The sequence below is a fragment of the Streptomyces rubellus genome, assembly GCF_036323805.1.
Classification (GTDB): domain Bacteria; phylum Actinomycetota; class Actinomycetes; order Streptomycetales; family Streptomycetaceae; genus Streptomyces.
Genome location: NZ_JAZDCX010000001.1, coordinates 1 through 57,671, shown reverse-complemented (window position 1 = coordinate 57,671; position 57,671 = coordinate 1). Strand labels below are relative to the sequence as shown.

Sequence of the window (57,671 nt, the reverse complement as noted above, 5' to 3'; positions counted from 1 at the left end):
GGAACCCGCGCGGGTCAGCGGGCCGGGAGCGTCACCAGATGGTCCCCGTCGAGGGTCCGGATCTCGAAGCGGTCGATCTCGGAGTGGTCGAGCCCGGTGCCGCCGACCGTGTAGAGCGGGTTGTCCCCGTAGCCCTCCTCCGGTACGGACCAGGTGGTGACCGTCTGCTTCCGGCCGTCGCTGGAGACCGCCACCAGATCGCAGCTCTCCGGCCCGGAGACGCCCTTCAGCCGCAGGGCCACCTCGGTGCCCCAGGCCCGGTCCCACATGGCGACCTCGGCGTCGGCCCCGGTCCGCGGGTCCTTGGCGACCACCCGCTCGGCCTCCCGCTCGAACAGCGCCTTGGCGGAGCCGTACGAGGGATCGTCGGGCAGCTGCCCCTGTCCCGGCCCCTGCGACTGCTCCTGCCGCTGGTCCTGCTGCCCGGTGACCGCCATCGTCACCGCCGGCCCGCCGGCGAGCATCACGGCCACCGAGGCGGCCAGCGCCCAGCGGATCCGGCGCTGCCGGCGGCGGACGGCCGCGGTCTGGGACAGCAGCCGGTTCAGCAGTCCGGGCGGCGCCGCCACCTCGGGCTCGGCCACTCCGCCGGGCGGCCCGATGGGAGCCCGCGGGCCCGCCGGGCCCGGTGCGATCTCGGACAGCAGGTCGGGCAGGGGGGACAGTTCGGAGAGCTGGTAGGAGCACCGGGCACAGGTCGCCAGATGGGCCTCGAAGCGCGCGGCGTCCTGTGGGTCCAGCACCCCCAGGGCGTACGCGCCGACATCCAGGTGTTCGTTCGCGGCGCCGTTGTTCATGGCGTTCACAGCATGGTCACCCCCCGCTCCTCCAACGCGAGCCGCAGCTGCCGCAGCCCGTAGAAGACCCGGGAACGGACGGTACCGCTCGGCACGCCCAGCACCTCGGCGGCCTCGCTGACGGTGCGGCCCTTGAAGTATGTCTCGACTATGACGCTACGGTGCGCCTCGGACAACTCGCCGAGCGCGTCGGAGATCGTCATCAGCCGCAGGGCGCGGTCGATCTCGTCGGCGGCCGCCACCGTCTCCAGCGGTCCGTCGTCGATCTCCTGCGGGCGGGCCTGCCGCCCGCGGTGGCCGTCGATGACGATGCGCCGCGCGACGGTGACCAGCCACGGCCGCACCGAACCGCCGGTGCCGCCCAGCCGGTCGGCGTTGCGCCAGGCGCGCAGCAGCGTCTCCTGTACGACGTCCTCGGCGCGGTGCCGGTCCCCGGCGACGAGCCGGAGGACGTACGCGAGCAGCGGGCCGGCGTGCTCGCGGTACAGGACCCGCATCAGTTCCTCGTCCGGCCCCTCCTGCACATGCGGTCGCGGTCGGTCAATCACGGCGGCATCCTGGCGCACACCGTCCTCCCCGTCGACGTATATCCCAGGTCTTCTATGGGATTGGCGAAAGATCTGTCGGCCGGGGATACGGATGGTGTAAGCCGGGTGTTCAGCCTTCGGCGAGGTGTTGTCCGATGGTGCGCACCGGGTTGCCGTCGGTACCGGCGGTGTCAGTGGTGTCGGCGGTGTCGGCGGTGGGGCCCGCCGGGTCGAAGGCGAGCCGGTAGCCGCGCTTGACGACCGTCTGGATCAGCCGGGGCCGGCCCAGCGCCGAGCGCAGCCGGGCCATCGCCGTCTCCACGGCGTGCTCGTCGCGTCCCGCGCCGGGCAGCACCCGCAGCAGATCGGCGCGGGAGACCACCCAGCCGGGCCGCCGGGCCAGGGTCCGCAGCAGCGCCATCCCGGCCGGCGGCACGGGGCGCAGCTCACCGTCCACGACGACCGCCTGGCCGCGGATCTCCAGCCGGTGCCCGGCGACGGGCAGGACGGTCGCCCGGCCGGGCAGCTCCCGGCACAGCAACTGGACCAGCGGCCCCAGCCGGAACCGCTCGGGCCGCACCAGGGGCACGTCGTGGGCGGTCAGCGGCAGGGCGGTGACCGGGCCCACACAGGCGACCAGCACGTCGTGCCGCAGTGCCGCCAGCAGTTCGTCCCGCAGGCCGCGCCGCCCGGCGCGGTCCAGCAGCGAGGCCGCGGCGGGGGCGCTGGTGAAGGTGACCGCGTCCACCGCGCGGGCCAGGACGGCGTCGACGAGCCGGTCCACCGGGGCGATGTCCTCCGGCGGCAGCCAGCGGTAGACCGGCACCCCGACGACCTCCGCGCCCGAGGCGCGCAGGGACTCCACGAAGCCTGGCAGCGGCTCCCCGTGGAGCTGGACGGCGATGCGGCGCCCGTCGACTCCCTCCGCCAGCAGGTGCTCCAGGACCTCCGCCATGGACTCCGAGGGGGGCGACCACCGCTCGGTGAGCCCGGCGGCCCGGACCGCGCCGCGCACCTTGGGGCCGCGGGCGAGCAGTTCCGCCCCGCCCAGCACGCCGCGCAGCGCGTCGCCCAGGCCCCAGCCGTCGGCGGCCTCCACCCAGCCGCGGAAGCCGATGGCGGTGGTGGCCACCACCACGTCGGGCGCGTGGTCCACGAGGGCTCTGGTGGCGCCGAGGAGCTCGCCGTCGTCGGCCAGCGGCACGATCCGCAGGGCCGGGGCGTGCAGTACCGTCGCGCCGCGCCGCTCCAGCAGCGCGCCGAGTTCGTCGGCGCGGCGGGCGGCGGTGACGCCGACGGTGAAGCCTTCCAGTGGTCCGACCTGGTGCATGGGGTCCTCGTCCGCAGTCGTTCGTACGGGCCGCACCGTACGGCCTGTGGGCGTTCCGAGCCTGTCAAGCGTCCGTGACGGGCTCGGATCACCACGATTTCCCCGGTGTTACGCGTGTTACGTGCGCCCTTTCCCGATCGGGTGCTCACACCTCCGCGTAGGCGGGGCGGGCCTCCGGCTCGGCCGGTACCGCACGGCCGCCGCCCGGGGCGGGCCCGGCGGCCGGGGCGGGAGCGGTGCGCCGCAGGTATACGAACCAGGTGACCGCCGCGCAGACCACGTAGTACCCGAGGAAGACCGCGAAGGCGCCGGTGCCGGAGCCGGAGGAGAGGAAGGACTGGCGCAGCGCCATGTTGATGCCCACGCCGCCGAAGCCGCCGACCGCCCCGATCAGGGCCATGGAGGCGCCCGACAGCCGCCGCGCGTGGACGGCCGCCGCCTCGCCCCGCAGGCCCCGGGCGTGGGCCTTGGCCTGGAAGATGCCCGGGATCATCTTGAAGGTGGATCCGTTGCCCAGACCGGTGAGCACGAACAGGACGATGAAGCCGGCGATGAACAGCGGCAGCGACTCCCGCACCGAGGCGGCCACGACGATGCCGACCGCGCCCGTCATGGCCGCGAAGTTCCACAGGGTGACCTTCGCGCCGCCGAGCCGGTCGGCCAGCCGGCCGCCGACCGGGCGGATCAGCGAGCCGAGCAGCGGGCCGATGAACGTCAGGGACGCCGCCTGGAGAGGGGTGCGGTCGAACTGGTTCTGCAGCACCAGGCCGAAGGCGAAGCTGTAGCCGATGAAGGAGCCGAAGGTGCCGATGTAGAGGAACGACATGATCCAGGTGTGGCCGTCCCGCACGGACTCCCGGAAGGCCCCGGTGTCGTTGCGGACCGGGCCGAGGTTGTCCATGTGGCGCGCGCTGAGCACGGTGGCCACCAGGATCAGCGGCACGTAGGCGGCGAGCAGCAGCCTGGGCTGCGCGGCCCCGGCGACGGCGATGATCAGCAGGCCGACGAGCTGGACGACCGCGACGCCGATGTTGCCGCCGCCCGCGTTCATGCCCAGCGCCCAGCCCTTCAGGCGCAGCGGGTAGAAGCTGTTGATGTTCGTCATGGAGGAGGCGAAGTTGGCGCCGCCGACGCCGGTCAGGATCGCCACCAGCATGAAGGTGGTGTACGAGGTGCCCGGCTCCATCACGAACAGCAGGGCCAGGGTGGGCAGCAGCAGCATCGCCGCGCTGATCACCGTCCAGTTGCGGCCGCCGAACCGGGCGACCGCGAAGCCGTAGGGGACGCGCAGGGTGGCGCCGACCAGCGAGGCGACGGCCACCAGGAAGAACTTGCCGGCCGGGTCGATGCCGTACTCGGGGCCCATGAACAGCGCCAGCACCGAGAACATGCTCCACACGGAGAAGCCGATGTGCTCGGAGATCACCGACAGGGCCAGGTTGCGCCGGGCGACGCGCCGCCCCGTGCTCTCCCAGAATCCCTCGTCCTCCGGATCCCAGTGCTCGATCCAGCGGCCCGTTTCTCGGGTGCTGCCGCGTGCGGTGCTCGGGGCGGTCATGGTGCCTCCACGGTGTCGGGTGCCGGTCTCCGACGCTAGGGGACGGAGCGTTTCACCCCGGTGCCGTCAGATGACCTCCGCGCAACCTTGCTCTCACCCGGCTCCCAGCCGGTGTGTGAGCCACCGCCCGGCCCGGTGACCGCTCCGGTGTCCGGCCCGGGACCCGTGCGGCGGGCCCCCTCACCCGCCGCGCCGGTCCGGGCCGGTGGGCCACAGCCGGGGACGGCGGCGGGCGGCGAGGTCCTCGGCCCAGCCGAAGACGGCCACCAGCAGTCCCAGCAGCGGCCAGACCAGCAGGAACATCAGCGGCGGGTAGGAGTCCGACAGCAGTCCGGAGATCATCCGCGACTGCCAGACGGCCGGGATCTTCCACAGCAGGTCGATCAGCGGCACGGTGGCGATCAGGGCGATCTCGTGCCACAGGTAGACCGACACCGCCCGGTTGTTGGCCAGCGTGATCAGCCTGTCGAAGCGTCGGAGCCGGTCGGGCAGCCGCCGCCAGGCGGGACTGACCTGGAACAGCAGCACGCAGAAGCCGAAGGACCACAGGGCCTGGCCCAGCGGTACGCCGCCCAGGTCCCAACCCGCCGGGCCGAGGTGGTCGGAGGTCCACCACAGGCCGGCGCCCATGAAGACCGGACCGAGGGAGGGCGCGAAGTACTTCGGGATCCGGTAGAGCAGCCCGTCGTGGTGGGCGAAGCCGAGGATCCAGCAGGATCCGTAGACCGCGAGGTCCCGCACCGCGTCACCGGTGGCGCCGGGGATCTCCACCAGGCCCGTGCCGACGACGGCGGTCAGCGCCAGCGGGGCCAGCAGGGTCGGCCAGGGCGCCTTCCGGAACGCCTTCAGCAGCAGCGGGGAGAGCAGCACGAACCAGAGGTAGGCCCGCAGGTACCACAGGGGTCCGGCGGCCTGCTCGGCCCAGCCGGCGTCCAGCAGCCCGCCGTCCTCGCCGATGCGCGCCGGGAAGGGCGGGGTGCCCACCGGCACCACCCAGAAGGCGATCTTCAGCCACCACAGGACGGCCTCCTCCCCCCGGGCCGGCCGCCAGTCCTGGGCGAACAGCACGCCCAGCACCACCACGCCGTACAGCCACAGCGGCAGCAGCAGCCGCCGGATCCGGCCGCGCAGCACCTTCCCGGCGGGGCGGGCCAGGGAGCGCGCCATCAGGGCGCCGGCCAGCGCGAACATCACGCCCATCGAGGGGAAGAGCAGCGTCAGCCAACCCCAGGCGAAGGTGTGGTAGAGCACCACGCGGAACAGCGCGAGGGCGCGCAACAGGTCGAGGTAGCGGTCCCGGCCGGTGAACTCCGCCTGGACGGCCACGTCCGCCAGATGGCCGGGCCGGCTCGCGTGCCGCCGCGGGGCGGGCACCCCGGGGGCTCCGGGGCCGCCGTGGCCGTCAGAGCTGCCGGGGATCACCGGGGCGGCGGGCACCGCCGGGGTGTCGGCCGGGTCGGTGGCGCTGGTCATACGAGGGTGCTCTTCTCGGTGTCGTGCCCGGTGCCCCCGGCGCTCCCGGGGGCCGGTTCCCCGCGCCGCCGGCGGGGCGGGACGGCGGCGGGCGCGGTCTCCACCGCGCCGGTGCGGCGCAGTTTCTGCCAGCGCAGCCGGCCGCCGGTGAGCGCGGTGATCCAGGACTGGAGCAGCACCACGTACATCAGCTGCCGGTAGAGGACCTGCTGCAGGGGCAGCGAGATCAGATGGGTCATGGGCTCGCGGTCCAGCCGGAAGGCGTACGCGGCGCACACCGCCTGGATCGCCAGGACGCCCAGCCAGGCCGCCACGGTCTCCTTGGTGGGACCGAAGACCAGGCCGTACAGCAGGAACACGTCGATCAGCGGCGCCAGCAGCGGGGCCAGCACCATGAACAGCGAGACCAGCGGCAGCCCGACCCGGCCGAAGCGGCCCGACGGGCCCCGCTCGACCAGGGCCCGGCGGTGCTTCCAGATGGCCTGCATGGTGCCGTAGCTCCAGCGGTAGCGCTGGGACCACAGCTGCCGGACGGACTCGGGCGCCTCGGTCCAGGCGCGCGCCCGCTCGGCGTAGACCACCCGCCAGCCGTCGCGGTGCACGGCCATGGTGATGTCGGTGTCCTCGGCGAGGGTGTCCTCGCTCATGCCGCCGACGCGCTCCAGCGCCTCGCTGCGGAAGGCGCCCACCGCGCCGGGGATGGTGGGCATGCAGCGGAGCATGTCGTACATCCGCCGGTCGAGGTTGAAACCCATCACGTACTCGATGTGCTGCCAGGCCCCGATGAGGGTGTCGCGGTTGCCGACCTTGGCGTTCCCGGCGACCGCGCCGACGGACGGGTCGGCGAAGGGCTGGACCAGCTCGCGGACGGTGGACGGCTCGAAGACGGTGTCGCCGTCCATCATCACGACGATGTCGTGGGAGGCGTGCGCGATGCCGTTGTTCAGGGCGGCGGGCTTGCCGGAGTTGGGCTGCCGCACCACCCGTACACCCGGCAGCCGCAGGGACTCCACGATGCCGGCCGTGCCGTCGGCCGACCCGTCGTCGACGACGATCACCTCGACCGGGTGGTCGCTCGCGGCCAGCGAGCGCACGGTGTTGGCGATGCACTTGGCCTCGTTGTACGCCGGGACCAGCACGGTGACGGGCCGGGTGACCGGGTCGCGTCCCCAGGCGAAGCCGCGCCGCCGCACCCGGCGGGCGTGGGTGGCCGACAGCAGCAGCATCAGACCGAAGCGGGCGATGACCAGGACGCCGATCACGGCCACCGCCGCCACCAGGACGGCGGTCACCTTCTCCGCGACGGTGACCGCGGCGACGAACACACGGCCCTGCCAGAGCCGGAACCCGGTGACCGGGGTGTGGGCACTGGGCGCCTTCAGCGCCTCGGTGAGACTGGTGAACGCGTAGCCCCGCTCCGTCAGCTCGGGCAGCAGCCGGTCCAGGGCGGCCACGGTCTGCGAGCGGTCGCCGCCGGAGTCGTGCAGCAGCACGATCGCGCCCGCGCCCGGCTCGGCGGGGGTGGCGCGGCGGACGATCTCGGCCACACCGGGGCGCTCCCAGTCCTTGGTGTCCAGATCGTTGAAGACGGTGAGGTAGCCGCGCTCGCCGACGTACCGGGTGACCGGCCAGGTGGCGTCGTCCAGGGCGTGCGCGTGCGAGGAGTACGGCGGCCGGAACAGCGAGGTGCGCACCCCGGCCGCGCCGACGAGGGCGAGCTGGTTCTGGGAGAGCTGCCAGTCGGTGCCGGAGGTGTCCTGGTAGGACAGGTCGGGGTGGTTGAAGGTGTGCAGGCCGACCTCGTGGCCCTCCGCCACCATCCGCCGGACCAGCCCGGGATGGCGGGCGGCCATGGTGCCGGTGACGAAGAAGACGGCGTGCGCGTCGTACTCGGCCAGCTTGTCGAGGACCTTCGGCGTCCACTCCGGGTCCGGCCCGTCGTCGAAGGTCAGTACCAGGGTGCGGTCCGGTACGCGGTAGCTGGTCGGCTTCGCACCCCGGACGTCGACGACGGGACCGCCCGCCCGGATGTCCTTCGGCACCTCGCCGTAGGAGGTCGGCGGGCGTACCCGGTGGTCGGCGAGGAACTCGCTGTGCACGTAGCCGCGCAGCAGCAGCATGGCCGAGAGGGCCGCCAGCAGCGACAGGGGCAGCAGGTAGCGCAGGGGGAGCCGGCGGCCGCGGCGCCGGCGGTGGGCGGCGGTCCGGCCGCCGGCGGCACGGGCCGCGGCGCGGCTCACGAGGCGTCTCCGGACCGTTCCGGGAGCCCGTCGCCGCCCTCGCTCCCGCTCTCACCGCCGTCGCCGCCGCCGCTCGCGCTGGGCCCGGGTGAGGCGGACGGTCCGCCGGGCTCGTCGACGGGGCCCTGGTCGCCGGTCTCGGCCCCGTCACCGCCGTCACCGTCACCGTCACCGTCACCGCCGCCGCCACCGGCCGGCGGACCGGGCGGGAGGGTGCTCCCGGGGCTGCCGCCGCTCGGGCCCGGCGTGGGCGAGCCGGCCGGCGCCCCGGACGGCTGCTCGGAGGACACGGCGCCGGCCGGGTCGGCGACGGGCGCGGCGGACGGGGCGGCCGCGCCGCCCGGTGCGGCGGAGGCGGCCGGGCCGGGGCCGGACGGGGGCGGCGAGCCGGCGGCGTCCGGCGCCTCGGCGGTCGGGCCGGGTTCGACCCGGACGGTGTCCGCCGTCTCGTCCCCGGGACCGGGTATGAGCAGCCAGGGCGCGGCGGAGCTCCCGCCCGCCAGGCTCACGCCCAGCACCACCGCGCAGCAGGCGCACACCAGGCCGAGCGCCCAGCCCAGGCGCCGGAACAGACGTCCGCGCCTGCCGCTGACGTCCACGAAGACCGGTCCGTCCGCCGCCGCTCCGCCGGAGGGCTGCCCACCGGGAAGTCCTCCGGCGGGGAATCCTCTGCCGGAGTCCGGCCCTCCGGGGCCGCTCCGACTGCCCTGCTCGCTGTCCACTGGTCGTGCGCGTCCCTTGCCACTCGGCCGTTCGAGCGAGGTGCGCCAGGCGAATCGACCGGACACGTATCGCCGGACCGTTCCCACACGGCCCGAGCGCCCCCTCTTGCACGGCGTCCGGTGAGGAAATGTATCTCATGGTTCCGGATACAAGAGACGCTGTTCGGATGATAGACAGAGAGAAAAGCCACATTATTGGACATGTAACTCTCTGTCCGACCCGGATTCCTCCTTTCCGGAGTTCCCTGATATCCGCATGTGCTAGTGGGCCCGGACCACCTGCTCGTCCGCCTCCGGCAGCCAGGCCCCCTCGGGCCGCTGTGACCAGCGGTTCTCCTCCCCCAGCCGCCGCGCGGCGGTCAGCAGGGCGTCCAGCCCCGGATGGCGCAGCCCGCGCCGCCACACCATCGACACCGGCGACAGCGGTACGGGATCGGTGAGCGGACGCAGCACCATGCCCGGCACCTCGATGAAGACCTCACTGGCCAGCACCGACCAGCCCCGCCCGCGGACCACCCGGGTGAACTCCGCCTCCCCCTCGATCTTCGGGAAGGGCGCGGCGAGCCCGATGCCGCGGCCGGTGAAGAGCCGGCGGGCGTAGTCGGTCCACTCGGCGGTCTCCTCGTTGCCCGCCCCGGCGTACAGGGTCTCCCCCGCCAGCGCGTCCAGCGGCACCGCCGGCAGCCGGGCCAGCCGGTGGCCGCCGGGCAACAGCACGGCCACGCGCTCCAGGCGCACCAGCCGGTGGCCGAGCCCGGCCAGGACCTCCGGGGCCAGTCCGGCGACCCGGCCGAAGGAGACGTCGAGCCGTCCGGCGGCGAGCTGCCCGGCGGCCCCGGTCAGCCCGCTGTGGAAGCGGGCGACGAACTCCGTCCCGGGCGCCAGGCGCCGGGCCTCGTCCAGCACCCGCCCGCCGGTGCTGATCCGGACCCCGATGTCGACGAGCAGCGGGCGGTCGTCGCGCGCCGCCGCGGCCGCCAGCTCCTCGTGCGCCGCCAGCACCCGCCGGGCGTACGGCAGCAGCCGCTCGCCCTCGGCGGTCAGCGCCACCCGCCGGGTGGTCCGGACGAACAGCACGGCGCCCAGCCGCTCCTCCAGCCGCCGGATGTCCCGGCTCAGCGCCTGCTGGGCGGTGAACAGCCGCGCCGCGGCCCGGGTGAAGTGCAGCTCGTCGGCGACCGCGACGAAGGCGCGCAGCAGCCGGGGATCGGTGTCTCGGGGCACGCCCCATCGTGACAACCGAGGGCAACGACTGACAACGGATATGCGTGAAAGGGCCCCGACCTGGTGTTGGACACCGCCCGGGCCGCGCCGCGACGGTGGGTGCATGCCGCAGCCCGCTCCGGAACACCCGACCGCGCCCTGCCCGGAACCACGGGCCGCCAAGCGCCCTCCCGGCCCCTCCGGCTCCCCCGCGCGCTTCCTCACGCCGTACGCCCGGCTGCTCGCCGTGCCCGGGGCGACCGCCTTCACCCTGGCCGGGCTGCTCGCCCGGCTGCCGATGGGGATGCTGAGCATCAGCGCGATCATCATGATCGCCGACCGCCGGGGCTCGTACGCGCTCGCCGGGGCCGTCACCGCCACCGGACTGGCCGCGACCGCCGTCGTGGCACCGCTGACGGCCCGGCTGGTGGACCGCCACGGCCAGGCCCGCGTCGCCGTGCCCGCCGTGCTCCTGGCCGTGGGCGGCTCACTGGCGCTGCTGCTGTGCGTGCGGTACGGCGCGCCCGACTGGACGCTGTTCGCCGCCTACGCCGCCACCGCCACCACTCCCAACACCGGGGGCATGGCCAGGGCCCGCTGGGCGCATCTGTTCGGCGGCGGCCCGGACGGCGAGGGGCGGGACGGTGAGGGCCCGGACGGCGAGGCGGCGCGGCACACCGCCAACTCCTTCGAACAGGCCCTCGACGAGCTGTGCTTCGTACTCGGTCCGGTACTGGCCGGCCTCCTGTGCGCCACGCTCTTCCCCGAGGCCGGCACCCTCACCGGCGCCGTCCTGCTGCTGACCGGCACCCTGCTGTTCGCGGCCCAGCGCCGTACCGAGCCGCCCGTGGCGCCCCGCGGCGGGCACTCCCGTACGGCCGGGCCGCCGCTGGTGGCGGGCCTGTCGCCGCTGCTGGCGGTCTTCCTCGCCACCGGCGCCGTCTTCGGGTCGCTGGAGGTGGTGACGGTGGCGTACGCGGACGAGCTGGGCCACCGTTCCGCGGCCGGTGCCGTCCTGGCCCTCCAGGCGGTGGGCTCGGGCGCGGCCGGGCTGGTCTTCGGGACCCTCCGCCTCGCGGCCGGCACGGTCGCGGTACGCCGCCGCCTGGTGGTGTGCGCGGGCGCGATGGCGGTCCTGATGGCGCTGCCGCTGCTCACCGCGGCGGGCGGCGGCGGTCTGCTGCTCCTGGCTCCCGCGCTGCTGGTCGCCGGGATGGCCACGGCCCCGGCGATGGTCACCGGCATGACCCTGGTCCAGCGGCTGACCCCGGCCGCCCGGCTGAACGAGGGCATGACACTGATCGTCACCGTGCTGCTGGGCGGCATCGCCGCCGGCTCGGCGGCGGGCGGCTGGACGGCGGAGCACCTGGGCGGCCCGTGGGGCTACACGGTGCCCCCGGCCGCCGCCGCGCTCGCGGCGGTCACCGCCCTGGGCGCGTACCGGGCGCGGCGGCGGTGACGGAACCGGGCAGGAACCGGACCGGAGCCGGGCTCCGGCCGCCCGGACACGCCGAAGGCCCCGCCGTCACGAGGACGGCGGGGCCTTCGGCCCACATGGGGCGAGTGGAGATGGCGGGAATCGAACCCGCGTCCAACGGTGCAGAACCAGGGCTTCTCCGAGCGCAGTCCGCTGTGCTTTTCTCGGCCCCGGCGGTCACGCGGACAAGCCGCCGACGGGCCCAGTCACTGTTTGATGTTCCGCGAGCCCCCGTGACCGGGGCTAACGGTGGAGTTCCCTAGCTGATGCCAGGATCCAGGGCGGGAACATCCCTGGGCTGACACTTCGCAAGTCGCTGCTCAGGCAGCGAGGGCGAAGGAATCGCGCTTGGTGTTGGCGATTATTTTTTTGCGGCACATGGTTAACGAGATCATTGCCGCGTTCCTCGGCTCGCTTCCCCTGCTTCAACAGCCGCTGTCGAAACCGATCATCCCCATGTTGAGTTGACAAGCTCGCCCGGGCGGAACCGGACGGCGCTGGTGCCATCGTACGGGATCAACACCGGTTGCTTCCAGCGCATTCCCCCCTGGGCGGGGAGCCGCGCCGTGGCGTGCGGGCCGATCGCCGTACGTCCGGTGCAACCGGGCGGGCCGCCGGTTTGTTCCCCGCCCGCGGGTGCCCCGGGCGCGGGCCGTCAGGCCCGCTGGCGGCGGCGGGCCGCGGACACCGCGCGTTCCGCCTCGCGGCGGTCCTGCTTCTCGCGCAGCGTCTGCCGCTTGTCGTACTCCTTCTTGCCCTTCGCCAGCGCCATCTCGACCTTGGCCTTGCCGTCCTTGAAGTACAGCTGGAGCGGGACCAGCGTCAGCCCGCTCTCCTGGAGCTTGCCGATCAGCTTGTCGATCTCCGCCCGGTGCATCAGCAGCTTCCGCTTGCGCCGCGCGCTGTGGTTGGTCCACGTCCCCTGGCTGTACTCGGGGATGTGCACGTTGTGCAGCCACGCCTCGCCGCCGTCGAGCTGCCCGAAGCCGTCCACCAGCGACGCCCGCCCCTGCCGCAGCGACTTCACCTCGGTACCCGTCAGCACCAGCCCGCACTCGTAGGTGTCGAGGATGAGGTAGTCGTGCCGCGCCTTCTTGTTCTGCGCGATGAGTTTGCGACCCGTCTCTTTAGCCATAGCGGGGTCATTGTCCCACTACGAACGGGGTCCGAGGCCACTCAATACCGTGCGCGCCTCCGCCAGCGGGTTCTGTCCCGCCGCCACCTCCAGGTCCGGCACCAGACCCGTCTCGCCGACGGTACGGCCGCCGGGGGTGGTGTAGTGGCCGACGGTCACCTCGGCCACCGAGCCGTCCGGCTGCTCCCGGGGCACCTGCACCGTGCCCTTGCCGAAGGTGCGGGTGCCGACCACGACCGCCCGGCCGCGGTCCTGGAGGGCGCCGGCCAGCAGCTCCGCGGCGCTCATCGTGCCGCCGTCCACCAGCACCACCAGGGGGGACCCGGTGTTCCCGCCGGCCTCGGCGTGCAGCGCGCGCTCGGTCCCGTCCTCGCCGTAGGTGGCGACCAGCCCGCCGTCGAGGAAGGCGGAGGCGGCCTCGGCCGCCTCGGAGACCAGCCCGCCGGAGTTGCCGCGCAGGTCGAGCAGGACCCCCTCGTCCGGCGGAAGGCGGTCGGCCGTGCGCCGCACCTCCGCACCGGAGCCCTTGGTGAACGCGTCGATCCTGATACGGGTGACCTTGGGGCCGACGGTGGAGACGGTGACGGTCTCGATGTCCAGCTCGGCCCGCTCCAGCTCCTCCTGCCAGCCGCGGCCGTCGCGCTCGAGGCCGAGGAGGACCCGGCTGCCGGGCGGGAGCTCCTCCCCCGGCAGGCCGCCGCGCAGCAGGGTGACGACCTCGGTGACCGGCAGGCCGCCGACCTCGGTGCCGTCCACGGCGACCAGCCGGTCGCCCGCCCGGATCCCCGCCCGGTCGGCCGGGCCGCCGGGCTGGACGCGGTCGACGCGGATCCGCCCGGCGGCGATCCGGCGCACGGAGACGCCCACCCCGACGTACTCGCCGTCCAGGGACCGGCGCAGCCCCGCGTACTCGTCGGCGGAGTACGCGGCCGCCCAGCGGTCGCCGCTGCGGCTGACGAGCTCCTCGGCGTCGTGCACGCCCTCCCCGTCCTGCGCGGCGGGCCGCCCCTCCTGCGCGCGGGGCGACCGGGGGCTCACCGGAGCGGCGTCGCTCTCGGTGACGGACACCCAGGACTCGGTGACGGCGCCGGCCGTCAGCACGGCCACGAAGAGCAGCGTCAGCCCGGCCCCGCGGAGGGCGCGGCGCGACCGGTGCTCGCCGTCCGCGGATCCGCTGACGGTCCGGACAAAGTCACGTGGGGCGGACATCGACGGACGCGACATGCTGCGGAGTCTATGGCAACGGCGGGCGCCGCACCGGAGGTTGCCCGGACGGGTGACGCGTCCTTCGTCACACGCCGGCACACGCGGACCGCGTACGGGCCCCCTCCGGCCGCGCCCGGCTCACACCTTCAGGTACTTACGGAGAGTGAAGAAGGCGGCGAGGGCGGGCATCAGCACACCGACCACGAAGATCAGCGGAAGCACCTTGAACAGGGCGTCCCAGCCGATGAAGTTGATCAGCGGCATCTCCTGTGCCAGCGACAGACCGTTGTCGATCAGGAAGTAGCGGCCCACCACCAGCAGCACCGCGGCCCCGCCCGCGCCCAGCAGACCGGCGAACGCGGCCTCCGCGATGAACGGCATCTGGATGTAGAAGCTGGACGCGCCCACCAGCCGCATGATCCCGGTCTCCCGGCGCCGGCTGAACGCCGCCACCCGGACGGTGTTGACGATCAGCAGCAGGGCGACGACCAGCATCAGGCCCATGAGCCCGAGGGCCGCCCAGTTCATGCCGTTGAGCATCCGGAAGAGGTTCTCCAGGAGGTTCCGCTGGTCCTGGACCTCCTGGACGCCGTCCCGGCCGGAGAAGGCGGTGTTGATGACCTCGAACTTGGTGGGGTCCTTCAGCTTGACCCGGTAGGACTCCTGCATCTGGTCCGGGGTCAGCGAGTCGGCCAGCGGGGAGTCCTTGAACTGCTCCTGGTAGTGCTTGTACGCCTCCTGGGCGGACTCGTGGAAGACCGTGTCGACGATGGCGAGGTCCTCGAGGTCCGACTTGATCTGGCGCTTCTGCTGTGCGGTGACCGCTCCCTTGGCGCAGTTGGGGTCGGTCTCGGCGTCGTTCTTGTTGCAGAGGTAGATCGACACCTGGACCTTGTCGTACCAGAACCCCTTCATGCTGCTGACCTGCTGGCGAGCGAGCACCGCACCGCCGAGCAGGGCCAGCGACAGGGCGACGGAGACGATCACCGCGAAGGTCATCGTGAGGTTGCGGCGGAGACCGACGCCGATCTCCGACAGTACGAACTGGGCGCGCATGGCGTCCTTTCAGTGCTGGTAGCCGTAGACACCGCGCGACTGGTCGCGCACGAGACGGCCCTTTTCTAGTTCGATCACGCGCTTGCGCATCTGGTCGACGATCTGCTGGTCGTGGGTGGCCATGAGCACCGTGGCCCCGGTGCGGTTGATCCGGTCCAGCAGCTTCATGATGCCGACGGAGGTCTGCGGGTCGAGGTTGCCGGTCGGCTCGTCGGCGATCAGCAGCTTCGGCTTGTTGACGAACGCGCGCGCGATGGCCACCCGCTGCTGCTCACCACCGGAGAGTTCGCCGGGCATCCGGTCCTCCTTGCCCGTCAGCCCGACCAGGTCGAGCACCTGGGGGACGGACTTGCGGATGTCGCCGCGGGAGCGGCCGATCACCTCCAGGGCGAAGGCGACGTTCTCACCGACCGTCTTGTTGGGGAGCAGCCGGAAGTCCTGGAAGACGGTGCCGATCTGGCGGCGCATGTGCGGCACCTTCCAGTTGGACAGCCGGGCGAGGTCCTTGCCGAGGACGTGCACCTGGCCGTGGCTGGCGCGCTCCTCGCGCAGGATCAGCCGCAGGAAGGTGGACTTGCCGGAGCCGGAGGAGCCCACCAGGAAGACGAACTCGCCGCGCTCCACCTCCAGCGAGACATCGCGGAGGGCGGGGCGGCTCTGCTTGGGGTAGAACTTCGAGACGTTGTCGAATCGGATCACGGATTTACACCACGTCGACCTGGGTAGGGGCAGCGGAAGCCGCGGAGTGGTTTCCCCGTCGGTGTGGGGGACACTACGCGAATCGGCGTGCCTTCCGCAGTCCGCGTCCGGTGTTGGTGGTTCTGGTCACGGGTACATCAGGCGCAAACCAGACACAAGCCGGGCACAGACCGGGCACTGACCACGACTTTCTGCGCCCTGGGCGCGGGCCTGGCACAGTGGAGGAAGGGTTCCGGGAACAGAACCCCTCTCGTCGGCGTTGGCGCTACATAAGGAGGACTTCGCATGACGTGCGACCGACTGGTGTGCGCCAACTGCGCAGGGCCGGTGAGTGAGGGCCGCTGCAGCGTGTGCCGTGCGCACCGGCAGCGGCTGCATCAGGGGAACGGCCCGCTCTCGGTGCTGAGCTCGCTGTCCCCGGCGGCGCTGGCCGCCCTGCTGCTGACCCTGGTCGCGGTGGCCCTGCTGGCGCGCCAGGCAGCGGTGTAGGCCCCGTACCGGGCCCACCACCGATCCACCCGATCCGTCCCATCCCACCGAGTACACGCGGTACACATGGGGGCCCGGGACGCCTGAGCGTCCCGGGCCCCCATCCGTGTGCCGTCATACGGCGTACGGCCGTCCGTCCTGTGCCGTTCAGGCGGCCGGGCGGCGTCCGCCGGCCAGGCGCGGCATCAGCCGGAAGCCGATACCACCCGCGATCATGGTGGCCGCGCCGACCAGCAGGAAGGTCGTCTCGGCGGCGCCGGTCTCGGCCAGCTCCTCCTTGGGCTTCTCCTGGCTGATCGGCTTGGTGCCGACCGCGTCGGTGTCGGTGTTGTCACCGCAGTTCACGGTGGACTCGTCCAGCACACAGGTCTGCGAGCCGCCGTCGCCGCCACCGGTCCCGCCGGTGGTGGCGGGCTGCTGACCGCCGGTACCGCCGTTACCACCGGTGTTTCCGTTGCCACCGGTGTTCCCGCCGGTGTTTCCGCTGTTTCCGTTGCCGCCGGTGGTGGCCGTACCCTCACTCGTGGCGCCCTCGGAGGTCGAGCCCTCGCTCGTGGCACCCTCGGACGTCGAACCCTCGGACGTGGCGCCCTCGGAGGTCGAGCCCTCGCTCGTGGCACCCTCGGAGGTCGAGCCCTCGCTCGTGGCACCCTCGGAGGTCGAGCCCTCGCTCGTGGCACCCTCGGAGGTCGAGCCCTCGCTCGTGGCACCCTCGGACGTCGAACCCTCGCTCGTGGCACCCTCGGTGTCGATGCCGGAGGTCTCACCGGTGCTGCCGCCCGAGACGCTGGCACCGCCCGAAACAGTGGTGGTGCCCTCGCTCTCACCGCTCTGGACGGCAAGGTTCAGGTCCAGTGCCGATGCCGTGCCGACGGCGGTCAGCGACGCGCCCGCGAGGAACACCGCACTCGCGGCGATCCGCGCGACACGCAGCCGCGTCTTGGAATTGGTCATATGCCAACTACCCCCAGTAGTTGTTCATTGTCAGTGGGGCAGCCGTGCGGAGCTCTGTGCGTGCCGGGGTGATGTGCGAAGAGCCCTCGGCCGGTGGTCACCGGCCGGACCGTTCAGGCTCTGCCCCGCCCCCGTGTCTACGCGCCCCGTAACACGCGCGTGCCAGCCCGAATGCTTTCCCAGGCGTCACACCGGCGTCAAGCCGGACCAAAGCGAAATGTCCAGTGTGGAGGGGTAGTTGGGGCAACCGTTCGAAGGGTTGTGACAGAACCGACACACTAGGGGGCGGCCCGCACGATATGTGCGGGCCGCCCCCTTGCGTGTCGGGCGTCGTCAGTCGTCCTCGCTCTGCTCCTGCTGCTTGCGCCAGCGGATGCCCGCCTCCAGGAAGCCGTCGATGTCACCGTCGAGGACGCCCTGGGGGTTGCCGACCTCGTGCTCGGTGCGCAGGTCCTTGACCATCTGGTACGGCTGGAGGACGTACGAACGCATCTGGTTGCCCCAGGAGTTGCCGCCGTCGCTCTTGAGCGCGTCCATCTTGGCCTGCTCCTCCGCCCGGCGGTGTGCCAGGAGGCGGGCCTGGAGGACGCGCATGGCGGCTGCGCGGTTCTGGATCTGGGACTTCTCGTTCTGGCAGGAGACGACGATGCCGGTCGGAAGGTGCGTCATCCGGACCGCGGAGTCGGTGGTGTTGACCGACTGGCCGCCGGGGCCGGAGGAACGGAAGACGTCGACCCGGATCTCGTTCTCGGGGATCTCGATGTGGTCGGTCTGCTCCACGACCGGCATCACCTCGACGCCCGCGAAGGAGGTCTGGCGGCGGCCCTGGTTGTCGTAGGGCGAGATGCGCACCATGCGGTGGGTGCCCTGCTCGACGGAGAGGGTGCCGTAGGCGTACGGGGCCTTGACGGAGAAGGTGGCGGACTTGATGCCCGCCTCCTCCGCGTAGGAGATGTCGAGGACCTCGGTCGGGTATCCCTTGCGCTCGGCCCAGCGCAGGTACATGCGCATCAGCTGTTCGGCGAAGTCGGCGGCGTCCACCCCGCCGGCCTCGGCGCGGATGCTGACCATGGCCTCCCGGGGGTCGTACTCACCGGAGAGGAGGGTGCGGACCTCCAGCTCGTCCACCGTCTTGCGGACGGCCCGCAGCTCCTCCTCGGCCTCGGCGCGGGCGTCGGCGTCGTTCTCGGCCTCGGCCAGCTCGAATAGGATCCCGAGGTCGTCGATCCGGCCGTGCAGCTCCTCCACCTTGCGGACCTGCCCCTGGAGGAGGGAGAGCCGGCTGGTGACCCGCTGGGCGTTATCGGGGTCGTCCCACAGGGAGGGGGCCGCCGCCTGCTCCTCCAGGGAGGCGATCTCGGCCCTCATCCTGTCGAGGTCCAGGACGGCCTCGATCGACTCCATGGTCGAGGAGAGGGACTTCAGTGTTTCGGATACGTCGACGACTGCCACGCCTCCAGACTAACGGCTGGCCGACCGGTTGGTTCCGCGGCGTCGGTCCCGGACTGACCGGCCGGTAACCGGATCGTCGCCCTCCGGTACGGCGGAACCGCTGCTCAGCGGGCCGGTACGGCCGCGGAACGACCCCGGAGCGGGCTCGGGGGCCGCTCAGGGGCTCTCCGGCCGGTCGCTCCCGGCGGGCGCCGGGACGCGCGGACCGCCCTCGCCCCCGTCGCCGCCGGCCAGCGCCAGCCAGCCGCCGACGCCGAGTACGGCGGCGACGGCCGTCGCCGTGGCGCCCAGCCTGATGCGCCGGCGGCGCTCGGCCGCCCGGTGGCGCGCGGACCCGGCGCGCGGACTTCCCGGTGCGCGGGGCGTACGGGCGGTGCCGTGGGCACCGCCGGCGAGCTCGTCCGCGCCGGGGACACGCATGCTGGTGTGGGTGTCGCGGTTGGAGTCGGGCGCGGCTCCGGGCACGAGCGGGACGGCGCCCCGCCCGGCGGTGTCGTACGGCGCGTCCCCGGGCCCGGCGTAGTCGGCGTATCCGGCCTGCCCGGGGTGGGCCTCCCCGTGGCCGCCGCGGCCGCCGTGCCCCCCGTGGAAGTCCGGCTCCGGCTCCGGCTCGTCGATCTCCAGTGGCGGCTGGCCCGCCAGCGCGGGCAGCAGCTCCCGCAGCCGGGCGGCCATCTCGGAGGCCCGCAGCCGGGAGGCGGGGGCCTTGGCCAGGCACTGGTGAACGGTCTGCCACAGTTCGTCCGGGATGCCGGGCAGCGGGGCGACGCGCTCGGTGACGTGCCGGCGCAGCACCGCGCCGGGGTGGCCGCCACCGAACGGGGTGAAACCCGCGAGCAGTTCGTACAGGACCGTGGCCAGGGCGTAGACGTCGACAGCGGCGCGCGGCGGCAGCCCCTCGACGATCTCGGGGGCGACGTAGTCGGGGGTGCCGACCACCCGGCTGCCGCCGCCGCGGCTGGGCGCGTCGATCAGTTTGGCGACACCGAAGTCGGTGAGCAGCGCGGGCGGCGCGCCGCCGGGCCCGGCCGGTGCGTGCACGTCGAGCAGGACGTTCTCGGGCTTGACGTCGCGGTGCACGATCCCGGCGGCGTGCGCGGCGGCCAGCGCGTCGGCCACGTCGGCGGTGACGGCGACCGCGAACTCGGGTGCGAGACGGCGCTCGCGCTCCAGCCGGGTGCGCAGGTCCGTACCGCGCACCAGGTCCATGACGAGGGCGAGGTCGTTGCCGTCGACCACCAGGTCGTGCACCCCGACGATGCGCGGGTGGTCGAGGCTGAGCAGCGCGGTGCGCTCCTGGACGAAGCGGCCCACCAGCTCCTGGTCCGAGGCGAGGTCCTCGCGCAGCAGTTTGAGGGCGACGGGGCCCTGGGGGCCCTCGCCCAGCCACACCGTGCCGGCGCTTCCGCGGCCCAGGATCTGGTGGGCGGTGTACCGACTGCCGATCTTCCGTGACATGGCGACAAAACTACGCGGCCGAAGGGGGTGCGCGCGCCCCGGATGGCGGCAACCGTCACCGCGGTGACGGAAATCCGCCGCCGGAAGTCGACAAAGCTCCTCGGCGGCGGACCCGTCGGCGGCCCTGCCGGCGGCCCCAGGGCCGTCTCAGCCGTTGTCCGCCGGTACCTCCGGCGCGTCCGGCACGCTGTCCCGGACGTCCTCGACCTGGTTCGCCGCCTGCTCGCCGGCGCCCACCAGCTCCTCCAGCCAGTTCCAGGCGTCGCCGACCGCGCCCTTGGTGTCGTCCCAGAGCTCGCGGCCCTGGTCCCACCACTCGGGCAGCGGTGTGAAGTTCCACACCAGCACGCAGACCGCGACGAGGATGAGCACCATGAACAGGCAGCCCTTGAGGCAGCCGAGCCCCGGGATCCGCATGCGGTTGGCGCCGCGCTGCCGCGGCTGCCGGGCGGCGGGTTCGGGCGCGGCGGGGCGCGGGGGCTCGTACCGCCGCGGCTGCGGCTCGGGCCGCCGGGGCGGCGCGGGGGCGTACGGCTGTTGCGGCGCCTGCTGCTGACGGCGGCGGGAGGCGGGCTGCCGCGGGGGCTGGGGCTGACGGGAGGGCTGCGGCTGCTGCGGGGGCTGGGGCGACTGGGGCGCGGCACGGCGCTGGGGGCGGCGGCGCAGCGGGTCCAGCTCGGGGTCGAGGGGCTGGATCTGGGTCTGCTCGTTGCGGTCCCGGGCGGCCCGCATCTGGGTCTGCCAGGGGTGCGGTTCGTCGGGGCGCGGCGGCTGGTTCCCCGGACCGCCGGGCGGCCCGCCGGGCATGGGGGGCATGACCTGGGTGGCGTCCGCGCCGGAACCGCCCTGGCCGGGTCCGCCGGTGTGCGGCAGGAAGCTGGTCGCGGCGTTGGGGTCGTGGACGGGGGCGCCGTCCCCGCCGCGGCCCGAGGTCGGCAGCACCTGGGTCGGGTCCGCGGCACCGGGCGGCCCGCCGGGCACCGGGGTGGGCGACAGGTCCGGTCCCAGCAGCGCGGCGACGCCCATCGCGGCCTCGGCCTGCGCCGGGGTGGCGGTGGCCCGGATGCCCGCGGCGACCGTCCGCAGGGCGCGGGCGAGGTTCTCCGCGCCGGGCCGCTCGTCGGGGTTCTTGCGCAGACAGCGCTCGATGACGGTCCACAGCGGGACGGGCACACCGCCGGGGCGCTGCGGCTCCTCGTTCAGGTGGCGCTGGAGGATCTCCAGGGCGGTGCCGCCGCCGAACGGCGGGTGACCGGTGACCAGCTCGTACAGCAGGATGCCCGCGCCGTAGACGTCCACCGCGGAGGTCTGCGGCCGGCCCTCGGCGGACTCGGGCGCGACATAGGCCGGGGTGCCGACGAACTCGTGGGTGCGGGTCAGCCCCGGGGAGTCGGCGAGCCGGGCGATGCCGAAGTCGGTGAGCATGGGCCGCAGGCCCGCCGGGTCGTCGTCGGAGCCGGCGAGCAGCACGTTGGCGGGTTTCAGATCACGGTGCACGACCCCGTCGGCGTGGCTCGCGGCCAGCGCGTCGGCGATCTGGGCGGTCAGCAGCGCGGCGCCGACCGGGCTGAAGGGGCCGTTCTGCCGCAGGTGGCGGTGCAGGTCCGGGCCGTCGATCAGATCCATCACCAGGGCGAGCAGGTCGCCCTCGACCACCAGGTCGCGGGTGCGGACGATGTTGGGGTGGGTCAGGCGCAGCAGGACGGAGCGCTCGCGCAGGAAGCGCATCACCACGTCCGGGTCGTTCGCCAGCTCCTCCTTGAGGACCTTGATCGCCACGGTCTCGCCGGGGTGTCCGGCCACGGCCGCCTCGGCGCCCGCCGTCTCCCTCTGACGCGCACGCCAGACGGTGCCCGTCGCGCCGCGCCCGAGCGGCTCTTCGAGCAGGTACTTACTGCCTACCGGCCGCACGTCATGCGCTCCCTGGTCTTGTCCGGACTGCCGGGGCGGCCACTGCGCGCCCCGGCGGACCACTGTAGTGCCGTACCGGAGGAGGGTGTACGGGCGTGACCGCCCCGGTCCGTCCGGTCCGTCCGCTTCCGGTCCCCCGGCGGAGCCCTCCGCTCCGTCCGGCGGGTGAGACGCGCCACACGGCGGGAAAGGTTGCCGGAACCCGGTCCGGCGTGCCCTTTCGGCGATGTTCGCCTATCCGATCGAAACACTCACGCAACAGATGATTACCGGCCACTTTCTCACCCGGAGTCGACCGGCCATGATCACTCTGTGCCGGATCGCGGGCGCGATGACAGTGGTCGGTGCGAGGATGCATCCAGCATCACGGGACTGAAGGAGCCGATGGCGATGCAGATCCGGCTGACCGTCCTCGGACCGCGCGGCGGTCACGCGGAGCAGACCGCGGGTGGGTGCGACGTGCTGGTGACGGCTCCGCCCGGGACGCCGCTCGCCGCCGTGACGGGCGCCCTCGCCGCGGCGGCCGCCGCGGCGGGCGCCGCACCCGCTCCCGGGTCCGCGGACGCGGTGGCGGTGTTCGCCGGGAACCGCCGGCTGGACGCCGAGCACCAGACGCTGGGGGCGCCGCCGCTGCTGGACGGCGCGGTGGTCTCCCTGTACGGACCGACCGCCCCCTGGGGCCACGGCCTCGCCCCCGCCGCCGGGGCACGGGCCCGGCTGCACGTGGTGGCCGGACCGGACGCGGGCGGGGTCCATCTGCTGCGGGGCGGGCAGGTGCGCGTCGGCCGCTCCGCCGAGGCCGACGTACCGCTGGACGACCCGGACGTCTCCCGGCTGCACTGCGCGGTCACGGTGACCGACACGGGCGCGGTGACGGTCACCGATCTGGGCTCCACCAACGGCACGGCGGTGGACGGCACGGCGGTCCACGACCGCCCGGTGCCGCTGCCGCCGGGCGCGACGCTGCGGCTGGGCGAGTCCGCCGTACGGCTGCGGGCCGGCGCGGAGGCGCTGGACGGTCTGCCGGTCCTGCCCACCGTGCCGGACGGCGAGGGGCGGCTGCGGATCTCCCGGCGCGCGCCCGTTCCCGCCCCGCCTCCGGCGGCCCCCGCGGCCGGGACGGTCTCCGGGCCGGGACGGGCGGCACCGCCGTACACGTCCGGCCCCGGCCCCGGCGCGGGAGCGCACGAGGAGCCCGGGCACGGGCGCGCCGACCGCCCCCACCCCCGCGGGGACGTGACCCACGGCACCGGATTCGTGCACCCGCGCGGAGCGGACCCCGCCGACGGGCGGCCCGGCCGCGGCGGGCTGGGCGCATGGGCACGGCGGCTCGCCGGAGGACGGGCGGCCGGCGGCCGGGACGGGAGCACCGACGGAAGCAACGGGGCGGACACCGCCGGGAACCCGGCCGCCCCGCCGGACGACGGCCGCCGTCCCGACCTCTCCGAGATCCTGCTCACCGCGCTGGGCCCCGGTCCCCGGCTGTGGGAGCGCGGTGCGGACCACCCCGACGCGCTGACCGTCCGGCTCGGCACCGTCCGCCGGGCGGCCGGGGCCGTCGCGCCGGTGGGCGTCGACCTGCGGGAGAGCGGCTCGCTCGGGCTGGCCGGGCCCCGGCCGCGGCTGCTGGCGCTGGCGCGCTCGGTGCTCGCCCAGCTCGCCGCGCTGCACGGGCCGGGGAGCCTGGAGATCGTGCTGCTGGCCGCGGGCCGGGCGCCCGGCGGAGCGTCCGGCGGCCCCGCCCCGGACGGGGACCGGTGCCCGGACTGGTCCTGGCTCGGCTGGCTGCCGCAGTTGCGCCCGGCCCGCGGCCAGGACTGCCGGCTGCTGCTGGCGTACGACCGCGAGCAGGCCGCCGCCCGCGCCGGGGAGCTGGTGCGGCGGCTGGCGGACCGGGGCACGACGGGCTCCGGTCCGGGACCGGAGCCGCTCCGGGGCCCGCGGACGGTCGTCGTGGTCGACGGCGACCCCGGTACGGCGGAGCTCCGCGAGACCCTGACCCGGCTGGCGGAGCACGGCCCGGCCGCCGGAATCCATCTGCTGTGCCTGGCCGAGACCCCGGCCGCCACCCCCGCCTCCCCCCTGGCCGCCACCCTGGCCGCCGCCGCCGAGGTCTCCCCCGCCTTCCGCGTCTGCGGAGCCGTCGGCCTGCTCAGCGGAGCCGTCGCCACCACGGTCCGGGTGGTCGCCCGGGACACGGATCCGGCCGAGGCCCCGCTCGCGACCGTGGACGGGGTGTCGGCGGCCTGGGCCGAGCGCTTCGCCCGGGCGCTGGCCCCGCTGTACGAGGCCGACCCGGCCCGGGACGCAGCCGCGGCCCGGCCGGTGCCGCTGCCGCGGAGCACCCGGCTCCTCGACGAACTGGGGCTGGCCAGGGCCACGCCCGCCGCGTTGCTGGCCCGCTGGGCGGAGCCCGCCGCACCGCCGGCCGGTGTCGCCGTCCCGCGGGCCGGCGCGATACTGGGCGCGGGCACGTGCGGTCCGGTGGCCGCCGATCTCGTGGCCGACCGCGGTCCGGTGCTGGTCAGCGGCGCGCCCGGCACCGGCAAGACCGAGCTGCTGCGTTCGCTGGCCGCCTCGCTGGCCGCCGGGGAGCGGCCGGACCGGCTGTCCCTGGTCCTGGTGGACGGGCGCGGCGACGGGGGCGACGGAAGCGGCGCCGGTCTGCGGGTCTGTGGCGACCTGCCGCACGCCTCGACGTACCTCGCCGCGGGCGACCCGGTGCGGATGCGGGAGTTCGCCCAGGCGCTCACCGGTGAGCTGAAACGCCGCGCGGAGCTGTTCGGCGACCACCCGTACGAGGCGTACGCAGCCGGGAGGGCGGCCGCCCGGCAGGCCGCGGCGGGCCCGGCCCCCCGGGTGGTGGCACCGCGCCGGGCCACCGACGGGACGGAGCCGGGGACCTCTCCCGGCGCCGGTGCCGTGGCCGGGGGCGCGCCGCGGCCCGACACCGGCCACGGCACCCTCAAGCTCCGGGCCCGCGGCGCGGCCCCGGCCGCCGCGGCGGGGGCGGCCGGGGAGCCGGCCGGACCACCGCCCAGGCTGGTGCTCCTCGTCGACGACTTCGACATACTGGTCGACCCGGCACTGGGCAATCCCGGGCGCCCCGCGGCCGGCTCCGTGGTCCGCGCGCTGGACGCCGTGGCCCGGGACGGGGCCCGGCTGGGAGTGCACCTGATAGCCGCGACCGGCCGCCCCGACCGCACGGCACGGACCGCCGCCGACCGGGAGGCGGCGCTGCGGGTGTCGCTGGGCGTCGGGGCTCCCGGGAGCCCCGGGGAGCGCGGGGAGGACCTTCCCCCGGGCCGCGGGACGCTGCACCGGCCGGACGGGCCGGTGACCGCCTTCCAGAGCGGCCGGGTGACGGGCCGTATCCCCCGGACCGCAACCCTGCGGCCCACGGTGGTGCCCCTGGACTGGGCACGCGCCGGGGACCCGCCCACCCGACGTCCCGTGCGCGAGCTGGGCAACGGACCGACCGATCTGGCACTGCTCGCCAGCGCGATGGAGCGCGCCGCCCGGGAGGCCGGCGCCTGTCCCGCTCCCCCGCTGGTATGAGGCCCGGATTCCGGTTGCGGGGCCGGTCGCCGGGCGTTCCGGGGCATCCCGGACCGTCCGGCGAGCCCGTGGGGCCATACGGGTCACGAGGCAGTCACGAAGGCCGAGTTGATATGTAAACACCGCGTTGCCGGGCAGTGTTGTCAGGCGTAGGACTGATCACTCGGATGTGCGGCACGGTCGGCCACCGGTCGCCCGTGCCCGCAGTGGGGACGGTGAGCATGCGCACTTCTGTCCGTACGACCCGATCGCGGGCCGGCAGAGCGGGTACCGCGCTGGTGACGGCGCTGGCCCTCGCCCTGACGGCGGCGGCCTGCGGCGGCGGAGATGACGACGGGGGCTCCGGAGACGACTCGCAGAAGCAGCAGAGCACCGTCGAACTGCCCGACCTGAAGGGGCAGAACCTCCAGGTCGCCGCGGTGTGGACCGGCCCGGAGCAGGAGAACTTCCGCAAGGTCCTCGACGAGTTCGAGGAACGGACGGGCGCCACGGTCAGCTTCGTGCCGACCGGCGACAACGTGGCCACCTTCATCGGTTCCAAGATCGAGGGCGGCGCACCGCCGGACGTGGCGATGCTGCCGCAGGTCGGCGTGCTCCAGCAGTTCGCCGAGAAGGGCTGGCTCAAGCCCGTCGACGAGGCCACCCGGGAGCAGCTCGACAAGAACTTCTCCGCCGGCTGGCGCGACCTGGGCTCCCACGACGGCGAGCAGTACGGGGTCTACTACAAGGCCGCCAACAAGTCCCTGGTCTGGTACAACACCACCGCCTTCGAGAACGCGGGGACGAGCGCCCCGGAGACCTGGGACGCGTTCATCGAGACCGCCCGGACGATCTCCGACTCCGGCGTCCCGCCGGTCTCGGTCGGCGGCGCGGACGGCTGGACGCTCACCGACTGGTTCGAGAACGTCTACCTCTCCCAGGCCGGCCCCGAGAAGTACGACCAGCTCGCCGCGCACGAGATCCCCTGGACCGATCCGTCCGTCGAGGAGGCCCTGAGCACCCTCGGCGAGCTGTTCGGCGAGGACGAGCTCCTCGCGGGCGGCAACGAGGGCGCGCTGCGGACGGAGTTCCCCAAGTCCGTGACCCAGGTCTTCGCCGATCCCGAGGCCCCGCAGGCCGCGATGGTCTACGAGGGCGACTTCGTCGCCGTCAACATCGCCGACACCAAGTCGGAGATCGGCGAGCACGCCCAGGTCTTCCCGTTCCCGGCGGTCGGTGACGAGCAGCCCGTGGTCAGCGGCGGCGACGCGGCGGTGGCGCTGAAGGACACCGAGGGCGCCCACGCCCTGCTGACCTTCCTGGCCTCCACCGAGGCCGCCGCCATCTGGGCCGAGCAGGGCGGCTTCATCTCCCCCAACAAGGAGCTGGACACCTCCGTCTACCCCAACGAGGCGCTGAAGGCCATCGCCGACGCGCTGATCGCCGCGGGCGACGACTTCCGCTTCGACATGTCCGACCAGGCCCCCGCCGCCTTCGGCGGCACCAAGGGCCAGGGCGAGTGGAAGGCGCTCCAGGACTTCCTGCGGAACCCGTCGGACGTGGCCGGCGCCCAGCGTGCGCTGGAGTCGGCCGCGGCCAAGGCGTACGGCGACTGACGGCGGGACGGGAGGCGCAACTGCCATGTCCACCGCCACCGCGGGCGGCCCGGCGGCCCCAGGCCGGCCGGGCCCGCCCGTCCCCGGAACCCCACGCACCTCCGTCGTCCGCACCCGGTCCTGGCTGGCCGGGCTCTTCCTGCTGCCCGCGCTGGTGCTGCTGGGCGCGCTGGTCGTCTATCCCATCGTCTACTCGGTCTACCGCAGCTTCTTCGACGCCGCCGGGACCGGCTTCGTCGGCCTGGACAACTACGTCGAGCTGTTCACCGACGACGGCATACTGACCGCGATCAAGAACAACGCGATCTGGGTGGCCGTCGCCCCGACCGCCTGCACCGCCCTGGGACTGATCTTCGCGGTGCTGACCGAGCGGGTGCGCTGGTCCACCGCGTTCAAGCTGATCGTCTTCATGCCCATGGCGATCTCGATGCTCGCCGCGGGCATCATCTTCCGCCTGGTGTACGAGCAGGACCCGGACCGCGGCGTGGCCAACGCCATCTGGGTCGGCGTGCACGACACCTTCAGCGAGGCCTCCGCCTGGCCCGGCGCCCGGCCGCGGCCGAACTCCGGTCTGGAGGAGACCGGCGGTGGCTCGTACACCACCGCCGCCGCCGCGGACGCGGCGGACCCGGCCAACCTGCCGCTGGTCGGCGTCCCCCCGCAGGACCTCACCGGCGTCGCCGACGCCGAGCCCGCCGAACCCGCGGCCGACGGCGGGGTGTCGGGCACCGTCTGGGTGGACTTCGCCAGGGGCGGCGGCGGTGAGCCGGGCGTGATCGACCCGGGTGAGAAGGCCCTGGCCGGGATAAAGGTCGAGGCCGTGAAGGACGGCGAGGTCGTCGCCACCGCCACCACCGCCGAGAACGGCACCTACACCCTTCCGGCCGAGGCGGACGGCGCGCGGCTGCGGCTGCCGGCGTCCAACTTCACCGAGGCGTACAACGGCGTCAACTGGCTCGGCCCGTCCCTGATCACTCCCGCCATCATCGCCTCCTACGTGTGGATGTGGGCAGGCTTCGCGATGGTGCTGATCGCGGCGGGCCTGGCGGGCGTACCGCGGGAGCTGCTGGAGGCGGCCCGGGTGGACGGGGCGAACGAGTGGCAGGTCTTCCGCCGGGTCACGGTGCCGCTGCTGGCCCCCGTGCTGGCGGTCGTCCTCGTCACCCTGATGATCAACGTGCTGAAGATCTTCGACCTCGTCTACATCATCGCCCCGGGCGCCACCCAGTCCGACGCGAACGTCCTGGCACTCCAGCTGTACCTGTCGTCCTTCGGCACCGGCGCCGACCAGGGCGTCGGCAGCGCCATCGCGGTGCTGTTGCTGCTGCTGGTGGTGCCCGTGATGATCTTCAACATCCGCCGGCTGAGGAGGGAGCGCAGATGACGGACACCAGCCGGCCCTCCGGACGGGGGCCCTGGGGGTACCCCCGGCGAAGCGAGGGAGAGGGGTGCCACCCGGACGGACGCGGCGGCATCCGCCGGCCGAGGAGGGGGAACCGACGGTGAGCACTCTCTCCAGAACCACGCCCGGTCCCGGACCCGGTCCCGCGGCCGCTCCCGTGGACAAGGACGGCGGCGGGCGGGCCCGGCAGTCGCTGGGCTCACGGATCGCCGCCCTCACCGGCCACTGGGCGGTGCGCTTCACCCTGGTGGTGATCGCCTTCCTGTGGCTGCTGCCGACCACCGGCCTGCTGCTGTCGTCCTTCCGCGACCGGTCCGACATCGCCTCCTCCGGCTGGTGGACGGTGCTGGGCGACTGGTCGCAGCTGACGGCGGCCAACTACGAGGCGCTGCTGAAGAACGACGCCATCACCGGCTCCCTGCTGACCACCCTGGTCATCACCGTGCCCTCCACGGTGCTGGTGGTGGTCATCGGCTCGCTCGCCGGATACGCCTTCGCCTGGCTGGACTTCCCCGGCCGGGACTGGTGGTTCCTGCTGGTGGTCGGGCTGCTGGTGGTACCGGTCCAGGTGGCGCTGATCCCGGTGGCGAAGCTGTTCAACACCCTGGGCATCTTCGAGACCACCATCGGTGTGGTGATCTTCCACACGGCCTTCGGGCTGCCCTTCGCCGTCTTCCTGCTGCGGAACTTCTTCGCGGAGATCCCGCGCGAACTGCTGGAGGCGGCCCGGCTGGACGGCGCGAACGAGGTGCGGCTGTTCACCCGGGTCGTCCTGCCGCTGGGCGGCCCGGCGATCGCCTCGCTGGGCATCTTCCAGTTCCTGTGGGTGTGGAACGACATGCTGGTCGCGCTGATCTTCGCCGACGCCGGCGATCCGCCGATCACGGTCGCGCTCCAGCAGCAGGTGCGGCAGTTCGGCAACAACATCGACGTGCTGGCCTCGGGCGCGTTCGTCTCGATGGTGATTCCGCTGGCGGTGTTCTTCGCCTTCCAGCGGCAGTTCGTCTCGGGTGTGATGGCGGGCGCGGTGAAGTAACGGGCCCGCACACGGACGAGGGGGGGCGGCCGGACGGCCGCCCCCCCTCACCACGTCCCGTGCGTGCGGATCAGCGGTTGCTGCGCAGCAGGGTGCGCATCGTGCGCATGGCCACGGACAGGTTGGCCAGGTCGAAGGTCTCCGAGTCCCGGATCTCCTCCAGCGTGGCGCGGGCCCGGCCCAGCACGGCGGCGCTCTTCTCCTCCCACGCCTTGAAGCGCTGCTCGGGCGTGGCACCGCCGTCCCCGGAGGCGAGCACGTCGGCCGTGAGCAGCTGGTGGGCGGCGTAGAGGTCCTCGCGGATCGCCGCGCGGGCCATCGACTGCCAGCGGTCGTTCCGGGGCAGCTCGCTGACCCGGTCCTGGAGCTCGGTGATGCCCAGCCGGTCGGCGAGGTCGTAGTGCACCTCGGCGACGTCCAGCAGCTCCCGGCCGGTGCGGTCGGCGACGGCGACCACGTCCAGGGCGGGGAAGACGGAGGAGAAGCCCGCCACCCGCAGGGCCAGTTCGCCGGGCACCCCGGCGGCGGTCAGCTCGTCGTGGATGCGCTGGAACCACTCCAGGTCGGTACCCCGCAGCAACTTGGGCAGCTCGGACCAGACCACCTCCACCCGGTCCCGGAAGACGTCGACGGTCTCGGCGAGCTTCAGCGGCTGCGGCCGGTTGTTCAGCAGCCAGCGGGTGGCGCGCTCCACCAGCCGGCGGGCGTGCAGCCGGATGCGGGTCTGGACGTCGGCGGCGACGGTGTTGTCGAGCGCCTCCACCTCGTCCCAGACGCGGGCCAGGTCGTAGATCTCCCGGGCCGCGGTGTGCGCCCGCACGATCTCCTCGGTGGCGGCCCCGGTCTCCTCCCGCATCCGGTGCGCCAGGGTCGAACCACCGGTGTTGACCATGTCGTTGACCAGCAGGGTCGTGATGATCTCGCGCCGCAGCGCGTGCCGCTCGATCTGCTCGGGGAAACGTTCGCGCAGCGCGGTGGGGAAGTAGGCGTGTGCCAGCTTCTGCAGGTACGGGTCGTCCGGCAGGTCGGTGTCCGCCAGCTCCTCGGTGATGGCGATCTTGGTGTACGCCAGCAGGACCGCCAGCTCCGGCTGGGTGAGGCCGCGGCCGTGCGCCAGCCGGTCGCGGATCTGCCGGTCGGCGGGCAGGAACTCCAGCTGCCGGTCCAGCCGGCCCTGGCGCGCCAGGGTGCGCATGAACCGCTGGTGGGCGTGGAGGAGGTCGGGCGCCTGGCGCATGGCGTTGGCCAGTGCGACGTTCTGCGTGTAGTTGTTGCGCAGCACCAGCTCGGCGACCTCGTCGGTCATCTCGGCCAGCAGGGCGTTGCGCTGCTTGACCGTCATGTCGCCCGCGGCGACGACCGAGTTGAGCAGGATCTTGATGTTGACCTCGTGGTCGGAGGAGTCCACGCCCGCGCTGTTGTCGATCGCGTCGGTGTTGATCCGCCCGCCGTTCGTCGCGAACTCGATGCGGCCCAGCTGGGTGAGGCCCAGGTTGCCGCCCTCGCCGACGACCCTGGCCCGCAGGTCCGCCCCGTCCACCCGGATCGCGTCGTTGGCCTTGTCTCCGACGTCGGCGTGCGTCTCGGTGGACGCCTTCACATAGGTGCCGATGCCCCCGTTCCACAGCAGGTCCACCGGTGCGGTGAGGATGGCCCGCATCAGCTCGGCCGGGGTCATCCTGGTGACGCCGTCCTCGATGCCCAGCGCCCGGCGCACCTGCGGGGTGAGCGGGACGGACTTGGCGCTGCGGGGGTGGACGCCGCCGCCGGGGGACAGCAGCGAGGTGTCGTAGTCGGCCCAGGAGGAGCGCGGCAGCTCGAACAGCCGGCGGCGCTCGGCGTACGAGGCGGCCGGGTCCGGATCCGGGTCGAGGAAGATGTGCCGGTGGTCGAAGGCGGCGACCAGTTTGATGTGCTCGCTGAGCAGCATGCCGTTGCCGAAGACGTCGCCGGACATGTCGCCGATGCCGACGACCGTGAAGTCCTCGCTCTGGGTGTCGTGGCCCAGCTCCCGGAAGTGCCGCTTGACCGACTCCCAGGCGCCGCGGGCGGTGATGCCCATGGCCTTGTGGTCGTAGCCGGCCGAGCCGCCGGAGGCGAAGGCGTCGCCCAGCCAGAAGCCGTAGGCGGTGGCGACCTCGTTGGCGATGTCGGAGAAGGCCGCGGTGCCCTTGTCGGCGGCGACCACCAGGTAGGTGTCGTCCCCGTCGTGCCGCACCACCCGCTCGGGCGGCACGACCCGGCCGTCCACGAGGTTGTCGGTGATGTCGAGCATGCCGGAGATGAAGGTCCTGTAGCAGGCGATGCCCTCGTTCAGCCAGGCCTCGCGGTCCTCCGCCGGGCTGGGCAGCCGCTTGCCGACGAAGCCGCCCTTGGCGCCGACCGGCACGATCACCGTGTTCTTGACCTCCTGGGCCTTCACCAGGCCCAGGATCTCGGTGCGGAAGTCCTCGCGCCGGTCGGACCAGCGCAGCCCGCCGCGGGCGACCTTGCCGAACCTCAGGTGCACGCCCTCCACCCGCGGCGAGTACACCCAGATCTCGTACGCCGGGCGGGGCGCGGGCAGGTCCGGGATGGCCTGCGGGTCGAACTTCATCGACACGTACTCGTGCGGCAGGCCGGAGTCGGCGTCGCGGGGCTGGAAGTAGTTGGTGCGCAGGGTGGCCCTGATGAGGGTGAGGAACGAGCGCAGGATGCGGTCCTCGTCCAGCGAGGCGACCTCGTCCAGCGCCCCGTCCAGTTCCTCCAGCAGCCCGTCGGTCAGCTCGCGGCCCGCTCCCGTGCGGTCCGGGGAGAGCCGGGCCTCGAAGAGGCTGACCAGCAGCCGGGTGGTGTGGACGTTCCGGCGGAGGGTGTCCTCCATGTAGTCCTGGCTGAAGGGCGAGCCGGCCTGCCGCAGGTACTTGGCGTACGCGCGCAGCACCATCGCCTGCCGCCAGGTCAGCCCGGCGGAGAGCACCAGCGCGTTGAAGCCGTCGCTCTCGGCCGCGCCGGTCCACACGGCGGCGAATGCCTCCTGGAAACGCTCCCGGGCGTCACCGGACACCCCCCGCTCCCGGCCGACGGGCAGCCGGAGGCCGAAGTCGTAGATCCACACCCGGGAACGGTCGGCGCGGCGCAGCTCGTAGGGGCGCTCGTCGATGACCTCCGCGCCCATCGCCTGGAGGACCGGCAGAACGGCGGAGAGCGAGACCGGCTCGCCGGTGCGGTAGATCTTCAGCCGGCGCTCACCGGGGGCGGCACCGACCGGCTCGTACAGGTTGAGCGCGAAGTCCCCGGCACCGTCGGCGCCGTCGGCACCCTCGGCACCGTGCGTGCCCGCCCCGCTCTCCAGCCGCCTCAGGTGCTGGAGGTCGGCGACGGCGGTACGGGGCGGGAAGTCGGCCTTGTAGCCCTCGGGGAAGGCGTCCGCGTAGCGGTGGGCGAGCCCGGCCGCCTGTTCCTCGCCGCACTCGGCGACCAGCGCCTCGGAGAAGCCGTCCGCCCAGGACCGGGCCGCCTCGGCGAGCCGGGCCTCGATCCGCTCCACGTCCGCGTCGGTCAGCTCGGCCAGTTCGGTGCCCTGCGGGACACGGATGACGAAGTGCAGCCGGGCGAGGACCGACTCGGTGTTCCAGGCGGTGAAGTCGACGCCGGTGCCGCCCAGTTCCTCGGTGAGGATGTCGGTCATACGCAGCCGCACGGCGGTGGTGTAGCGGTCGCGCGGCAGGTAGACCAGCGCGGAGTAGTACCGGCCGTACTCGTCCTGCCGCAGGTAGAGGCGGAGCTTGCGGCGCTCCTGGAGATAGAGCACGGAGGTGACGATGGAGCGGAGCTCGCCGACCGGGATCTGGAAGAGCTCGTCGCGCGGGTAGGTCTCCAGGATCTGCAGCAGGTCGCGGCCGTCGTGGCTGTCGGGGGTGAAGCCCGCGGAGGTGATGACCTCCTCGACCTTGCGGCGGATGACGGGGACGCGGCGCACCGACTCGGTGTAGGCGGCCGAGGAGAACAGACCGAGGAAGCGGCGCTCGCCGACGACGTTGCCCGCCTCGTCGAACTTCTTCACCCCGATGTAGTCCAGGTACGAGGGGCGGTGCACGGTGGCGCGGCTGTTGGCCTTGGTGAGCACCAGCAGCCGGGGCTCGCGGGCCTTGGCCCGGACACCGGCGGGGAGCCGGTTGAAGGAGGGCGAGGCCGGGTGGGTGTGGTGCCTGTCGTCCTCTCCGGTCCCGGCCGCGGGTTCCCGGTCGTCCCTGCCGTCGGCGGCGGTGTCGGCGGTGTCGGCGTCGGCGTCGGTCTGGCGCGGATCGGAGCGCAGGATGCCCAGTCCGGTGCCGGGCACGGCGGTGAGCAGCAGTTCCTCGGTGCCGTCGGCGGTGGTCTCGGAGGTCAGGTCGTACTCGCGGTAGCCGAGGAAGGTGAAGTGGTCGGCGGCGAGCCAGCGCAGCAGCTCACGGGCCTCCTCGACCTCCCGCTCGGACACCTCCCCGGCGCGCGGCTCGCCGGGCAGCCCGTCGGCGATCCGCACCGCGGCGGCCCGCATCTTCTGCCAGTCCTCGACCGCCTCGCGGACGTCGGACAGGACGCGCCGCAGATCGGCGGTGATCCGGCGCAGGTCCTCGTGGTCGGTCTCGCGGTCGATCTCGACGTGGATCCAGGACTCGACGACCGCGTCGTGCGGCAGCTCGTTCCGGGTGTGGGGGCCGAGGACCGGGGAGTGCGGGTCGCGGCCGGCGTCCAGCACCTCCAGCAGCCGGCCGGTGATGTCGCGGCGGACGACGACCTGGGGGTGGATCACCAGGTGGATGCCGCGGCCCTGCCGGGTCAGCTCGTTGGTGACCGAGTTCACCAGGAAGGGCATGTCGTCGGTGACGATCTCGACGACGGTGTGGGTGCAGGTCCAGCCGTTCTCGTCGACGGACGGGGTGTGCACCCGGACGTCGGCGGTGCCCTGCGGACGCTCCTGGGCCAGCCGGTAGTGGGAGACCGCGGCTCCGTAGATGTCGACCGGATCGCGGTCGGTGAGGTCCTCGGGCGCGGTGTGCAGGTAGTAACGCTGGAGGTACGCGCCGAGGGTCCCGGTGTCCAGGCCCGGTACCGGCCGGCTTCCGGCCGGAGTGCTGTCGGCTACCCGGGCGGCTCGTTCGAGCAGCTCGGCCTTTGCCTCGTCCAGCTTGGTCTGCATCGTCTGGCTCCTGTCGCGCGCCGTTGCGTGACGTCAAGGTGGTGAGGGCATGACGCCGACACACACAGTGTCCGCTTCGGCGGGGCGTCATGCCGGGAGGGAGGATGACCGGCGACGGCCCCGGCACCATGGCGCCGGGAGCCCACTGCGGAGGCGACGCTGCCTTCCGGGGGTACCTCGCTGATCACGTGGTCAGGCTAACCCACCTCATCGATCGCATGTGTACAAAACCTCAGAGTTAACTTCTACGATACGTATAACCGGAACAGGGCGGGCGCCCCGCCCTTCACCGCCCTTCACCGCCCTTCACCGTCTTTCTCTCCGTCGCCTCCCCGCCGGGCCCCCGCCGGCCCCTTCTCCCGTCTTCCCCGGCCCCTCCTCCGGCACCCTCTTGGCAAAACCCCGCCGGAAGAGGACGTTGGAAGGAAGACGTGCCAGCCGGAGGGGGCCGACCATGCCGGAGAACAGGACGGAGCGCACCCGGGACACCGCGAGCGTCCCACGGGAGACGGGCGGGACCGCACCCGCCGTCCTCATCGTGACCGGCGACGCCGCGGAGTCACTGGAGGTGTTCTATCCGTACCAGCGACTGCTGGAGGAGGGCTACACCGTCCACATCGCCGCCCCCAGCCGCAAGAAACTGCGCTTCGTGGTCCACGACTTCGAGGAGGGCTACGACACCTACACCGAGAAGCCCGGCTACGCCTGGCCCGCCGACCTGGCCTTCACCGAGGTCGACCCCGGCCGGTACGCGGCCCTGGTGATCCCGGGCGGACGGGCCCCGGAGTACCTGCGCAACGATCCGGAGCTGCGCAAGATCCTCAAGGCGTTCTTCGACGCGGACAAGCCGGTGGCGCAGATCTGCCACGGCCCGCTGCTGACCGCCGCGGCCGGCGGGCTGGGCGGGCGGCGGGTGACCGCCTATCCGGCGCTGGAGATCGACATGCAGACCACCGGGGCCGTCTTCCGGGACGAGGAGGTCGTGGTCGACGGTGCCCTGGTCTCCTCCCGGGCCTGGCCGGACCACCCGGCCTGGATGCGCGAGTTCCTGGCCGTACTGCGCCGCACGGCACCGGTCGGCTGACCGACGGCGGCCGGGGCGCGGCCCGTGCCCGGAGCCCCGCAACCGGGCCGCGGGCGCGTTCGGCCCGCTCCCGCGGGGAGACGGCTCGGATGACGCCGACCGGACGAACGCCGCCGGCCCTGCCCCGCGGAGTGGGCCCCGGCAACGGTCCCGCGCTCCCGCACCGCGGCCCCGCGGTGGACGCGGCTCCGGGCGCGGAAGCCGGCCGCGCGGGAGCGCATGACCCGGTGCGGTCGGCCGGGCCGCTCACAGCAGGGAGGCCGGTCCCTCCGCGACCAGTTCCTCGGCCACCTCGACGGCCTCGGTGAGGGTGTCCACCACCGGCACCCCCGCCGACGCCAGACCGGCCCGGCTGTGCGCGCCGCCGGTGTACAGCACGGCGCGTACACCCACATGGGCGGCCGCGACGGCGTCGTCCAGCGCGTCGCCGACCACCACGGTGCGGCGCGGGTCGAAGCCGCCCAGCGCCGCCACGTGCGCCGCCATCTGCCGGGCCTTGCCCCGGACGTTCCCGTCGGTGCTGCCGTCCACCCGGACGAAGTGCTCCTCGATGCCGTGGCGGCGCACCAGCGGCACCAGGTGCTCGTGCCGGGCCAGGGAGCACAGGGACTGGGTCAGCCCGGCCGCCCGCCGCGCGGCCAGCAGTTCGGCGGCGCCCTCGGCGAGCCCCACCCGCTCGACACGGTCGAAGTAGTGCCGGTGGAAGACCTCGTCCATCCCGGCCCACTCCTCGGCCGTCGGCAGCCGCCCCATCAGCCGCTCGTAGAAGCGCGTCACCGGCACGCAGTACAGCTCCTGGTAGCGGGCCAGGGTGAGGGGCGGCAGGCCGAGCGCGGCGAGCGCGGCGTTGGTGGCCGCGAGGACCGCCTCGATGTCGTGCAGCAGCGTGCCGTTCCAGTCCCACACGATGTGGGCTCCGCGGGTCTCCGGATCCATGCCCATGACGGTAGGGGATGCCGGTGACAGCCGGGAAGGACGGACCGCGGCGGGGCCGGGTCCGTGACCGGGCCCGGCCCGGCTCAGCCCAGCTCGGCCAGGACGTTCTCGATCTCCTGGGTGGCGTACCACAGCAACTCGTGGTCGTCCGCCCCGTCCACGGTGAACCGGGCGTCCTCGTCGCCCTGGTCGGCGGCGCCCAGCGCGGCGGCCGCCGCGGCGACGGCCGCCTCGGCGTCCGCGCCGTCGGCGTGCACGGCCGCGGCCTTCGCCAGCGGTACGGACCGCCCGATCCGCACCTCGCCGACCGCGGACGGGTCCAGGCCGCGGTCCGGATCGGCGACCGCCTCGCGGTCGGGGACGTCCACGGCCACCACGACCCGGCGCCGCGGGGCCGCCGGATCGACGGCCAGCAGCCGCAGGGACGCCTGGGCGGCCCGGCCGAGCGCGGCGTACTCCAGTTCCTCCAGGTCGTCGGAGAGGTACCACTCGCGCAGTCCGGGGGTGACCGCGTAGGCGGTCAGCGGCCCGGGACCCAGTTCGCCCCTGCGGTGCGCGTCCGCGAGGCCGGCCGGAGTCAGGGGGACGTAGACGCGCATCGCTACCGCTTTCGTGTGAGGCCGGTCCGGGTGCCCCGCCAGCATACGGCGGGCGCGGGAGGCCCGGTGCCCACGGCGCCGCTCCGCCGCTCCGCGCCGTCCCGTTGCCGCGCCGCAGGTCAGCGGCGTGCGGCGGCAACCCGTGCACATACGTCCACCGGATAGGTGAAAGACGCCGGGCCCGTTCCCACGTGTCGCCGCACGTTGCCTCTTCGGGGCCGCGCCAGTAGAACCGAAGCGCAAGTTACCCGCCAGTAAGAAAACTGTGCGCGGAGAAGCCCACCGGAAAACGGGGAAAGACCATGCCGACCACCAGCCGCACCGCACCACCCGGCCGCCGGGACCCCGGACGGCCCGCCCCCTCCGCCGTACTCGCCGCCCGGCGGCGCGAACGCGACCGGCTCCCGCACTACTGGTTCGCCCACCGGCTGGTGCTCGTCCTCAGCGGCCAGCGGCCGGCCCACCTGCTGCTCGGCCACACCCGCGACGAGGCGTACGAGCAGCTGACCCGGCTCGCCCCGCACACCCCGCTGCGGCCTGCCCCGGGGAGCGGACCGGCTCCCGTGGTGCGGCAGGTCGGCTGGTCCCAGCCCCGCCCCGGCGCGGTCGAGGCGTTCGCCCGCATCGCCGTCGGCGACCGGCTCCGCGCCCTCGCCTTCCGGCTGGAACGGGTCCGCGGCCAGCGCTGGATGTGCTCCGCCGTCGAGCTCGACACCGTGCCCTGAACCCCGGCCACCGGGCCCGGGCCGCCGCGGGTACGGCGAACGCCCCGGGGCCGGGCACCCGTCACGGGTGCCCGGCCCCGGGGACCGGCCGGCCGCCGCGCCCGGCGGCCGGTGCGTCACTTCTTGCGGCGGCGGCCCTTCTCCTTCTGGGCCCGGCGGCGCTCGGCACGCGTCATGCCGTCCGCGGGCGAGCGGACCGGCCCGCCGTCACCGCTGTCGAAGTCGCCCTCGACGACCCCGCCCTCGCCGTCCACCGTCGGTGCGGAGAAGTGCAGCCGGTCCGGGCGCTGCGGCGCCTCCAGGCCCTTTGCCCGGATCGCCGGACGGCCCCCGGCCCCGACCCCGGCGGGAGCCTCCTCCTGCGGCGCCCTCCCCGTCGGGACGGGCTCGGCCTCCTCGACCGGCACCTCCTCGACCCGCTGCTCGACCTGGACCTCCAGGTTGAACAGGTAGCCGACGGACTCCTCCTTGATGCCGTCCATCATCGCCACGAACATGTCGAAGCCCTCGCGCTGGTACTCCACCAGCGGGTCGCGCTGCGCCATGGCGCGCAGACCGATGCCCTCCTGGAGGTAGTCCATCTCGTAGAGGTGCTCACGCCACTTGCGGTCGAGGACCGAGAGGACCACCCGGCGCTCCAGCTCCCGCATGATCTCCGAGCCGAGCTGCTTCTCGCGCTCCTCGTACTGCTCGTGGATGTCGTCCTTGATGGTCTCCAGGATGTAGTCCGCCGTGACGGCGTCCCGGCCCCCGGCGGCCTCCTCCAGTTCCTCGATGGTGACCGTCACCGGGTAGAGCTGCTTGAAGGCGCTCCACAGCCGGTCCAGGTCCCACTCCTCCGCGAAGCCCTCGGAGGTCTCGGCCTCGACGTAGGCCTCGATGGTGTCGTCCATGAAGTGGATGATCTGCTCGTGCAGGTCCTCGCCCTCCAGGACCCGGCGGCGCTCGCCGTAGATGACCTCGCGCTGCCGGTTGAGGACCTCGTCGTACTTCAGGACGTTCTTGCGGATCTCGAAGTTCTGCTGTTCGACCTGGGACTGCGCCGAGGCGATGGCCCGGGTGACCATCTTGTTCTCGATCGGGACGTCGTCGGGCACGTTGGCCATGGCCATCACGCGCTCGACCATCTGCGCCTTGAACAGCCGCATCAGGTCGTCGCCGAGGGAGAGGTAGAAGCGGGACTCGCCCGGGTCGCCCTGACGGCCGGAGCGGCCGCGCAGCTGGTTGTCGATACGGCGGGACTCGTGCCGCTCGGTGCCCAGCACGTACAGGCCCCCGAGCCCGACGACCTCGTCGTGCTCGGCGGCCACCGCCTGCTCGGCCCGCTCCATGGCGGCGGGCAGGGCGGCCGCCCACTCCTCGGCGTTCTCCACCGGGTCCAGGCCCTTGGCCCGCAGCTCCTCCTCGGCGATGTTGTTGGGGTTGCCGCCGAGCATGATGTCCGTACCGCGGCCGGCCATGTTCGTGGCGACCGTCACGGCGCCCTTGCGGCCCGCCTGGGCGACGATCACGGCCTCACGCGCGTGGTTCTTGGCGTTGAGCACCTCGTGCTTCACACCGCGCTTCGTCAGCTGCTGCGACAGGTACTCGGACTTCTCGACCGAGGTGGTGCCCACCAGGATCGGCTGGCCCTTCTCGTGCCGCTCGACGATGTCGTCGACGACCGCGTCGAACTTCGCCACCTCGGTGCGGTAGATCAGGTCGGACTGGTCCTTGCGGATCATCGGGCGGTGGGTCGGGATCGGGACCACGCCCAGCTTGTAGATCTGCTGGAACTCGGCGGCCTCGGTCATGGCCGTACCGGTCATGCCCGACAGCTTGTCGTAGAGGCGGAAGAAGTTCTGGAGGGTGATCGTGGCGAGCGTCTGGTTCTCGTCCTTGATCTCCACCCCCTCCTTCGCCTCGATCGCCTGGTGCATGCCCTCGTTGTAGCGGCGGCCCGCGAGGATGCGGCCGGTGTGCTCGTCGACGATCATGACCTCGCCGTCCAGGACGACGTAGTCCTTGTCCCGCTTGTAGAGCTCCTTGGCCTTCAGGGCGTTGTTGAGGTAGCCGATGAGCGGGGTGTTGGTCGCCTCGTAGAAGTTGTCGATGCCGAGCAGGTCCTCGATCCGCTCCACACCCCGGTCCAGGATCGCGACCGTGCGCTTCTTCGGGTTGTACTCGTAGTCGTGCGTGGCGCGGAGCTTCTCCAGCTTCAGCTTCTCGTCGGGCCTGCTGTACATCTCCTCCTGGACGAGCACGCCGTCCAGCTTCTGCACCAGCTTGGCGAAGTCGGCGTACCACTTGGTGGCCCGGTCGGCCGGACCGGAGATGATCAGCGGCGTCCGGGCCTCGTCGACCAGGATGGAGTCGACCTCGTCGACGATCGCGAAGTTGTGGCCGCGCTGGACCAGCTCGTCCTTCGACCACGCCATGTTGTCGCGCAGGTAGTCGAAGCCGAACTCGTTGTTGGTGCCGTAGGTGATGTCGCAGGCGTACTGCTCGCGGCGCTGCGCCGGGGTCATGTTGGCGACGATGCAGCCGACCGTCAGACCGAGGAACTTGTGCACCCGGCCCATCAGGTCCGAGTCGCGCTGGGCCAGGTAGTCGTTGACCGTGATCAGGTGGACGCCCTTGCCCGAGAGGGCGTTGAGGTACGCCGGCAGGGTGCCGACGAGCGTCTTTCCCTCACCGGTCTTCATCTCGGCGACATAGCCCATGTGCAGCGCGGCGCCGCCCATGAGCTGCACGTCGTAGTGCCGCTGCCCGAGCACGCGCTTGGCGGCCTCGCGGACCGTCGCGAAGGCCTCGGGCAGCAGGTCGTCGAGGCTCTCGCCGTCCGCGAGGCGCTCCTTGTACTCGTCCGTGAGCGCCCGCAGCTCGGCGTCGGAGAGGTCGACGAAGTCCTCCTCGATCGACGACACCTGGTCCGCGATGCGGTGCAGCTTGCGCAGGATCTTGCCTTCACCTGCACGCATGATCTTGCCGAAGACGGACACTTGGGCTGGCTCCTTGGCGGTCGGGCCTGGCACGGGTCTGGTGCGCGGGCACGGCGGGCCGGTCTTCCCCGGGCCTGCCGCACCGGCCATCGTATGCGAGGGGCGCCGGGCCCCAGTACCCCCAACGTGCCGGAGACTCGGATGGTGCCGCATCCGCCCGATCGGACGACCGGCACAATTCCTCCCATGCGACCTGTAACCCTCAGCACCGAACGCCTGCTGCTGCGCCCCTTCGAGCCGCGGGACGTCCCGGCGGTCCACGCGGCCTGCCAGGACCCGGACATCCTGCGCTGGACCGCGGTCCCCGAGCCGTACGAGCGGCGGCACGCGCAGGAGTTCGTGCTGAGCCTCGCCCCGGCGGGCTGGCGCGAGGACACCGCGTACAACTTCGGCGTGTTCGACCGGGACGGGGAACTGGTCGGCTCGATGGGGCTGGTGCGGCTCGACCGGCTGCGCACCCCCGAGCACCAGGCCGAGCTGGGCTACTGGACCGCCAAGGAGCAGCGCCGCCGCGGCTACACCGCGGAGGCCGGACGGGCGGTGGCCGACTGGGCCTTCGGGAAGCTGGGCGTGGAGCGCCTGGAGTGGTACGCGGAAGTCGGCAACGACGGTTCGCGGGCGGTGGCGCTGCGGCTGGGGTTCGTCATGGAGGGGACCCTGCGGGCGCGGATAGCGCACCGGGGCACCCTGCGGGACGCGTGGGCGGGATCGCTGCTGCCGTCGGACTGGGGCCGCCCGGCGGCCACCCCGTATCTGCCGGCGCCGTGACCCGCCGGCCCCGGGCCCGCCCGTGCCCCGTGCCCCGTGCGGTCGTCCGTGCCCCGTCGTTCCGGAAGCCCGCGCCCGCTGTCGGTGGCGGCCTCTATCGTCGGCCCATGACCACCACCACCTCCGCCACCGACGCCACCGACGGCGCCACGCTCCCCCTCTCCGCCGACGAGGCCCGCCGGATCGCCCTGCGCGCGCAGGGCCTGCTGGGCGCGCCCGACCGCCGGGCCGGTGTGCGGGGGCTGCTGCGGCGGCTGGGCGCCGTACAGCTGGACACCATCTCGGTCCTGGCCCGCTCCCACGAGCTGGTGCCGTACGCGCGGCTGGGCGCGGTCGGCCGCCCCGCCGTGGAGGCGGCGTACTGGAGCGGGGGGCACGCCTTCGAGTACTGGTCGCACGCCGCCTGTGTGCTGCCCGTCGAGGAGTGGCCGTACTTCGCCTTCCGCCGCCGGGCGTACCGGGCCCGGGGCCACCGCTGGCACCGGCTGGAGGACGCCGGGCGCTCCTGTGCCGCCGTACGCGACCGGCTGCGGGCCGAGGGGCCGCTGACCGCCACCGAGCTGGGCGGCGCCAAGAACGGCGGCGAGTGGTACGACTGGTCCGAGACGAAGATCGCGGTGGAGTGGCTGCTCGACACCGGCGAGGTGGTCTGCGCCGAGCGGCGCGGCTGGAAGCGGGTGTACGACCTGGCCGAGCGGGCGATCCCCGGCGAGCTGCTGCACGACGACCTGACCGACCACGAGTGCCTGCGGCGGCTGGTCACCCGGGCGGGGGCCGCGATGGGAGTGGCCACCCGGGCGGATCTGGCCGACTACCACCGGTTGCGTGGCGACCAGGTCGACGCGGTGGTGGCGGAGACGGGCCTGGTGCCGGTGGAGGTCGAGGGCTGGGGCAGGCCCGCCTGGGCGGATCCGGCGGCGCTGGAGGCCGAGTCCTCGGCGTCCCCGGCTCGCCGGGCCCGGCACCGCACCACGCTGCTGTCGCCCTTCGACTCGCTGATCTGGGACCGCAGGCGCACCGAGCGGATCTTCGGCTTCACCCACCGGCTGGAGGCGTACGTCCCCCGGGCCCGGCGGATACACGGCTACTTCGCGATGCCGCTGCTGGCCGGCGGGCGGCTGCTGGGCCGGGTCGACCCGGCGCGCGAGGGCCGGACGCTGGTGGCCCGGCAGGTGTCGATGTCCGGGCGCGGAGCGGTGGAGCCGATGGCGCGGGCGCTGTGGGAGGCGGCGGGCTGGGTGGGCTGCGAGGCGGTCCGCGTGGAGCGCTGCGACGATCCGGAGTCGGCGGCGGCCCTCACCGCCGCGCTCGCCCGGGACGGCGGCGTCTGACGCTCCGTCCGGCAGTCCGGCCGGACGGCATCATCTGATCTCGAGGATCTTCTCCCGCATCGCGTAGACCACGGCCTCCATCCGGGAGTGCAGCTGGAGCTTCTCCAGGATGTTGCGGACATGGTTCTTCACGGTGTTCTCGCTGATGAAGAGCTCCTTGGCGATGTCCCGGTTGTTCATGCCGGTGGCGACGAGCTTGAGCACCTCCAGCTCCCGGTCGGTCAGCCGGGGCGCGGGCACCAGCCGCCGCTCGTCGGTGCGCTGGATCATCGACTTGAACTCGGTCAGCAGTTTCGCCGCCATCGACGGACTGATCTGGGACTGCCCGTCGGCGACAGCGCGGATCGCGGTGGAGACCTCGTCGGTGGAGATCTCCTTGAGCAGGTAGCCGGTGGCCCCCGCCTTGATCGCGTCGTAGAGGTCGGCCTCCTCGTCGCTGATCGTCAACATGATGATCTTCGCGCTGGGGGCCACCTCCTTGATCGAGGTGCAGGCCTCGATGCCGCCTCGCCGGGGCATCCGCACGTCCATCAGGACGATGTCGGGGAGCAGGTCCGCGGCCTTCTCCACGGCCTCGGCACCGTCTCCCGCCTCGCCGACGACCTCGATGTCCTCCTCCTGCGCGAGGACGATCTCCAGGCCGCGCCGGAAGAGGGCGTGGTCGTCGACCACCAGGACCCGGATGGGCTCGGGCTCCCTGCGCGGCTCGTGTTCCCCGTGCGGCTCGTGCTCCCGCTCGTCCGCGGGGGCGGCACCGCGGCCGCCGTGGTGCGCGCCGGGCGTCACGGGCCCGAAGCTGTCCGCCATCGTTCCTCCCCCTGCAGCCAAGGCTACGCGGCACCAACCGGTCGGTGCAGGGCGCCGGTTGGAAGTGACGCCATGATTCCATGCCCCGCCCCCCGCCGAATCCTCTCGATCGGCGGGGGGCGGGACCGGTCCGCGGGTCAGCGGTCGTTCTCAGCCGCCGAGAGAGCCTCCGGCACCGTGCGGGGGCTCCTCGACGAACGGGTCGGGCTCCAGGCGGATGACACCGTAGTCATAGCCGTGCCGCCGGTAGACGACGCTCGGCAGCTTGCTCTCGGAGTCGACGAACAGGTAGAAGTCGTGCCCGACCAGTTCCATCTCGTAGAGGGCCTGGTCCAGCGACATCGGCGCCGCCGCGTGGGTCTTCTCCCGGACGACCAGCGGCCCCTCGCCCTGCACCTCCAGGGGTCCGACCCGGGTGGTGGGCGGCTGCCACTCCTCGTCCACCGCCGCCTGGCCCTCCAGCCGGCCGTCGTCCCCGACGCGCGCCGCGTTCGGAACGGTCATGGCCACCTCGTGCGCCGGAACCCGGCCGTGCCCGTTCCCGCGTCGTGCGCAGACCCGCTTGTCGTGCTGTTTGCGCAGCCTCGTCTCCAGCTTCTCCGTGGCGAGGTCCAGCGCTGCGTACGGATCGGCCGCCGCCGCCTCGGCGCGGATGACCGGGCCCCGGGAGCGCAGTGTGATCTCCACCCGGTCGGAACGGTCGGCCTGACGGGGGTTGTGCTCCTTGGACACCTCGACGTCGAGGCGGATCACCTTGGCGTCGATCTTCTGGATCTTGTCCAGCTTGAGCTTGTCGACCACGTGCTTGCGGAACCGCTCCGGTACCTCTGTCTTGCGGCCCTTGACGACGATGTCCACGCAGAACTCCGTTCCCGGGCTGCTCCGCGCTCCGTGGCGGAGCACGCCCTTTGTGCACTGAGTCCGGATGGTGCGGTCATTCCCGGTCACCGTCCGGCGCTACGTCGGGTTGCGACTTTCACCTCCTCCTCCCCAACCGGGGAGATCTCCACCCCTCTTTTTCGTGAGGATGGCCAGCGAAGCCGGGCAAACGCCTTATAGCGCACATGACCCGTCATAGGGAACGGCAATCGCCATTCCTCACAACCGAACGTACCTCTCCTGGCGGACGCCCGGCACCCCCTGTCGACACTTACCTACGATCGGGTGTGCCACCGCGTTCACCTCCGCTTCACCACGGCCCGCCACCTCCCGCCGCACCCGCTCCCCGGGTACGCGCCCGGCCGGCGCGGACGCTCACCGCCCCGCAGCGGCCGCGACCACCGCCGCACCGACCACCCGGCCGCCCGCCCCGGACAGCGCCCGTGCCGCCTCCGCCAGCGAGGCTCCGGTGGTCACCAGATCGTCCACCACGACCACCGGGCCCTCCGCCGCCAACCGCCCGGCCCCGGCCGGGACTTCCAGCGCCCCCGCCAGATTGGCCGCCCGCTGCCGGGCGGTCAGCCCGGCCTGGTCGGCCACGGGCCGCCGCTGCCGCAGCACCGCGAGCACCCGCGCGGGCCGCCCGCCGCGTCTGAGCTCCCCGGCCGCCGCCAGGGCGACCCGCCGCACCGGGTCGTGGCCGCGCAGCGCCACCGCCCGGCGCGCGGACGGCACCGGCACCAGCAGCAGCGGCTCCGCGTCCGCCGCGGCCGGTCCCGTTCCCGGCCCCGGTCCCGCGGCCTTCTCGGCCGCCGCGTCCGCCACCGCCCGTACGGACGCGGCCAGCACGCTCCCCAGCGGGGCGGCCAGCCGCAGCGCGCCGCGCTCCTTGTGCGCCAGCAGCACGGCCCGCACCTCGTCGGCGTAGGGCAGGGCCGCGTACACCGCGGGCAGTCCCCGGGGCGGCGGGTGCGGCCGCACCCGCCGTACCGCGGTGCAGGCATCGCGCAGCAGCCCGGCGCACCGCGCGCACAGACCGGTGCGCGGCAGCCCGCAGCCCGCGCAGTCGGCCGGCAGCACCAGCCCGGCCAGCTCGCCGGCCATGTCCCGCCACCACTCCCGCACGCCGTACATGCCGGGACACCTACCCCGGGTAGGCGGGGGTCGACCCCTCCTCGGTGACCAGTTCCCACTCGCCGTCGCGCGCGAGCCGGGCGATGCCCTCCCTGGTGTCGGCCAGCAGCGGCTCCTCGTCGTTCTCCGAGGCCGCCACCCCGGTCACCTCGTTGAGCCCCGGCAGCGTGGCCGGACTCACCGGCGAGCCGTCCGTCGCCGTGTAGCGCAGCTGCTGCACACCGGCGGACTCCCGGCCGACGACCACCAGCCGGCTGTCACCCGCCCAGGAGGCGTCCACCACGTCCTCCATCCGCGGGGCGACCGGCCGCAGGCCGGTCACGGCGGCCCCGGACAGCCCGCCGCCGACGTCCTGCCGCTCCACACGGCCGAGCTGAAGCGTCGTACGGCCGTCCACACTGATCAGCAGCGCTATCCGCACCCCGTCCGAGGAGATCCGCAGATCCTCGATCCGGCCGTCGCCGAGCCCCGTCACCTCGACCTCCTCCGGTTCCTCCTGGCCGCCGCGCAACCGCAGCAGCCGGGGGTCGGCCGGATTCCGGTCGGCCACCCACAGATCGCCGAGCCCGTCCCAGCTCGGTGCCGTCAGCCGGTCCCCCTCCCGCTCCGCCTCGCTGGTCAGGACCGACTCGCCCAGGGCGACACCGGTCTCGAGGGGGGCGACGTACAGCGAGCGGCCGTCCAGGGAGATCCCCGCGCCGCGCGCCTCGTCCCGGCTCACCGAGACCGCCCGCATCCCGGCCTGCCCGGCGCTGAAGGGGCCGGGTACCGGGGCGGTGCTCCCCGCTCCCCCGACCACCATGGCCAGCCGGTCCGCGGAGTCGATGAAGTACTGGCGGTGGTCCAGATCGCCGTTCAGCCGCCCCGGCGCGTACTCCCGCGCCTCCTCACCGGTCTGGGAGCACAGCTCCTCGCCGCCCTCGCCCAGGGTCAGACGGACACGGCCGATCTTGCTCGCCAGCTGGCCGTCCACGGTGTGCAGCAACTGCGCCGCCATCCGCTCGCACTGGGCGCGGTCCACCCGGATGGGCCGCTCCCGCTCGTCCGCCCTCCCCCTGGTCAGCGGCACGGTCAGGGTGCCGGAGTCGTCCGGGGAGAGCCGCGCCCCGTCGGGGAGCCGGACATCGGCGGGGAACGCCGAGTCGACCACCGGGGCCAGCCAGCCGGTCGGGCCGTCCAGCAGCGTCCTGACCGTCTCGGTCACCGGGTCTATCCGGCGGCGCACGTACACCGGGTCGGCGACCAGCACGTCCCTGCCGCGTGTCACCGCGCCGGTGTCCGGGCCCAGGTCCGCGTAGTGGTAGATGTTGACCGGCTGGTAGATGCGCTGGAAGTCGGACTCGGCCACCACCAGCCCGTCCGGCAGCCGGTCGATGCGCCACTGCCCGTCCACCCGCACGAGCTGGAACGTCTCCCGGTACGTGCCTTCGGCGGGGCGGTACGCGTGCTCGCCGTCCACCACGGCGACGGTGGAGCCGGTCACCTCCATCGTGTGACCGGTGCTCGCCCCGCCGGTGACGGCACCGCCCGGGGAGAGGACGCCGGGCGCGCCGTCGAGCACCGTCGTACGGGCGAAGGGGTCCCAGCTCTTCGCCGTCCGGCCGGTCAGGTACTCGCGTGCGGTGCTGAAGTCCGGCTCCTCGCTCGTCGTGGCCTCCAGGAAGCCGCGGACGATCTGCGCGGGCGGCGCGTCCTTCCGCGGGCTCACCCCGAACACCCGCACCTGCGAGTCGGTGTCGGCACGGAGCGAGGGGTTGACCCGGCGCACCTCTCCCTCGTCGGGCATCGACGCGCAGCCGGCGAGCAGCAGGGCGGCCGCGCCGGCCGCCGCCCCCGTTCTGCGCAGCGCCCGGAGGGCCGGACGGTCCGGGCGGGCCCGCCCGTCCGCCGTGCGGATGCGCTCAGTCACCGTGCCGGTCGCCATGGTGTCGCCGCTCCTCCGTCGTCCGTGTCCGTACCCGGGGGCCGCCGTGGCCGGGGGCGTGCCCTGAGCTGTTGCCGACGCCGTTCCCGGCGCCGTGGTGAGGGCCGCCGCCGTCGTCCGGGCCGTCCCCGCGCTCCGGGCTCCCGGACGGGCGGGCGGGCGGGAGCGCGGCCGGTCCGGGACCGCCCGCCGGCGCCCGTTCCAGCTCCCGCCGGCGGCGGGAGTCGGCCGGTTCCAGGGGGATGGGCGAGCCCCGCAGCGCCCCGCCCGCGGTCTGCGGGATGGTCAGCCGGAACTGCGAGCCGCCGCCCGGTTCGCCCCAGGCCTGCAGCCAGCCGCCGTGCAGCCGGGCGTCCTCGACGGCGATGGACAGGCCCAGCCCGGTGCCCCCGGTGGTACGGGCCCGGGCGGGATCGGCCCGCCAGAAGCGGTCGAAGACCCGGGCCGCCTCACCGGTCCTGAGCCCGACCCCGTAGTCGCGCACGGCGACGGCCACCGCTCCGCCGCCCGCGGCGAGGCGGACCACGATGTCGCGGCCCTCACCGTGCTCGACGGCGTTGACCACGAGGTTGCGCAGCACACGCTCGATGCGGCGGGCGTCGGCCTCCGCGACCACCGGCTGCTCGTCCCCCCGCACCCGGATACGGCTGCCCTTGTGCTCGGCGAGCGGCTCGGCGCCCTCGATGACGCGCTTGACCACATCGCGCAGATCGGTCGGCTCGGCCTCCAGGGCGGCGGCCCCGGCGTCGAAACGGCTGATCTCCAGCAGATCCGCCAGGAGCGACTCGAAACGGTCCAGCTGGCCCAGCAGCAGTTCGGCGGAGCGGGCCGTCACCGGATCGAACTCGTCCCGCGCCTCGTGGATGACGTCCGCGGCCATCCGCACCGTGGTGAGCGGGGTGCGCAGCTCGTGCGAGACGTCCGAGACGAACCGGCGCTGCATCCGGGACAGCTCCTCCAGCTGCTGGATCTTCATCTGGAGGTTTCTGGCCATCTTGTTGAACGACTCCCCCAGCCGCGCGATGTCGTCCTCACCGGCGACCTTCATCCGCTCCTGGAGGCGTCCGGCGGCCAGCCGCTCGGAGATCCGGGCGGCCATCCGGACCGGGGTGACGACCTGGCGCACCACCAGCCAGGCGATGGCTCCCAGCAGCACCACCACGAAGACCCCGGCGGTGGCGAGGGTCCCCTTGACCAGGCTGAGGGACTTCTCCTCCTGGCTGAACGGGAAGAGGTAGTACAGCTGGTACGGGTCGCCGTTGGGATCGCTGAGCCGCTTGCCTATCACCAGCGCGGCCTCGGTCCGGCCGTCGGCCAGCACCACCCTGCCGTACTGCTCGTGGGTGTCCGGGTTCTCGTCCAGCGCCTGACGCAGCCGCAGCGAGATGCTGTCCTCGGGCAGCACCTTGCCGGAGGCCCGCGGCCCGTGCGCGCCGGTGCCCCCGCCCGTGCCGAAGGTGCTCGCCTCCTCCTCGGAACTGAGCGCCACGAGGTAGTAGACGCCCTGCCCGCCGCTGGCGAGCTGCGTCACCAGGTTGGTCAGCCAGGTACCGGTGTCCTGAACCCCCCGGCGGCCGTTCCCGGACTCGCCCTCGGGGCCCCCGTCGGCCGCGGTGTCGGCCATCTGCTCGGCCACCGTGAAGCCTCCGGCCGCCTGGCTCTGCGCGGCCTGCTGCTTGGCCTCCAGCAGCCCGTAGCGGACCTGCCCGATGACCACCAGACCGAGCAGCAGGACCACGGCGAGTGACATCAGCAGTGTGGTGGCCACCACACGGAGCTGGATGTTGCGCCGCCACAGCCGCCCCACGGGCAGCAGTGGGCGGCGCACCCAGCGGACGAACATCCGGAACACGGGGTGCGCCCGGCTGCCCGTCGCCCCCTCGGACAGCAGACCACCGGGGAGGAAGCCACCACCGCGCCGCATCTCAGCCGGGCCCGGCCTTGTACCCCACACCGCGCACGGTCACCACGATCTCCGGCCGCTCCGGGTCCTTCTCGACCTTGGAGCGCAGCCGCTGCACATGGACGTTGACCAGCCGGGTGTCCGCCGCGTGACGGTACCCCCACACCTGCTCCAGCAGCACCTCACGGGTGAAGACCTGCCACGGCTTGCGGGCGAGGGCCACCAGCAGGTCGAACTCCAGCGGGGTCAGCGCGATCGACTGGCCGTCCCGCTTCACGGAGTGGCCCGCCACGTCGATGACCAGGTCACCGATGGTGAGCTGCTCGGGCGCGGGCTCCTCCGAGCGGCGCAGCCGCGCCCGGATCCGGGCCACCAGCTCCTTCGGCTTGAACGGCTTGACGATGTAGTCGTCGGCCCCCGACTCCAGGCCCACCACCACGTCGACGGTGTCGCTCTTGGCCGTCAGCATGACGACCGGCACCCCGGACTCGGCGCGTATCAGCCTGCACACCTCGATGCCGTCCCGTCCGGGCAGCATCAGGTCGAGCAGGACAAGGTCGGGCTTGGTCTCGCGGAAGGCTGCGAGGGCCTTGTCGCCGTCCGACACGAACGACGGTTCGAAGCCTTCGCCGCGCAGCACGATGCCGAGCATCTCTGCCAGTGCGGTGTCGTCGTCGACGACCAGGACACGTCCCTTCATGCCCCCATCATCTCCCATCGCCCGGCAGTGGCTCCCCCGAGGGCGGCGGCGCGGCCACGCACAGCTCCGCCAGCGCGTCACCGGTGACCGGCGAGACCACACCGCGCTCGGTGACGATCGCCGTGATCAGCTCCGCCGGTGTGACGTCGAAGGCCGGGTTGTACGCCTGGGCGCCCAGCGGGGCCACCGGGATACCGCTGCCCGCCTCGGCCCCGGCACCCGGCGCGGACGGCGCCGCGAACTCCGTGACCTCGTGACCGGGCCGCTGCTCCAGCTCGATCGAACCGCCGTCGGCCGTCGTCAGGTCCACCGTGGTCAGCGGCGCCACCACCACGAACGGCACATGGTGGTAGCGGGCCAGCACGGCCAGCGGATAGGTGCCCACCTTGTTCGCCACCGAGCCGTCCGCGGCGATCCGGTCGGCACCGACCAGCACCGCGTCGACCTCGCCCGCCGCGAACAGTGAGCCGGCCGCGCTGTCCGTGAGCAGCGTGTACGCCATGCCCTCCCGGGCCGCCTCGTACGCCGTCAGCCGCGCCCCCTGGAGCAGCGGCCGGGTCTCGTCCACCCACAGCCTGCGCAGTTCCCCGGCGCGGTGCACGGCCCGTACCACCCCGAACGCGGTACCGCCGCCGCCGGAGACCAGCGTCCCGGTGTTGCAGTGCGTGAGAACACGGTGACCACCGCCCGGCAGCAGCTCGCCCAGCAGCGCCAGCCCGTGTCCGGCCATCCGCTCGCTCGCCTCGGCGTCCTCCCGGTGCAGCGCCCGGGCCTCGGCGAGCGTCACGGCGGCCGCCTCCTCGTATCCCGCCCCGCCGTCGACGGCCGCGCGGAATGCCCGCTCGGCCCGGCGCACCCCGTGGGCGAGATTGGCCGCCGTCGGCCGGGCGTGCGCGAGCTGCTCGGCGGCGTCGGTCACGTCGTAGCCACGGGCGGCGGCCAGGGCGACCCCGTACGCGCCCGCCAGACCCAGCAGCGGAGCGCCCCGCACCGCGAGCGAGCGGATCGCCTCCACCAGGACGGGCACGTCCGTGCAGACGAGCTCGACCTCCTCGGCCGGCAGCCGGGTCTGGTCGAGCAACACCAGCACCGGCCCCTCGGGGGGTTCCTCCCAGCGCAGCGCGGGAACGGGGAGCGGCACGTCGTCGTGGGCCAACACCGTGGATCGGTCCTCACTCTGGTCAACCATTCGAACAGTCTGCCCCTTCATCCAGCCGTCAGTCGAAGGCAACCGGGACCCGGAGGGCCCGCTCCGTTCCGGCGCGCCCCGTGGCACGATGGCTGCCGAACCACCAGTTGCACATCCCACGGCCGGGTCGCGAGAACACGAGGTGAACTGCAGTGAGTGACTCTCCGGGCTGGGCCTCGCCCGGATCCTCCCCCTCCGATCCTCCCCCCTCCTCCGGTGGCGGCGCATCCGGTGGCGGCTCCGAGGGGCGGCCGCCCCTCGGCAAGACACCCGGCGCCTCCGGCAGCGGGGCACCCGGGCAGCAGCCGCCCGCCGCGCCGCAGGGCTGGGGCGCACCTCCTCCCCCGCCACCGGGGCAGCCGGGCTGGGGCGGACAGCCGGGCTGGGACCAGTGGAACCAGCCGCCCGCCGCCAAGCCCGGCGTCATCCCGCTCCGCCCCCTGGGGGTCGGTGAGATCCTGGACGGGGCCATCTCCACCGCGCGCGCCCACTGGCGCACCGTCCTGGGCATCGCGCTCGCCGTCGCGGTCATGATCCAGCTCGCGTCCACCGTCGCCACCGGCGTCTGGCTGCGGGACAACAGCGGTCTCCAGGCCCTGGAGACCGAGACCGAGCCCACCATGGACGATCTGCGGGAAGCCCTCAACGGCACCCTGAGCACTCTGGGTGTCGAGATGCTGGCCACACTGATCGGCACGGTCGTCGCGACCGCGATGCTCACCGTGGTGGTCAGCCGGGCCGTCCTGGGCCGCCCGGTCTCCCTGGGGGAGGCGTGGCGGGACTCCCGGCCGCAACTGCTGCGGCTGCTCGGTCTGACACTGCTGGTGGGACTCATCGTGATCAGTGCGATCGCGCTGGGCACCCTTCCCGGGGTCCTGCTCGCCGCGTCGGGCTCGACTGCGGGCGGCGCGGGCCTCGCCCTCCTCGGCGGCTTCGCGGGCGTCCTCGTCGCCGTCTGGCTGTGGGTCCGCTACTGCCTCTCCGCCCCGGCGCTGATGCTGGAGCGCCAGGGCGTGATCGCCGCCCTGCGGCGTTCCGCCAGGCTGGTGCGGAGGTCCTGGTGGCGGATCTTCGGCATCCAGCTCCTCACCCTCGTCCTGGTCTTCATCATCGGCATGATCATCCAGCTCCCCGCCTCCCTGCTGGCTCCCGTGCTCAGCGGGGACGGCCTGGAGGGCTTCCTGAGCGGGACGACGGCCGAGATGTCCTGGACCTACCTGACCGTCATCGGCATCGGGGCGGTGCTCTCCTCCACCATCACCCTCCCGCTCAGCGCGGGCGTCACCGCTCTCCTCTACATGGACCAGCGCATCCGCCGCGAGGCCCTCGACCTGGAGCTCGCCCGCGCCGCGGGAGTTCCCGGCCACGGGCAGCAGCCCAGTGGCGATGTCCCCGGCAACGCCCCCGGGACCTGATGTGACGACGGGGGCCCCGGAGAGGGGCACGACAGCGCGGGAGTCCCTGTCCGCCATGCGCTCCGGCACCCCGGGCGCTCCGGGCGGCCCCGGGGACGAGCCGCCGGTGACGGTCCCCCGCCTCCCGGCACGCGAGGCCGCGGAGGAGGAGCTGTCCAGGCCGGTGTACCAGGAGGACGACCCGGGCCTGCTGTGGCGCCTGTTCGACTGGGTGTGGGAGCGGATCGGCGACCTCCTGGACCTGACCGCCGGAGCGGCTCCCGGCGGCTGGGTCGGCCTCCTGGCCGTCACGCTGCTCGCCGTGCTGCTGCTCGTGGCCCTGCGGCTGCGGCTGGGCCCGCTGCGCCGGCTCCCCCGGACGGACGGCCACGGTGACCTCTTCGACGACCGGCCCCGGACCGCCGCCGACCACCGTGCCGCGGCCGAGCGGCATGCCGCCGCCGGGCAGTGGAGCGAGGCCCTCCAGGAGCGGATGCGGGCCCTCGTCCGCTCCCTGGAGGAACGCGCCCTGCTCGACCCGCGCCCCGGCCGCACCGCCGGCGAGGCCGCGAACGAGGCGGCCCGTGCCCTCCCCCGGCACACCGCGGCCCTGCGCGCCGCCGCCGTCGCCTTCGACGAGGTCACATACGCGGCACGCCCGGCCGACCGGGCCGCGTACCTCGGACTGCGCGATCTGGACGAGGCCGTACGGCACAGCAGGCCCCGGCTCGACGAGGAACGGGCCGGCGCCGGCCCGGACGGAGGTGCCGCATGACGACCGCACCGTCCACCGCGCCGCCCGTCGACACCGCTCCGGCGACCTCGGTCTCGCCCACCGCGGGCCTGCTGTGGAGCCGCGCCCGCGGCCTGCTGGTGGCCCTGACCGTCCTGGCGCTCGCCGGGCTGGTCATCGCCGCCGTGCGCTCCGGCGAGCAGCACGGCCGGCTCGACCCGCGCTCCGCCGACCGCAACGGCAGCCGTGCCACCGCCGAACTCCTCGCCGACCGGGGCGTGGGCACCACCGTCGCCACCACCGTCGACGAGGCCGTCGCGGCGGTGGGGCCCGACACCACACTGCTGGTGACCAATCCCGACCTGCTCAGCGTCCGCCAGCAGTCGGCACTGCGCGCCGCCACCTCCGGCAGCGGGGGCCGCACCGTGCTGCTCGCCCCCGGCCCCGCCTCCCTGGACACCCTCGCCCCGGGCGTACGCGCCGTGGAGCCCGTCCCCGTGCAATCGCTCCCACCGGAGTGCGACGCGCCCTACGCCCGCCGCGCGGGCAGCGCCGAACTCGGCGGCATCACCTACACCACCTCCGCCGCCACCGTGGACGCCTGCTACCCCACCGGCGAACTGCCCACCCTGCTCCGGCTCCCGGACGACTCCGGGAACGGCGACACCGTGGTGCTCGGTGCCCCGGACCTGCTGTACAACAGCCACCTCGACGACCACGGCAACGCCTCGCTCGCCCTGCAACTCCTCGGCTCCCGTCCACATCTGGTCTGGTACCTCCCCTCCCTCGACGACACCGCCGCCACCGACGGCGGCGACCAGAACTTCCTCGACCTCATCCCCCCGGGCTGGAAATGGGGCGCCCTCCAACTCGCCGTCGCGGCGGTCCTCGCCGCCCTGTGGCGGGCCCGGCGGCTCGGCCCTCTCGTCCCGGAACGGCTGCCCGTGGCCGTTCCGGCCTCCGAGACCACCGAGGGCCGTGCCAGGCTCTACCGCCAGGCGAACGCCCGCGACCGCGCCGCGGACGCGCTGCGCTTCGCCGCCCGTGCCCGGCTGGCTCCCCTCGCCGGGATCTCCGCCTCCCGGGCGCACGCCCCCGAGGCCCTGTGCCCCGCCGTCGCCGACCGCCTCGACTGCGATGCCGCCCGGGTCCGGACGCTTCTCTTCGGCCCGGCACCGGCCGACGACGACGCGCTCGTCCGGCTGGCCGACGAACTCGACCTCCTGGAACGCCGTATCTCCCCGACTACGAGAGACAAGGACCGCACCCCGTGAGTGCCCCTTCCGCAGACAGCGCCCGCACCGCCCTGGAGGCCCTGCGCGGTGAGATCTCCAAAGCCGTGGTCGGTCAGGACGCCGCCGTCACCGGACTTGTCGTCGCCCTGCTCTGCCGCGGACACGTCCTGCTGGAAGGCGTCCCCGGCGTCGCCAAGACCCTTCTCGTCCGCACGCTGGCCGCCACCCTCGAACTCGACACCAAACGTGTCCAGTTCACTCCCGACCTCATGCCGAGCGATGTGACCGGCTCGCTCATCTACGACAACCGGACCTCCCAGTTCTCCTTCCAGCCCGGACCGGTCTTCACCAACATCCTCCTCGCCGACGAGATCAACCGGACCCCTCCCAAGACCCAGGCCTCCCTGCTCGAGGCCATGGAGGAGCGCCAGGTTTCCGTCGAGGGCACCGCGCGCAGGCTCCCCGACCCGTTCCTGGTGATCGCCACCCAGAACCCGGTCGAGTACGAAGGCACCTATCCTCTCCCCGAGGCTCAGCTCGACCGGTTCCTGCTGAAGCTCCAGGTGTCGCTGCCCTCCCGGGAGGAGGAGGTCAGAATTCTCACCCGGCACGCCGAGGGCTTCGACCCCCGCGACCTGGAGGCAGCCGGCGTACGGCGCGCCGCCGGCCCCGCCGAACTCGAGGCAGCCCGTACCGCCGTGGCCAAGACCTCCGTATCCCCCGAAGTCGCCGGTTATGTCGTCGATATCTGCCGTGCCACCCGTGAATCCCCCTCGCTCTCCCTGGGCGCCTCGCCCCGCGGCGCCACCGCCCTGCTGTCCACCGCCCGTGCCTGGGCCTGGATCACCGGGCGCGACTACGTGACACCCGACGATGTGAAGGCCCTCGCCCTGCCCACCCTGCGCCACCGCGTCCAGTTGCGTCCCGAGGCCGAGATGGAGGGAGTCACCGCGGACAGCGTGATCACCTCGATCCTCACCCATGTCCCCGTGCCCCGCTGAGGCGTGACCTGACCGATGGCCCTCACCGGACGAACAGCCCTCATCGCCGCCCTCGGCGCGCTCCTCGTCGGATTCCTGCTGCCCGGCTGGACCGGCCTGCTCGCCGTCGAACTTCCCTTGCTGCTCGCAATTCTGTACGACCTGGGACGAGCAGCACCAGTCCGAAAACTCCTTTTCACCCGTTCCGGTGACACGTCAGTTCGACTCGGCGAACCCGCCCAGGTCCACCTCACCGTCACCAATCCCTCCGGCCGCCCCCTGCGGGCCCGGCTCCGCGACGCCTGGCCCCCCAGCGTCTGGCCCCCGGGCGCCGAGATCGCCGCCTCACGGCACCGGCTGGCCGTCCCCGCCGCCGAACGCCGCCGCGTCACCACACACCTGCGCCCGACCCGCCGGGGCGACCACCGGGCCGCCCGCGTCACCGTCCGCTCGTACGGCCCGCTCGGCCTCGCCGCCCGCCAGGGAAGCCACTCCGTCCCCTGGACGGTGCGCGCCCTGCCGCCCTTCACCAGCCGCAAGCACCTGCCCGCACGGCTCTCCCGCCTCCGTGAACTCGACGGCCGCACCAGCGTCCTCACCCGCGGCGAGGGCACCGAGTTCGACAGCCTCCGCGAGTACATCCCCGGGGACGACACCCGCTCCATCGACTGGCGCGCCACCGCCCGCCAGAGCGCCGTCGCCGTCCGCACCTGGCGGCCGGAACGCGACCGCCGCATCCTCACCGTCCTCGACACCGGCCGTACCTCGGCCGGCCGGGTCGGCGACATCCCCCGCCTCGACGCCGCGATGGACGCCGCCCTGCTGCTGGCCGCCCTCGCGGCCCGCGCCGGCGACCGCTTCGATCTGCTGGCCTACGACCGCCGGGTACGCGCAACCGTCCAGGGGCGCACGGCCCATGATCTGCTGCCCGCCCTGGTCTCGGCGATGACCTCGCTCGAACCGGCCCTGATCGAGTCCGATGCCCACGGCATGGCCGCGGCCGTACTGCGCGGCGCCCCACAGCACTCGCTGGTCGTCCTGCTCACCGGCCTCGACCCCTCCCCCGTGGAGGAAGGGCTGCTGCCGGTGCTTCCCCTCCTCACCCGGCGCCACACGGTCGTGGTCGCCTCTGTCGCCGATCCCCGCATCGCCGAGCTGGCAGGCAACCGGGGAACACTCGACGGTGTCTACGAGGCCGCTGCCGCCGCCCGGACCCAGACCGAACGCCACCACACGGCGGCCCGGCTCCGCCGCCACGGGGTCACTGTCGTGGACGCCACCCCTGCCGAGCTGGCCCCCGCCCTGGCCGACGCGTACCTCTCCCTCAAGGCCGCCGGCCGTCTCTGAACCCTCAACGGGGCGGCCGGGCCAATTCCATTTCGTACTCCGGGCAGTCCGGCTTCCCCGGATCGGGGCCGGCGATCACCCGGAAACCCTGTCGCCGGTAGAACGCGGCCGCCCGGGGATTGTCCCTGTGCACGTGCAGTCGGATGTCTCGTGTCTCCGGCCGCGCCCAGGACCATTCGACGGCTGCTTCGAAAAGCTGTACCGCGAGCCCCGTTCCACGGTGCTCGGGCTGCGTGTAGACGCCGACCAAGTACGCCCGATCGCCCTCGGTCAGCACGGTCAGCACGGTCAGCACGGTCAGCACGGTCAGCATTCCACACCACCGCCCGTCAGCCGCCTCTCCGACGAACGTCACCCTGTCTTCCTGGCGCTCGCTTTCGGCTGCCCTCTGCTGCCAGGTGCTGTCCGGATACCCGAAAGCGTCCCCGTTGCGTTCGAGGAACGCCACGGGCGCCACGGGATCGGCAAGGGCCTCCAATCTCGCTTCCCTGAGCTTCGGCCACTCCCCGGCCCGCACAGTTCTGATTCTGTAGATCGCCATCATGGAATGCTGGCAGTACGGCATGCGGGACCGGAACGC

The 57,671-nt window shown here is 73.5% G+C and carries 43 protein-coding genes and 1 other RNA gene; 15 read left to right on the top strand and 29 right to left on the bottom strand.

What is annotated here, in order from left to right:
* Positions 1 to 14: 14 nt before the first annotated feature.
* From V1L54_RS00220 to V1L54_RS00185, 8 genes are all read right to left on the bottom strand, one after another.
* Complete coding sequence (locus V1L54_RS00220) at positions 15 to 797, bottom strand: zf-HC2 domain-containing protein (RefSeq protein WP_330116098.1); 783 nt, start codon at positions 795 to 797, stop codon at positions 15 to 17.
* A gap of 5 nt (positions 798 to 802) precedes the next feature.
* The gene (locus V1L54_RS00215; protein ID WP_330115733.1) at positions 803 to 1,363 is read right to left on the bottom strand and encodes a sigma-70 family RNA polymerase sigma factor; all 561 of its coding nucleotides are present in this window, start codon (positions 1,361 to 1,363) and stop codon (positions 803 to 805) included.
* Positions 1,364 to 1,454: 91 nt separating this feature from the next.
* Complete coding sequence (locus tag V1L54_RS00210) at positions 1,455 to 2,654, bottom strand: uroporphyrinogen-III synthase (protein ID WP_330115732.1); 1,200 nt, start codon at positions 2,652 to 2,654, stop codon at positions 1,455 to 1,457.
* A 145-nt stretch (positions 2,655 to 2,799) separates the two neighbouring features.
* Positions 2,800 to 4,212, bottom strand: coding sequence for a nitrate/nitrite transporter (locus V1L54_RS00205; protein ID WP_330115731.1), 1,413 nt, complete (start codon positions 4,210 to 4,212; stop codon positions 2,800 to 2,802).
* A gap of 180 nt (positions 4,213 to 4,392) precedes the next feature.
* Positions 4,393 to 5,685 (bottom strand): acyltransferase family protein, encoded by a 1,293-nt coding sequence (locus tag V1L54_RS00200; protein ID WP_330115730.1) that lies wholly within the window; start codon positions 5,683 to 5,685, stop codon positions 4,393 to 4,395.
* Positions 5,682 to 7,805, bottom strand: coding sequence for a bifunctional polysaccharide deacetylase/glycosyltransferase family 2 protein (locus tag V1L54_RS00195; protein WP_443076442.1), 2,124 nt, complete (start codon positions 7,803 to 7,805; stop codon positions 5,682 to 5,684). Before V1L54_RS00195 ends, V1L54_RS00200 begins: the two co-directional genes overlap by 4 nt.
* Positions 7,806 to 7,921: 116 nt before the next feature.
* On the bottom strand, positions 7,922 to 8,524 hold the full coding sequence (locus V1L54_RS00190) for a hypothetical protein (protein WP_330115728.1): 603 nt from the start codon (positions 8,522 to 8,524) through the stop codon (positions 7,922 to 7,924).
* Between the two features lie 384 nt (positions 8,525 to 8,908).
* On the bottom strand, positions 8,909 to 9,871 hold the full coding sequence (locus tag V1L54_RS00185; RefSeq protein WP_330115727.1) for a LysR family transcriptional regulator: 963 nt from the start codon (positions 9,869 to 9,871) through the stop codon (positions 8,909 to 8,911).
* A 103-nt stretch (positions 9,872 to 9,974) separates the two neighbouring features.
* Between V1L54_RS00185 and V1L54_RS00180 the strand changes: the two genes are divergently transcribed.
* Positions 9,975 to 11,309 (top strand): MFS transporter, encoded by a 1,335-nt coding sequence (locus tag V1L54_RS00180; RefSeq protein WP_330115726.1) that lies wholly within the window; start codon positions 9,975 to 9,977, stop codon positions 11,307 to 11,309.
* A gap of 102 nt (positions 11,310 to 11,411) precedes the next feature.
* Here the strand turns inward: V1L54_RS00180 and ssrA are convergent.
* The 5 genes from ssrA to ftsE form a co-directional block, all read right to left on the bottom strand.
* Positions 11,412 to 11,783, bottom strand: a transfer-messenger RNA (tmRNA) gene (gene ssrA / locus V1L54_RS00175).
* Between the two features lie 199 nt (positions 11,784 to 11,982).
* Positions 11,983 to 12,462 carry an SsrA-binding protein SmpB gene (smpB, locus tag V1L54_RS00170; protein WP_100204641.1) on the bottom strand — a complete coding sequence of 160 codons (480 nt, stop codon included), beginning with the start codon at positions 12,460 to 12,462 and terminating at the stop codon, positions 11,983 to 11,985.
* Between the two features lie 18 nt (positions 12,463 to 12,480).
* Positions 12,481 to 13,671: a S41 family peptidase gene (locus V1L54_RS00165; protein ID WP_330115725.1), complete on the bottom strand. Its 1,191-nt coding sequence runs from the start codon at positions 13,669 to 13,671 to the stop codon at positions 12,481 to 12,483.
* A gap of 135 nt (positions 13,672 to 13,806) precedes the next feature.
* The gene (gene ftsX / locus V1L54_RS00160) at positions 13,807 to 14,724 is read right to left on the bottom strand and encodes a permease-like cell division protein FtsX (RefSeq protein WP_330115724.1); all 918 of its coding nucleotides are present in this window, start codon (positions 14,722 to 14,724) and stop codon (positions 13,807 to 13,809) included.
* A gap of 9 nt (positions 14,725 to 14,733) precedes the next feature.
* Positions 14,734 to 15,423 (bottom strand): cell division ATP-binding protein FtsE, encoded by a 690-nt coding sequence (gene ftsE, locus V1L54_RS00155; protein ID WP_330115723.1) that lies wholly within the window; start codon positions 15,421 to 15,423, stop codon positions 14,734 to 14,736.
* A 285-nt stretch (positions 15,424 to 15,708) separates the two neighbouring features.
* Here ftsE and V1L54_RS00150 point away from each other — a divergent pair, with 285 nt between their 5' ends.
* Positions 15,709 to 15,912 (top strand): hypothetical protein, encoded by a 204-nt coding sequence (locus V1L54_RS00150; RefSeq protein WP_330115722.1) that lies wholly within the window; start codon positions 15,709 to 15,711, stop codon positions 15,910 to 15,912.
* A gap of 147 nt (positions 15,913 to 16,059) precedes the next feature.
* Here V1L54_RS00150 and V1L54_RS00145 read toward each other — a convergent pair whose 3' ends face one another.
* From V1L54_RS00145 to V1L54_RS00130, 4 genes are all read right to left on the bottom strand, one after another.
* Positions 16,060 to 16,866: a hypothetical protein gene (locus V1L54_RS00145; protein WP_330115721.1), complete on the bottom strand. Its 807-nt coding sequence runs from the start codon at positions 16,864 to 16,866 to the stop codon at positions 16,060 to 16,062.
* Positions 16,867 to 17,199: 333 nt separating this feature from the next.
* The gene (prfB, locus tag V1L54_RS00140; protein ID WP_330115720.1) at positions 17,200 to 18,318 is read right to left on the bottom strand and encodes a peptide chain release factor 2; all 1,119 of its coding nucleotides are present in this window, start codon (positions 18,316 to 18,318) and stop codon (positions 17,200 to 17,202) included.
* Positions 18,319 to 18,474: 156 nt separating this feature from the next.
* Positions 18,475 to 19,776, bottom strand: a complete 1,302-nt coding sequence (locus V1L54_RS00135) for a serine/threonine-protein kinase (RefSeq protein ID WP_330115719.1) — start codon at positions 19,774 to 19,776, stop codon at positions 18,475 to 18,477.
* Between the two features lie 147 nt (positions 19,777 to 19,923).
* The gene (locus tag V1L54_RS00130; RefSeq protein ID WP_330115718.1) at positions 19,924 to 21,687 is read right to left on the bottom strand and encodes a serine/threonine-protein kinase; all 1,764 of its coding nucleotides are present in this window, start codon (positions 21,685 to 21,687) and stop codon (positions 19,924 to 19,926) included.
* A 390-nt stretch (positions 21,688 to 22,077) separates the two neighbouring features.
* Here V1L54_RS00130 and V1L54_RS00125 point away from each other — a divergent pair, with 390 nt between their 5' ends.
* From V1L54_RS00125 to V1L54_RS00110, 4 genes are all read left to right on the top strand, one after another.
* Positions 22,078 to 25,245: an FHA domain-containing protein gene (locus V1L54_RS00125; RefSeq protein WP_330116097.1), complete on the top strand. Its 3,168-nt coding sequence runs from the start codon at positions 22,078 to 22,080 to the stop codon at positions 25,243 to 25,245.
* A 221-nt stretch (positions 25,246 to 25,466) separates the two neighbouring features.
* A complete protein-coding gene (locus V1L54_RS00120) occupies positions 25,467 to 26,840 on the top strand; it encodes an ABC transporter substrate-binding protein (protein ID WP_330115717.1) in 1,374 nt (457 codons plus the stop codon).
* Positions 26,841 to 26,865: 25 nt separating this feature from the next.
* Positions 26,866 to 28,224 carry a carbohydrate ABC transporter permease gene (locus V1L54_RS00115; protein WP_330115716.1) on the top strand — a complete coding sequence of 453 codons (1,359 nt, stop codon included), beginning with the start codon at positions 26,866 to 26,868 and terminating at the stop codon, positions 28,222 to 28,224.
* 175 nt (positions 28,225 to 28,399) lie between these two features.
* Positions 28,400 to 29,278, top strand: coding sequence for a carbohydrate ABC transporter permease (locus V1L54_RS00110; protein WP_330116096.1), 879 nt, complete (start codon positions 28,400 to 28,402; stop codon positions 29,276 to 29,278).
* 70 nt (positions 29,279 to 29,348) lie between these two features.
* Here the strand turns inward: V1L54_RS00110 and V1L54_RS00105 are convergent, their stop codons facing one another.
* Positions 29,349 to 34,442 carry an NAD-glutamate dehydrogenase gene (locus V1L54_RS00105; protein WP_330115715.1) on the bottom strand — a complete coding sequence of 1,698 codons (5,094 nt, stop codon included), beginning with the start codon at positions 34,440 to 34,442 and terminating at the stop codon, positions 29,349 to 29,351.
* A gap of 454 nt (positions 34,443 to 34,896) precedes the next feature.
* Here V1L54_RS00105 and V1L54_RS00100 point away from each other — a divergent pair, with 454 nt between their 5' ends.
* Positions 34,897 to 35,526: a DJ-1/PfpI family protein gene (locus V1L54_RS00100; RefSeq protein WP_330115714.1), complete on the top strand. Its 630-nt coding sequence runs from the start codon at positions 34,897 to 34,899 to the stop codon at positions 35,524 to 35,526.
* A 246-nt stretch (positions 35,527 to 35,772) separates the two neighbouring features.
* On the opposite strand, the gene V1L54_RS00095 is transcribed toward V1L54_RS00100, so the two are convergent.
* Complete coding sequence (locus V1L54_RS00095; protein WP_330115713.1) at positions 35,773 to 36,462, bottom strand: HAD family hydrolase; 690 nt, start codon at positions 36,460 to 36,462, stop codon at positions 35,773 to 35,775.
* Positions 36,463 to 36,545: 83 nt separating this feature from the next.
* Positions 36,546 to 37,061 carry a DUF6912 family protein gene (locus V1L54_RS00090; protein ID WP_330115712.1) on the bottom strand — a complete coding sequence of 172 codons (516 nt, stop codon included), beginning with the start codon at positions 37,059 to 37,061 and terminating at the stop codon, positions 36,546 to 36,548.
* Positions 37,062 to 37,363: 302 nt separating this feature from the next.
* Here V1L54_RS00090 and V1L54_RS00085 point away from each other — a divergent pair, with 302 nt between their 5' ends.
* Complete coding sequence (locus V1L54_RS00085) at positions 37,364 to 37,786, top strand: Rv3235 family protein (protein ID WP_330115711.1); 423 nt, start codon at positions 37,364 to 37,366, stop codon at positions 37,784 to 37,786.
* Positions 37,787 to 37,902: 116 nt separating this feature from the next.
* Here the strand turns inward: V1L54_RS00085 and secA are convergent, their stop codons facing one another.
* On the bottom strand, positions 37,903 to 40,767 hold the full coding sequence (gene secA, locus V1L54_RS00080) for a preprotein translocase subunit SecA (RefSeq protein WP_330115710.1): 2,865 nt from the start codon (positions 40,765 to 40,767) through the stop codon (positions 37,903 to 37,905).
* Between the two features lie 186 nt (positions 40,768 to 40,953).
* On the opposite strand from secA, the gene V1L54_RS00075 reads away from it, so the two are divergent.
* Both V1L54_RS00075 and V1L54_RS00070 read left to right on the top strand, forming a co-directional pair.
* Positions 40,954 to 41,535, top strand: coding sequence for a GNAT family N-acetyltransferase (locus V1L54_RS00075; RefSeq protein ID WP_330115709.1), 582 nt, complete (start codon positions 40,954 to 40,956; stop codon positions 41,533 to 41,535).
* Positions 41,536 to 41,642: 107 nt separating this feature from the next.
* Entirely contained in the window at positions 41,643 to 42,866 is a 1,224-nt protein-coding gene (locus tag V1L54_RS00070; protein ID WP_330115708.1) for a winged helix-turn-helix domain-containing protein, read from the top strand.
* 30 nt (positions 42,867 to 42,896) lie between these two features.
* On the opposite strand, the gene V1L54_RS00065 is transcribed toward V1L54_RS00070, so the two are convergent.
* From V1L54_RS00065 to mtnA, 7 genes are all read right to left on the bottom strand, one after another.
* Positions 42,897 to 43,673: a response regulator gene (locus V1L54_RS00065; protein WP_443076407.1), complete on the bottom strand. Its 777-nt coding sequence runs from the start codon at positions 43,671 to 43,673 to the stop codon at positions 42,897 to 42,899.
* A gap of 150 nt (positions 43,674 to 43,823) precedes the next feature.
* Complete coding sequence (hpf, locus tag V1L54_RS00060; protein ID WP_330115707.1) at positions 43,824 to 44,531, bottom strand: ribosome hibernation-promoting factor, HPF/YfiA family; 708 nt, start codon at positions 44,529 to 44,531, stop codon at positions 43,824 to 43,826.
* A 396-nt stretch (positions 44,532 to 44,927) separates the two neighbouring features.
* Entirely contained in the window at positions 44,928 to 45,686 is a 759-nt protein-coding gene (locus tag V1L54_RS00055) for a ComF family protein (protein ID WP_330115706.1), read from the bottom strand.
* A gap of 10 nt (positions 45,687 to 45,696) precedes the next feature.
* Positions 45,697 to 47,610 (bottom strand): LpqB family beta-propeller domain-containing protein, encoded by a 1,914-nt coding sequence (locus V1L54_RS00050; RefSeq protein WP_330115705.1) that lies wholly within the window; start codon positions 47,608 to 47,610, stop codon positions 45,697 to 45,699.
* Positions 47,588 to 49,534, bottom strand: coding sequence for an MtrAB system histidine kinase MtrB (mtrB, locus tag V1L54_RS00045; protein WP_330115704.1), 1,947 nt, complete (start codon positions 49,532 to 49,534; stop codon positions 47,588 to 47,590). The genes V1L54_RS00050 and mtrB overlap by 23 nt, the downstream gene beginning before the upstream one ends.
* Position 49,535: 1 nt before the next feature.
* Positions 49,536 to 50,213, bottom strand: a complete 678-nt coding sequence (gene mtrA, locus V1L54_RS00040) for a two-component system response regulator MtrA (protein ID WP_100204620.1) — start codon at positions 50,211 to 50,213, stop codon at positions 49,536 to 49,538.
* 7 nt (positions 50,214 to 50,220) lie between these two features.
* A complete protein-coding gene (gene mtnA / locus V1L54_RS00035; protein ID WP_330115703.1) occupies positions 50,221 to 51,402 on the bottom strand; it encodes an S-methyl-5-thioribose-1-phosphate isomerase in 1,182 nt (393 codons plus the stop codon).
* 152 nt (positions 51,403 to 51,554) lie between these two features.
* Here mtnA and V1L54_RS00030 point away from each other — a divergent pair, with 152 nt between their 5' ends.
* Genes V1L54_RS00030 through V1L54_RS00010 form a run of 5 tightly spaced genes read left to right on the top strand, consistent with a single transcriptional unit; the run spans position 51,555 to position 57,091 of the window.
* Positions 51,555 to 52,817, top strand: a complete 1,263-nt coding sequence (locus tag V1L54_RS00030; protein ID WP_330115702.1) for a DUF7847 domain-containing protein — start codon at positions 51,555 to 51,557, stop codon at positions 52,815 to 52,817.
* 55 nt (positions 52,818 to 52,872) lie between these two features.
* Positions 52,873 to 53,571, top strand: a complete 699-nt coding sequence (locus V1L54_RS00025; RefSeq protein ID WP_330115701.1) for a DUF4129 domain-containing protein — start codon at positions 52,873 to 52,875, stop codon at positions 53,569 to 53,571.
* On the top strand, positions 53,568 to 54,803 hold the full coding sequence (locus tag V1L54_RS00020; protein ID WP_330115700.1) for a DUF4350 domain-containing protein: 1,236 nt from the start codon (positions 53,568 to 53,570) through the stop codon (positions 54,801 to 54,803). Before V1L54_RS00025 ends, V1L54_RS00020 begins: the two co-directional genes overlap by 4 nt.
* Complete coding sequence (locus tag V1L54_RS00015) at positions 54,800 to 55,765, top strand: AAA family ATPase (protein ID WP_330115699.1); 966 nt, start codon at positions 54,800 to 54,802, stop codon at positions 55,763 to 55,765. Before V1L54_RS00020 ends, V1L54_RS00015 begins: the two co-directional genes overlap by 4 nt.
* A gap of 15 nt (positions 55,766 to 55,780) precedes the next feature.
* On the top strand, positions 55,781 to 57,091 hold the full coding sequence (locus V1L54_RS00010; protein WP_330115698.1) for a DUF58 domain-containing protein: 1,311 nt from the start codon (positions 55,781 to 55,783) through the stop codon (positions 57,089 to 57,091).
* 4 nt (positions 57,092 to 57,095) lie between these two features.
* On the opposite strand, the gene V1L54_RS00005 is transcribed toward V1L54_RS00010, so the two are convergent.
* Positions 57,096 to 57,671 (bottom strand): GNAT family N-acetyltransferase (locus V1L54_RS00005; RefSeq protein WP_330115697.1); only part of this gene is annotated, 576 nt, incomplete at its 5' end.

Excerpts from the sequence above, each read along its gene's own strand:
- V1L54_RS00220 (WP_330116098.1), bottom strand. The coding sequence starts at position 797 with ATGAACAACGGCGCCGCGAACGAACACCTGGATGTCGGCGCGTACGCC.
- V1L54_RS00210 (WP_330115732.1), bottom strand. The coding sequence starts at position 2,654 with ATGCACCAGGTCGGACCACTGGAAGGCTTCACCGTCGGCGTCACCGCC.
- V1L54_RS00205 (WP_330115731.1), bottom strand. The coding sequence starts at position 4,212 with ATGACCGCCCCGAGCACCGCACGCGGCAGCACCCGAGAAACGGGCCGC.
- V1L54_RS00200 (WP_330115730.1), bottom strand. The coding sequence starts at position 5,685 with ATGACCAGCGCCACCGACCCGGCCGACACCCCGGCGGTGCCCGCCGCC.
- V1L54_RS00195 (WP_443076442.1), bottom strand. The coding sequence starts at position 7,805 with ATGCTGCTGCTGCGCGGCTACGTGCACAGCGAGTTCCTCGCCGACCAC.
- V1L54_RS00180 (WP_330115726.1), top strand. The coding sequence starts at position 9,975 with ATGCCGCAGCCCGCTCCGGAACACCCGACCGCGCCCTGCCCGGAACCA.
- smpB (WP_100204641.1), bottom strand. The coding sequence starts at position 12,462 with ATGGCTAAAGAGACGGGTCGCAAACTCATCGCGCAGAACAAGAAGGCG.
- V1L54_RS00165 (WP_330115725.1), bottom strand. The coding sequence starts at position 13,671 with ATGTCCGCCCCACGTGACTTTGTCCGGACCGTCAGCGGATCCGCGGAC.
- ftsX (WP_330115724.1), bottom strand. The coding sequence starts at position 14,724 with ATGCGCGCCCAGTTCGTACTGTCGGAGATCGGCGTCGGTCTCCGCCGC.
- V1L54_RS00150 (WP_330115722.1), top strand. The coding sequence starts at position 15,709 with ATGACGTGCGACCGACTGGTGTGCGCCAACTGCGCAGGGCCGGTGAGT.
- V1L54_RS00145 (WP_330115721.1), bottom strand. The coding sequence starts at position 16,866 with ATGACCAATTCCAAGACGCGGCTGCGTGTCGCGCGGATCGCCGCGAGT.
- V1L54_RS00135 (WP_330115719.1), bottom strand. The coding sequence starts at position 19,776 with ATGTCACGGAAGATCGGCAGTCGGTACACCGCCCACCAGATCCTGGGC.
- V1L54_RS00125 (WP_330116097.1), top strand. The coding sequence starts at position 22,078 with ATGCAGATCCGGCTGACCGTCCTCGGACCGCGCGGCGGTCACGCGGAG.
- V1L54_RS00120 (WP_330115717.1), top strand. The coding sequence starts at position 25,467 with ATGCGCACTTCTGTCCGTACGACCCGATCGCGGGCCGGCAGAGCGGGT.
- V1L54_RS00115 (WP_330115716.1), top strand. The coding sequence starts at position 26,866 with ATGTCCACCGCCACCGCGGGCGGCCCGGCGGCCCCAGGCCGGCCGGGC.
- V1L54_RS00105 (WP_330115715.1), bottom strand. The coding sequence starts at position 34,442 with ATGCAGACCAAGCTGGACGAGGCAAAGGCCGAGCTGCTCGAACGAGCC.
- V1L54_RS00100 (WP_330115714.1), top strand. The coding sequence starts at position 34,897 with ATGCCGGAGAACAGGACGGAGCGCACCCGGGACACCGCGAGCGTCCCA.
- V1L54_RS00095 (WP_330115713.1), bottom strand. The coding sequence starts at position 36,462 with ATGGATCCGGAGACCCGCGGAGCCCACATCGTGTGGGACTGGAACGGC.
- V1L54_RS00090 (WP_330115712.1), bottom strand. The coding sequence starts at position 37,061 with ATGCGCGTCTACGTCCCCCTGACTCCGGCCGGCCTCGCGGACGCGCAC.
- V1L54_RS00085 (WP_330115711.1), top strand. The coding sequence starts at position 37,364 with ATGCCGACCACCAGCCGCACCGCACCACCCGGCCGCCGGGACCCCGGA.
- V1L54_RS00075 (WP_330115709.1), top strand. The coding sequence starts at position 40,954 with ATGCGACCTGTAACCCTCAGCACCGAACGCCTGCTGCTGCGCCCCTTC.
- V1L54_RS00070 (WP_330115708.1), top strand. The coding sequence starts at position 41,643 with ATGACCACCACCACCTCCGCCACCGACGCCACCGACGGCGCCACGCTC.
- V1L54_RS00065 (WP_443076407.1), bottom strand. The coding sequence starts at position 43,673 with ATGGCGGACAGCTTCGGGCCCGTGACGCCCGGCGCGCACCACGGCGGC.
- V1L54_RS00055 (WP_330115706.1), bottom strand. The coding sequence starts at position 45,686 with ATGTACGGCGTGCGGGAGTGGTGGCGGGACATGGCCGGCGAGCTGGCC.
- V1L54_RS00050 (WP_330115705.1), bottom strand. The coding sequence starts at position 47,610 with ATGGCGACCGGCACGGTGACTGAGCGCATCCGCACGGCGGACGGGCGG.
- mtrB (WP_330115704.1), bottom strand. The coding sequence starts at position 49,534 with ATGCGGCGCGGTGGTGGCTTCCTCCCCGGTGGTCTGCTGTCCGAGGGG.
- mtrA (WP_100204620.1), bottom strand. The coding sequence starts at position 50,213 with ATGAAGGGACGTGTCCTGGTCGTCGACGACGACACCGCACTGGCAGAG.
- mtnA (WP_330115703.1), bottom strand. The coding sequence starts at position 51,402 with ATGGTTGACCAGAGTGAGGACCGATCCACGGTGTTGGCCCACGACGAC.
- V1L54_RS00025 (WP_330115701.1), top strand. The coding sequence starts at position 52,873 with ATGCGCTCCGGCACCCCGGGCGCTCCGGGCGGCCCCGGGGACGAGCCG.
- V1L54_RS00020 (WP_330115700.1), top strand. The coding sequence starts at position 53,568 with ATGACGACCGCACCGTCCACCGCGCCGCCCGTCGACACCGCTCCGGCG.
- V1L54_RS00010 (WP_330115698.1), top strand. The coding sequence starts at position 55,781 with ATGGCCCTCACCGGACGAACAGCCCTCATCGCCGCCCTCGGCGCGCTC.